Origin of the sequence: Saccharococcus thermophilus, assembly GCF_011761475.1 — a bacterium.
Taxonomy (GTDB): domain Bacteria; phylum Bacillota; class Bacilli; order Bacillales; family Anoxybacillaceae; genus Saccharococcus; species Saccharococcus thermophilus.
In genome coordinates this window covers 2,535,135-2,591,448 of sequence record NZ_JAASRS010000001.1, presented here as the reverse complement: position 1 = coordinate 2,591,448, position 56,314 = coordinate 2,535,135, and the positions used below count along the sequence as shown (strand labels likewise).

61 protein-coding genes, 1 tRNA gene, 1 pseudogene and 2 riboswitches (1 of these 65 running past the window's edge) are annotated in these 56,314 nt (G+C 42.0%); of the genes and pseudogenes, 43 read left to right on the top strand and 20 right to left on the bottom strand.

Features of this window, described 5'->3' with window-relative positions; all coding sequences use genetic code 11:
* The first annotated feature begins 375 nt into the window (after positions 1-375).
* Positions 376-774, top strand: a complete 399-nt coding sequence (spxA, locus tag BDD39_RS13470; protein WP_166911426.1) for a transcriptional regulator SpxA — start codon at positions 376-378, stop codon at positions 772-774.
* A 70-nt stretch (positions 775-844) separates the two neighbouring features.
* On the opposite strand, the gene BDD39_RS13465 is transcribed toward spxA, so the two are convergent.
* Complete coding sequence (locus BDD39_RS13465; protein ID WP_166911423.1) at positions 845-1,513, bottom strand: TerC family protein; 669 nt, start codon at positions 1,511-1,513, stop codon at positions 845-847.
* Between the two features lie 213 nt (positions 1,514-1,726).
* Between BDD39_RS13465 and mecA the strand changes: the two genes are divergently transcribed.
* The 4 genes from mecA to pepF all read left to right on the top strand — a co-directional run bounded on the left by mecA (position 1,727) and on the right by pepF (position 7,259).
* Positions 1,727-2,413, top strand: a complete 687-nt coding sequence (mecA, locus tag BDD39_RS13460) for an adaptor protein MecA (protein WP_166911421.1) — start codon at positions 1,727-1,729, stop codon at positions 2,411-2,413.
* Between the two features lie 79 nt (positions 2,414-2,492).
* Positions 2,493-4,001 (top strand): cardiolipin synthase, encoded by a 1,509-nt coding sequence (gene cls / locus BDD39_RS13455; protein WP_166911419.1) that lies wholly within the window; start codon positions 2,493-2,495, stop codon positions 3,999-4,001.
* Between the two features lie 98 nt (positions 4,002-4,099).
* The gene (locus tag BDD39_RS13450; RefSeq protein WP_341801469.1) at positions 4,100-5,365 is read left to right on the top strand and encodes a competence protein CoiA; all 1,266 of its coding nucleotides are present in this window, start codon (positions 4,100-4,102) and stop codon (positions 5,363-5,365) included.
* 79 nt (positions 5,366-5,444) lie between these two features.
* Positions 5,445-7,259 carry an oligoendopeptidase F gene (pepF, locus tag BDD39_RS13445; protein WP_166911417.1) on the top strand — a complete coding sequence of 605 codons (1,815 nt, stop codon included), beginning with the start codon at positions 5,445-5,447 and terminating at the stop codon, positions 7,257-7,259.
* A 22-nt stretch (positions 7,260-7,281) separates the two neighbouring features.
* Here pepF and BDD39_RS13440 read toward each other — a convergent pair whose 3' ends face one another.
* The 5 genes from BDD39_RS13440 to BDD39_RS13420 all read right to left on the bottom strand — a co-directional run bounded on the left by BDD39_RS13440 (position 7,282) and on the right by BDD39_RS13420 (position 10,366).
* On the bottom strand, positions 7,282-7,479 hold the full coding sequence (locus BDD39_RS13440; RefSeq protein WP_166911414.1) for a hypothetical protein: 198 nt from the start codon (positions 7,477-7,479) through the stop codon (positions 7,282-7,284).
* 264 nt (positions 7,480-7,743) lie between these two features.
* A complete protein-coding gene (gene spxH / locus BDD39_RS13435) occupies positions 7,744-8,637 on the bottom strand; it encodes a ClpXP adapter protein SpxH (RefSeq protein ID WP_166911412.1) in 894 nt (297 codons plus the stop codon).
* Positions 8,630-9,043: a globin domain-containing protein gene (locus tag BDD39_RS13430; protein ID WP_166911410.1), complete on the bottom strand. Its 414-nt coding sequence runs from the start codon at positions 9,041-9,043 to the stop codon at positions 8,630-8,632. Before BDD39_RS13430 ends, spxH begins: the two co-directional genes overlap by 8 nt.
* A 139-nt stretch (positions 9,044-9,182) precedes the next feature.
* Complete coding sequence (locus BDD39_RS13425) at positions 9,183-9,776, bottom strand: lytic transglycosylase domain-containing protein (RefSeq protein ID WP_166911408.1); 594 nt, start codon at positions 9,774-9,776, stop codon at positions 9,183-9,185.
* 2 nt (positions 9,777-9,778) lie between these two features.
* Entirely contained in the window at positions 9,779-10,366 is a 588-nt protein-coding gene (locus BDD39_RS13420) for a CYTH domain-containing protein (protein WP_166911406.1), read from the bottom strand.
* Positions 10,367-10,496: 130 nt separating this feature from the next.
* On the opposite strand from BDD39_RS13420, the gene BDD39_RS13415 reads away from it, so the two are divergent.
* Genes BDD39_RS13415 through BDD39_RS13400 form a run of 4 tightly spaced genes read left to right on the top strand, consistent with a single transcriptional unit; the run spans position 10,497 to position 13,267 of the window.
* The gene (locus tag BDD39_RS13415; RefSeq protein ID WP_166911404.1) at positions 10,497-10,871 is read left to right on the top strand and encodes a UPF0738 family protein; all 375 of its coding nucleotides are present in this window, start codon (positions 10,497-10,499) and stop codon (positions 10,869-10,871) included.
* Positions 10,872-10,888: 17 nt separating this feature from the next.
* Complete coding sequence (gene yjbM / locus BDD39_RS13410; protein ID WP_166911402.1) at positions 10,889-11,527, top strand: GTP diphosphokinase; 639 nt, start codon at positions 10,889-10,891, stop codon at positions 11,525-11,527.
* Positions 11,524-12,339 carry an NAD kinase gene (locus BDD39_RS13405; protein ID WP_166911400.1) on the top strand — a complete coding sequence of 272 codons (816 nt, stop codon included), beginning with the start codon at positions 11,524-11,526 and terminating at the stop codon, positions 12,337-12,339. Before yjbM ends, BDD39_RS13405 begins: the two co-directional genes overlap by 4 nt.
* A 31-nt stretch (positions 12,340-12,370) precedes the next feature.
* The gene (locus BDD39_RS13400; protein ID WP_166911398.1) at positions 12,371-13,267 is read left to right on the top strand and encodes an RluA family pseudouridine synthase; all 897 of its coding nucleotides are present in this window, start codon (positions 12,371-12,373) and stop codon (positions 13,265-13,267) included.
* Positions 13,268-13,277: 10 nt separating this feature from the next.
* Here the strand turns inward: BDD39_RS13400 and prpE are convergent, their stop codons facing one another.
* Both prpE and BDD39_RS13390 read right to left on the bottom strand, forming a co-directional pair.
* Positions 13,278-14,015: a bis(5'-nucleosyl)-tetraphosphatase PrpE gene (gene prpE / locus BDD39_RS13395; RefSeq protein WP_166911396.1), complete on the bottom strand. Its 738-nt coding sequence runs from the start codon at positions 14,013-14,015 to the stop codon at positions 13,278-13,280.
* Between the two features lie 61 nt (positions 14,016-14,076).
* A complete protein-coding gene (locus BDD39_RS13390) occupies positions 14,077-15,249 on the bottom strand; it encodes an FtsW/RodA/SpoVE family cell cycle protein (RefSeq protein ID WP_166911394.1) in 1,173 nt (390 codons plus the stop codon).
* A 172-nt stretch (positions 15,250-15,421) separates the two neighbouring features.
* Here BDD39_RS13390 and fabI point away from each other — a divergent pair, with 172 nt between their 5' ends.
* The 13 genes from fabI (at position 15,422) to BDD39_RS13325 (ending at position 22,067) form a co-directional block, all read left to right on the top strand.
* Positions 15,422-16,198, top strand: a complete 777-nt coding sequence (gene fabI, locus BDD39_RS13385) for an enoyl-ACP reductase FabI (protein ID WP_166911392.1) — start codon at positions 15,422-15,424, stop codon at positions 16,196-16,198.
* Positions 16,199-16,345: 147 nt separating this feature from the next.
* A complete protein-coding gene (locus BDD39_RS16485) occupies positions 16,346-16,567 on the top strand; it encodes a hypothetical protein (protein WP_243846036.1) in 222 nt (73 codons plus the stop codon).
* Positions 16,568-16,765: 198 nt separating this feature from the next.
* The gene (locus BDD39_RS13375; RefSeq protein ID WP_166911390.1) at positions 16,766-17,113 is read left to right on the top strand and encodes a DUF1360 domain-containing protein; all 348 of its coding nucleotides are present in this window, start codon (positions 16,766-16,768) and stop codon (positions 17,111-17,113) included.
* 444 nt (positions 17,114-17,557) lie between these two features.
* The gene (locus BDD39_RS13370; protein ID WP_166911388.1) at positions 17,558-17,794 is read left to right on the top strand and encodes a hypothetical protein; all 237 of its coding nucleotides are present in this window, start codon (positions 17,558-17,560) and stop codon (positions 17,792-17,794) included.
* 32 nt (positions 17,795-17,826) lie between these two features.
* Positions 17,827-18,030: a phage holin family protein gene (locus BDD39_RS13365; protein WP_166911386.1), complete on the top strand. Its 204-nt coding sequence runs from the start codon at positions 17,827-17,829 to the stop codon at positions 18,028-18,030.
* A gap of 131 nt (positions 18,031-18,161) precedes the next feature.
* Complete coding sequence (locus BDD39_RS13360) at positions 18,162-18,368, top strand: DUF1657 domain-containing protein (protein WP_166911384.1); 207 nt, start codon at positions 18,162-18,164, stop codon at positions 18,366-18,368.
* A gap of 84 nt (positions 18,369-18,452) precedes the next feature.
* The gene (locus BDD39_RS13355) at positions 18,453-18,929 is read left to right on the top strand and encodes a YhcN/YlaJ family sporulation lipoprotein (RefSeq protein WP_166911382.1); all 477 of its coding nucleotides are present in this window, start codon (positions 18,453-18,455) and stop codon (positions 18,927-18,929) included.
* Positions 18,930-18,940: 11 nt separating this feature from the next.
* The gene (gene spoVAC / locus BDD39_RS13350) at positions 18,941-19,420 is read left to right on the top strand and encodes a stage V sporulation protein AC (RefSeq protein WP_166911380.1); all 480 of its coding nucleotides are present in this window, start codon (positions 18,941-18,943) and stop codon (positions 19,418-19,420) included.
* On the top strand, positions 19,420-20,433 hold the full coding sequence (gene spoVAD, locus BDD39_RS13345) for a stage V sporulation protein AD (protein WP_166911378.1): 1,014 nt from the start codon (positions 19,420-19,422) through the stop codon (positions 20,431-20,433). The genes spoVAC and spoVAD overlap by 1 nt, the downstream gene beginning before the upstream one ends.
* Position 20,434: 1 nt before the next feature.
* Positions 20,435-20,791 (top strand): stage V sporulation protein AE, encoded by a 357-nt coding sequence (gene spoVAE, locus BDD39_RS13340; protein WP_166911376.1) that lies wholly within the window; start codon positions 20,435-20,437, stop codon positions 20,789-20,791.
* A 12-nt stretch (positions 20,792-20,803) separates the two neighbouring features.
* On the top strand, positions 20,804-21,010 hold the full coding sequence (locus BDD39_RS13335; RefSeq protein WP_166911374.1) for a DUF1657 domain-containing protein: 207 nt from the start codon (positions 20,804-20,806) through the stop codon (positions 21,008-21,010).
* Between the two features lie 12 nt (positions 21,011-21,022).
* On the top strand, positions 21,023-21,883 hold the full coding sequence (locus tag BDD39_RS13330) for a DUF421 domain-containing protein (protein ID WP_166911372.1): 861 nt from the start codon (positions 21,023-21,025) through the stop codon (positions 21,881-21,883).
* A gap of 13 nt (positions 21,884-21,896) precedes the next feature.
* Positions 21,897-22,067, top strand: coding sequence for a hypothetical protein (locus tag BDD39_RS13325; protein WP_166911370.1), 171 nt, complete (start codon positions 21,897-21,899; stop codon positions 22,065-22,067).
* A 208-nt stretch (positions 22,068-22,275) separates the two neighbouring features.
* On the opposite strand, the gene BDD39_RS13320 is transcribed toward BDD39_RS13325, so the two are convergent.
* Complete coding sequence (locus tag BDD39_RS13320; RefSeq protein WP_166911368.1) at positions 22,276-22,596, bottom strand: thioredoxin family protein; 321 nt, start codon at positions 22,594-22,596, stop codon at positions 22,276-22,278.
* A 132-nt stretch (positions 22,597-22,728) separates the two neighbouring features.
* Between BDD39_RS13320 and BDD39_RS13315 the strand changes: the two genes are divergently transcribed.
* From BDD39_RS13315 to spoVIF, 3 genes and pseudogenes are all read left to right on the top strand, one after another.
* Entirely contained in the window at positions 22,729-22,965 is a 237-nt protein-coding gene (locus tag BDD39_RS13315; RefSeq protein ID WP_166911367.1) for a hypothetical protein, read from the top strand.
* A gap of 136 nt (positions 22,966-23,101) precedes the next feature.
* Positions 23,102-23,185: pseudogene (locus BDD39_RS16480) on the top strand (YjcZ family sporulation protein); the annotation flags it as partial.
* Between the two features lie 119 nt (positions 23,186-23,304).
* The gene (spoVIF, locus tag BDD39_RS13305; protein WP_166911363.1) at positions 23,305-23,562 is read left to right on the top strand and encodes a sporulation-specific transcription regulator SpoVIF; all 258 of its coding nucleotides are present in this window, start codon (positions 23,305-23,307) and stop codon (positions 23,560-23,562) included.
* Between the two features lie 134 nt (positions 23,563-23,696).
* Here the strand turns inward: spoVIF and BDD39_RS13300 are convergent, their stop codons facing one another.
* The 3 genes from BDD39_RS13300 to BDD39_RS13290 all read right to left on the bottom strand — a co-directional run bounded on the left by BDD39_RS13300 (position 23,697) and on the right by BDD39_RS13290 (position 25,445).
* The gene (locus BDD39_RS13300) at positions 23,697-24,128 is read right to left on the bottom strand and encodes a GNAT family N-acetyltransferase (RefSeq protein ID WP_166911361.1); all 432 of its coding nucleotides are present in this window, start codon (positions 24,126-24,128) and stop codon (positions 23,697-23,699) included.
* 1 nt (position 24,129) lies between these two features.
* Positions 24,130-24,651: a YjcG family protein gene (locus tag BDD39_RS13295; protein WP_166911359.1), complete on the bottom strand. Its 522-nt coding sequence runs from the start codon at positions 24,649-24,651 to the stop codon at positions 24,130-24,132.
* A gap of 65 nt (positions 24,652-24,716) precedes the next feature.
* Positions 24,717-25,445 (bottom strand): alpha/beta hydrolase, encoded by a 729-nt coding sequence (locus tag BDD39_RS13290; RefSeq protein WP_166911357.1) that lies wholly within the window; start codon positions 25,443-25,445, stop codon positions 24,717-24,719.
* Between the two features lie 275 nt (positions 25,446-25,720).
* Positions 25,721-25,831, top strand: a riboswitch (SAM riboswitch).
* Between the two features lie 76 nt (positions 25,832-25,907).
* On the opposite strand from BDD39_RS13290, the gene BDD39_RS13285 reads away from it, so the two are divergent.
* The 3 genes from BDD39_RS13285 to BDD39_RS13275 all read left to right on the top strand — a co-directional run bounded on the left by BDD39_RS13285 (position 25,908) and on the right by BDD39_RS13275 (position 28,423).
* Positions 25,908-27,011, top strand: coding sequence for a methionine biosynthesis PLP-dependent protein (locus BDD39_RS13285; RefSeq protein WP_166911355.1), 1,104 nt, complete (start codon positions 25,908-25,910; stop codon positions 27,009-27,011).
* Between the two features lie 4 nt (positions 27,012-27,015).
* Positions 27,016-28,197, top strand: a complete 1,182-nt coding sequence (gene metC, locus BDD39_RS13280; RefSeq protein WP_166911353.1) for a cystathionine beta-lyase — start codon at positions 27,016-27,018, stop codon at positions 28,195-28,197.
* 153 nt (positions 28,198-28,350) lie between these two features.
* Positions 28,351-28,423 (top strand) — tRNA-Val (locus tag BDD39_RS13275).
* Positions 28,424-28,535: 112 nt separating this feature from the next.
* Here BDD39_RS13275 and BDD39_RS13270 read toward each other — a convergent pair.
* Positions 28,536-29,690 carry a site-specific integrase gene (locus BDD39_RS13270; protein ID WP_166911352.1) on the bottom strand — a complete coding sequence of 385 codons (1,155 nt, stop codon included), beginning with the start codon at positions 29,688-29,690 and terminating at the stop codon, positions 28,536-28,538.
* A gap of 425 nt (positions 29,691-30,115) precedes the next feature.
* Here BDD39_RS13270 and BDD39_RS13265 point away from each other — a divergent pair, with 425 nt between their 5' ends.
* Positions 30,116-31,054: a hypothetical protein gene (locus BDD39_RS13265; protein ID WP_166911350.1), complete on the top strand. Its 939-nt coding sequence runs from the start codon at positions 30,116-30,118 to the stop codon at positions 31,052-31,054.
* A 345-nt stretch (positions 31,055-31,399) separates the two neighbouring features.
* Here the strand turns inward: BDD39_RS13265 and BDD39_RS13260 are convergent, their stop codons facing one another.
* The 3 genes from BDD39_RS13260 to BDD39_RS13250 all read right to left on the bottom strand — a co-directional run bounded on the left by BDD39_RS13260 (position 31,400) and on the right by BDD39_RS13250 (position 34,277).
* Positions 31,400-32,590: a site-specific integrase gene (locus BDD39_RS13260; protein ID WP_166911348.1), complete on the bottom strand. Its 1,191-nt coding sequence runs from the start codon at positions 32,588-32,590 to the stop codon at positions 31,400-31,402.
* A gap of 190 nt (positions 32,591-32,780) precedes the next feature.
* The gene (locus BDD39_RS13255) at positions 32,781-32,963 is read right to left on the bottom strand and encodes a helix-turn-helix domain-containing protein (protein ID WP_166912413.1); all 183 of its coding nucleotides are present in this window, start codon (positions 32,961-32,963) and stop codon (positions 32,781-32,783) included.
* A gap of 144 nt (positions 32,964-33,107) precedes the next feature.
* On the bottom strand, positions 33,108-34,277 hold the full coding sequence (locus BDD39_RS13250) for an IS256 family transposase (protein WP_166907073.1): 1,170 nt from the start codon (positions 34,275-34,277) through the stop codon (positions 33,108-33,110).
* A 1,013-nt stretch (positions 34,278-35,290) separates the two neighbouring features.
* On the opposite strand from BDD39_RS13250, the gene BDD39_RS13245 reads away from it, so the two are divergent.
* The 5 genes from BDD39_RS13245 to BDD39_RS13225 all read left to right on the top strand — a co-directional run bounded on the left by BDD39_RS13245 (position 35,291) and on the right by BDD39_RS13225 (position 41,720).
* Positions 35,291-36,304, top strand: coding sequence for a CBASS cGAMP-activated phospholipase (locus BDD39_RS13245; RefSeq protein ID WP_166911346.1), 1,014 nt, complete (start codon positions 35,291-35,293; stop codon positions 36,302-36,304).
* Between the two features lie 5 nt (positions 36,305-36,309).
* Positions 36,310-37,287, top strand: a complete 978-nt coding sequence (locus BDD39_RS13240; protein ID WP_166911344.1) for a CBASS cGAMP synthase — start codon at positions 36,310-36,312, stop codon at positions 37,285-37,287.
* The gene (locus BDD39_RS13235; protein ID WP_166911342.1) at positions 37,271-39,052 is read left to right on the top strand and encodes a ThiF family adenylyltransferase; all 1,782 of its coding nucleotides are present in this window, start codon (positions 37,271-37,273) and stop codon (positions 39,050-39,052) included. The genes BDD39_RS13240 and BDD39_RS13235 overlap by 17 nt, the downstream gene beginning before the upstream one ends.
* Position 39,053: 1 nt before the next feature.
* Positions 39,054-39,878 carry a ribosomal-processing cysteine protease Prp gene (locus BDD39_RS16690; RefSeq protein WP_166911340.1) on the top strand — a complete coding sequence of 275 codons (825 nt, stop codon included), beginning with the start codon at positions 39,054-39,056 and terminating at the stop codon, positions 39,876-39,878.
* A 183-nt stretch (positions 39,879-40,061) separates the two neighbouring features.
* Positions 40,062-41,720: an IS1634 family transposase gene (locus BDD39_RS13225; RefSeq protein ID WP_015863777.1), complete on the top strand. Its 1,659-nt coding sequence runs from the start codon at positions 40,062-40,064 to the stop codon at positions 41,718-41,720.
* Between the two features lie 268 nt (positions 41,721-41,988).
* Here the strand turns inward: BDD39_RS13225 and BDD39_RS13220 are convergent, their stop codons facing one another.
* On the bottom strand, positions 41,989-43,158 hold the full coding sequence (locus BDD39_RS13220; protein WP_166907073.1) for an IS256 family transposase: 1,170 nt from the start codon (positions 43,156-43,158) through the stop codon (positions 41,989-41,991).
* A 597-nt stretch (positions 43,159-43,755) separates the two neighbouring features.
* On the opposite strand from BDD39_RS13220, the gene BDD39_RS13215 reads away from it, so the two are divergent.
* Positions 43,756-45,021, top strand: coding sequence for a methyl-accepting chemotaxis protein (locus BDD39_RS13215; protein WP_166911338.1), 1,266 nt, complete (start codon positions 43,756-43,758; stop codon positions 45,019-45,021).
* A 301-nt stretch (positions 45,022-45,322) separates the two neighbouring features.
* Here BDD39_RS13215 and BDD39_RS13210 read toward each other — a convergent pair whose 3' ends face one another.
* Complete coding sequence (locus tag BDD39_RS13210) at positions 45,323-46,465, bottom strand: IS256 family transposase (protein WP_166911336.1); 1,143 nt, start codon at positions 46,463-46,465, stop codon at positions 45,323-45,325.
* Between the two features lie 327 nt (positions 46,466-46,792).
* Here BDD39_RS13210 and BDD39_RS13205 point away from each other — a divergent pair, with 327 nt between their 5' ends.
* The 6 genes from BDD39_RS13205 (at position 46,793) to BDD39_RS13180 (ending at position 51,808) form a co-directional block, all read left to right on the top strand.
* Positions 46,793-47,695 carry a hypothetical protein gene (locus BDD39_RS13205; RefSeq protein ID WP_243846035.1) on the top strand — a complete coding sequence of 301 codons (903 nt, stop codon included), beginning with the start codon at positions 46,793-46,795 and terminating at the stop codon, positions 47,693-47,695.
* 403 nt (positions 47,696-48,098) lie between these two features.
* The gene (locus tag BDD39_RS13200; protein WP_166911334.1) at positions 48,099-48,554 is read left to right on the top strand and encodes an OsmC family protein; all 456 of its coding nucleotides are present in this window, start codon (positions 48,099-48,101) and stop codon (positions 48,552-48,554) included.
* Between the two features lie 27 nt (positions 48,555-48,581).
* A complete protein-coding gene (murB, locus tag BDD39_RS13195; RefSeq protein ID WP_166911332.1) occupies positions 48,582-49,496 on the top strand; it encodes a UDP-N-acetylmuramate dehydrogenase in 915 nt (304 codons plus the stop codon).
* 207 nt (positions 49,497-49,703) lie between these two features.
* Positions 49,704-50,879 carry an RNA-guided endonuclease InsQ/TnpB family protein gene (locus BDD39_RS13190; RefSeq protein WP_166911330.1) on the top strand — a complete coding sequence of 392 codons (1,176 nt, stop codon included), beginning with the start codon at positions 49,704-49,706 and terminating at the stop codon, positions 50,877-50,879.
* A gap of 188 nt (positions 50,880-51,067) precedes the next feature.
* Positions 51,068-51,466: a hypothetical protein gene (locus BDD39_RS13185; protein ID WP_208404398.1), complete on the top strand. Its 399-nt coding sequence runs from the start codon at positions 51,068-51,070 to the stop codon at positions 51,464-51,466.
* A gap of 174 nt (positions 51,467-51,640) precedes the next feature.
* Positions 51,641-51,808, top strand: coding sequence for a hypothetical protein (locus BDD39_RS13180; RefSeq protein ID WP_166911328.1), 168 nt, complete (start codon positions 51,641-51,643; stop codon positions 51,806-51,808).
* 180 nt (positions 51,809-51,988) lie between these two features.
* On the opposite strand, the gene BDD39_RS13175 is transcribed toward BDD39_RS13180, so the two are convergent.
* Positions 51,989-52,930 carry a hypothetical protein gene (locus tag BDD39_RS13175; RefSeq protein ID WP_166911326.1) on the bottom strand — a complete coding sequence of 314 codons (942 nt, stop codon included), beginning with the start codon at positions 52,928-52,930 and terminating at the stop codon, positions 51,989-51,991.
* Positions 52,931-53,068: 138 nt separating this feature from the next.
* Here BDD39_RS13175 and BDD39_RS13170 point away from each other — a divergent pair, with 138 nt between their 5' ends.
* Positions 53,069-54,235: an IS256 family transposase gene (locus BDD39_RS13170; protein WP_166907797.1), complete on the top strand. Its 1,167-nt coding sequence runs from the start codon at positions 53,069-53,071 to the stop codon at positions 54,233-54,235.
* Positions 54,236-54,371: 136 nt separating this feature from the next.
* Here the strand turns inward: BDD39_RS13170 and BDD39_RS13165 are convergent, their stop codons facing one another.
* A complete protein-coding gene (locus tag BDD39_RS13165; RefSeq protein WP_166911324.1) occupies positions 54,372-54,617 on the bottom strand; it encodes a hypothetical protein in 246 nt (81 codons plus the stop codon).
* 335 nt (positions 54,618-54,952) lie between these two features.
* Positions 54,953-55,013: riboswitch (Fluoride riboswitch) on the top strand.
* 263 nt (positions 55,014-55,276) lie between these two features.
* Between BDD39_RS13165 and BDD39_RS13160 the strand changes: the two genes are divergently transcribed.
* Positions 55,277-56,314: the 5' portion of an IS200/IS605 family accessory protein TnpB-related protein gene (locus tag BDD39_RS13160; protein WP_166911322.1), read on the top strand. The gene runs 531 nt beyond the window's last position; only the first 1,038 of its 1,569 coding nucleotides appear in the window; it begins with the start codon at positions 55,277-55,279; its stop codon lies beyond the right edge, outside the window.

Below are 56,314 nucleotides of genomic sequence, written 5' to 3'. Positions count from 1 at the left end.
TGTTTATTGGAAGAAGCGGCGAAAATTAAAGGGGAAAATACGAGACTTTTTTGAAAAACTATATCTTTATTTACGCATTTATTGTATAATATATCATGTTAGACTAATTCCAAATTGCAATTAATTGACAATAAGCCTATGGCTTGAGTCATTTTGCTGGAATGAGAAGCGGTTTTAGACCGAGCCAGTAGGACGCAAAGCACTATGTGGTGTTTGTCCATGAAGGTTCTAGCTGAACAAGAGTGATCGTCTACACGAAGGGTACGCTAGAACGTGCCGATTTCCATCGTGCATAGGTTTGATGTATCATGATAGTTAGTTCGTTCTATTTGGTATAGAAGACAAGGTGATCCTTGTTGAAAAGGAGTGAGATATATGGTGAAATTGTATGTTTCGCCAAGTTGCACGTCATGCCGAAAAGCGAAAGCATGGCTAGAAAAGCATAATATTCCTTATGTTGAACGCAATATTTTCTCCGAACCGTTAACGATTGAGGAGATTAAGGAAATTTTGCGTATGACAGAAACGGGAACCGACGAGATTATTTCCACAAGATCCAAAGTGTTTCAAAAGTTGAATATAAATCTTGAAACATTGCCGCTTCAAGATTTATATGAGCTGATTCAAAAAAATCCGGGAATTTTGCGGAGACCGATTATTATTGATGAAAAACGGCTTCAAGTCGGCTACAACGAGGACGAAATTCGCCGTTTCTTGCCGCGCAAAGTGCGTGCATATCAGCTTCGCCAAGCACAACGCCTCGTTAACGAATAAAGATAAAAAACTTCTACATGGTTCGCCATGTAGAAGTTTTTTATCATCTAAATGACCAAGAGGACGAGGTTTAGGTCCAACGATGAAACTTGCGCCGATTAACCATGAAGCCAAGCAGTACCGTCAGTCCAGCCGTAGCAAATGGGAATACGGTTTCCCATGCGAAATCATTGTCATATAAATGGCGGATTTGCTGTTCGGCAGTGATCATTTTCCCGGCAGTATAGGCTAATAACGCTCCGCCAATGTAAATAAGGAAGGAGTAACGTTCCATCGCATAAAGAATGAGTTTGCTGCCTAAAATGATAATAGGAACAGAAAACAAGAAGCCAAAGACCACGAGGACAGTATGGCCTTGAGCAGCTCCAGCGATCGCGATCACATTGTCCAACCCCATGACAACATCGGCTGTCACAATCGTTTGTATTGCCTTCCAAAGCGATGTTTCTGATTTGATCGATGCGTGTGATTCTTCTTTTTGCACGAGCAGCTTGAAAGAAATCCAAAGTAAAATACAACCGCCGATTAGCTGCAAAAAAGGAATTTTTAATAGCATCACCACTGTGACCGTTAAAAGAATGCGAACGAAAATGGCTAACGCGGTGCCGAGGATAATCGCGATATTTCGCTTTTGTTCCGGCAGCTTTCGGCTTGCCAATGCGATGACAACCGCGTTGTCCCCACCGAGAATAATATCGATGCCAATGATGAGCAGAATCGAAATCACATAATCGTCCATCTTGCAAGTCCCTCGTTTCATTCGTCTTCATCATCATTATAGTAGGACATGTTTTATTTCATAACCAATTTTTAAAAAGGCGTTTTTTTATTTCCCTTCTTTCGCTTTTTATCATAAAATAGAGGTACAAGACATAATCTTGTATTTAAGTAGAATTTCTGGGGGTACAAATCCCTTCATTTTATTCTTTTTTCGGAAGGGAGAGCTTGATAAATGGAAATAGAACGCATTAACGAACATACAGTCAAGTTTTATATTTCTTACGTTGATATAGAGGAACGCGGTTTTGACCGCGAAGAAATTTGGTATAACCGGGAGCGCAGCGAAGAACTGTTTTGGGAAATGATGGATGAGGTCCATAGTGAAGGGGATTTTTTGCTTGACGGTCCTCTTTGGATTCAAGTACAAGCGTTAGAAAAAGGGTTAGAAGTGTTGGTGACGAAAGCGCAGTTATCAAAAGATGGCAGCAAACTGGAACTTCCGCTCCCAGAAGACAAATTGCGCGATTTTTCCGTTTCGATCGATGGAAAAATCGAAGCGTTTTTAGACCATCATTTCGATATTGCGCATGAGGATGAGTCCTTCACGGACGGCAATGATCATGAAATTCTCCAGTTTACGATTTGTTTCAAAGATATTGAAGATGTTATTGCCCTTGCCCATCGCGCTGATTTCACCGAACTTGCTAACCGTTTATTCCAATTTGAGGATCGTTACTACTTGTTTGTCCAGTTTAATGAAGAAGATTATACAGAGCATGAAATTGACAATATACTAAGCTTGCTTTTAGAATATGGAACGGATTCGCAAGTAACCATTTATCGTTTAGAGGAATATGGAAAAGAAATCATTCATGACAATGCTCTAGAAACGCTGAAAACATACTTTCCGTTGAAATAGACGCCTGAAAAGCCCGCCGATTTCGTTCTTGGAATCGGCGTTTTCTCCGTTATCATGCTTATAGGTAGGGGGAACTTCGTTGAGAAACGCGTTAAGGGTTATTATTTTTGCGTTAATAGTGGCAATTTTTTTATTTTTGACAAAAAATTATTGGGAAGGAAAGCTGCTTGGCGTTTTAAGTGTGTTGATTTCTTGTTCGGTCGTTTTTATCGCCTTTGTTATTTCTTTAGAAAATCGCAAACCAGCCCAGACGATTGCCTGGCTTGCTGTGTTAGGGAGCTTTCCGCTTGTTGGTTTTTTGTTTTATTTACTATTTGGAAGGAATTACTGGCAACAGCGTCGTTTTAAAAAGAAAGCGGAATTTGATGAAGAGACATTTTTAAAATTTCAAGTGCAGACAAAATGGAACATCACACAGTTGCCAATTGCGGAGCATCAGCGTCCATTGCTTCATCTTGCTTACCATATTGGAAAAAGCCCTGTTTCCCTCGCTTCAAAAACGAAGGTGCTGACGAATGGTCAAGAAACTTTTTCTACCATTTTTGACGAGCTGAAAAAAGCAAAACACCATATTCATTTGGAATATTATATTGTCCGTCACGATGAAGTAGGACAACAACTAAAAAAGATTTTAATGGAAAAGGCCAAACAAGGAGTACATATCCGGTTTCTTTATGATGCAGTTGGCAGCTGGAAATTATCGAAGTCGTACATTCAAGAGTTGCGTGATGCTGGAGTGGAAATGATTCCGTTCTCGCCTGTTCGTCTTCCATTTTTAAACAATAAAATTAATTTTCGTAACCACCGGAAAATTATCGTCATTGATGGAACAACTGGATTCGTTGGAGGATTAAATATCGGTGATGAGTATTTGGGGAAAAATAAATATTTTGGTTTTTGGCGTGACACGCATTTATGGATTCACGGAGAAGCGGTGCGGACGCTGCAGCTTATTTTTTTGCAAGACTGGTATTATATGACCGAAGAAAAGTTATTTACCCCAGAATACTTATCGCCTGAACTAGTCCATTATGAAGGCCAAGGAGGGATTCAATTAATCGCTGGGGGGCCTGACCAAAAATGGGAAGTAATTAAGCAATTATATTTCGCCATGATTACGTCGGCACAGCGGTCGATTTGGATTGCTTCTCCGTACTTTGTGCCTGATGAGGACATTTTAACGGCGTTAAAGGTTGCCGCTTTGAGCGGAATTGATGTCCGCATTTTAGCGCCAAAGCGGCCGGATAAAAAGATTGTCTTTTATGCTTCCAGGTCTTATTTTCCTGAATTATTGGAAGCTGGTGTAAAAATTTATGAATATGGAAAAGGATTTTTGCACAGCAAAGTGATGATCGTTGATGGCGAGTTAGCATCCATCGGCACGGCGAACATGGATATGCGCAGCTTTCACCTCAATTTTGAAGTCAATGCGTTCTTGTACCATACTGACAGCACGAACAAGCTTGTCGCTGATTTTATGGAAGACCTCAGCGATGCAAATGAAATCGATTATGAAGCCTTTCAGCGGCGTCCGTTATCGATTCGCATTGCGGAGTCGATATCACGGCTGTTGTCGCCTTTGCTGTAGGCATGCGCCCGGGTGATGCCCGGCATTTTTTATTTCGACGATAGGAAAAACCGCTGCTTTTGTTGAAATATTTATCATATCCCTGATGAGGAAAGGATGTGATCGCTTTGCTGATTGCGATGTTGCAAAATGGGGAAATCGTTTCGTTAGCAGGAAGGTGGACAAAAGAAAGGCTGATTTCGTTAAAGAAAAGTGAAACGTTCTTTTGCCCCGCATGCCGGCAGGAAGTAGTATTAAAGCTCGGCAATCATCGAATTCCGCATTTTGCCCATAAAAAAGGCACCGCTTGTCCGTATGAACATGAACCAGAGTCCGCTCGCCATTTAACCGGAAAGTTGGATTTATTTGAATGGCTTAAGCAACAAGGCATACCGGCCAAATTGGAGCCATATTTGCCATCGGCCCAGCAGCGGCCAGACATTTTCGTTCCGTATCGCCACCACGCTTATGCCTTGGAATATCAATGTTCAACGATTAGTGAACCGTTGTTTCAAAAACGCAATCATTCCTATCGTACAAGAGGGATTCGTCCGATTTGGATTCTCGGCGCCCACCATTTGCGCCACCATTCCAATACGCCCCATCATGTTACAATCCCACGCTTTCAGTGGATGTTTGCCCATCATTTTCCGTTTGTTCCCCGCCCGCTTCTTTTTTACTACTGTCCGCACACCAAACAGCTTACCCGCCTTGTTCATCTTATTCCGCTATCCGTTCGCCGCGCCTTTGCCATTCCGCTCGTTTTCCCGTTACATTCGCTTTCATTCTCTGATTTGCTTTTTTCTTCTGCTAGTTCGCTGCCACCGTCATTTTGGGACGAGTGGCTGCATCATAAAAAGCAATGGCGTGTTACGTTTACTTTATACCCGAGTAAAGCAACGAGGCAAATTTGCGCCGATTTTTACCGTTCTGGCATCATCCCTTCCCTTTTTCCCACGGAAGCAGGATGGCCGCTTCACCATGGCTATTTGTTAGAAACCCCGCCGTTTATTTGGCAAACATATGTGTTGATTCCATTGCTGCGGTCGGAAGGGCGGACTATTTCGCTCCATTCTATTTACCGTTTCATCGAGGAAAAAATACGGATGGGGCGGGTTGCGTTCCGTGTGCTGCCGCTTGCCACAGGACAGCGCTATACACAGGCGGTTTATGAGTATTTGCAATTGCTCACAAGGCTAGGCTATATCCAGTGGGAAAACCGCCATGCGATTCGTTTTGTAAAACCGCTTACGTTTCCGACAACCATGGATGAAGTGATAAAGCAAGATAAGCAGATGGCCGAGCAAATAAAAATAACGCCGTCGCTTCGCGATTACGTGCGGGAACTGGAACTGGGCAAAAACAGCGGTAAGAACTGGCCGTAAACATTTACTCTAAAACAGGAAATGATAGTAAAAAAGCGAATATGATTTATGATATAATTTTCCAAAGGAGGTTGCTGAAATGGAAGCGAAACAAACGAAAAAATCGCTGCCGTTACGCAGCGAAATTCCTGTTGAGGAAACTTGGCGTTTAGAAGACATTTTTCCGACGGACGAAGCGTGGGAGCAAGAATTTCAAGAAGTGAAAAAAATGATCCCGAAATTAGCGGAGTATCAAGGCCGGTTGGGAGAATCGGCGGATACGTTGTACGAAGCGCTCCAATATCAAGACGAAGTGTCGATGCGGCTTGGCAAGCTGTATACATATGCGCATATGCGCTATGACCAAGATACGACAAACGCTTTTTACCAAGGGCTCAACGATCGGGCGACAAGTTTGTACAGCGAAGCGTCGAGCGCGATGGCGTTTATCGTTCCGGAAATTTTAGCGATCGATGAGGCGAAATTGCGTTCGTTTTTAGAAGAGAAACAAGAATTGAAACTGTACGAACACGCGTTAGACGAAATTAACCGCCAGCGCCCGCACGTGTTGTCGGCAGAGGAAGAGGCGCTGCTCGCCCAAGCGGCAGAGGTAATGCAATCGTCCGCGTCTACTTTTAGCATGCTGAATAATGCGGATTTAACGTTTCCGACGATTATTGACGAAAATGGCGAAGAAGTGGAAGTGACGCACGGCCGCTTTATCCGCTTCTTAGAAAGCACGGACCGCCGTGTGCGCCGCGATGCGTTTAAAGCGGTATACGACACGTATGAAAAATATAAAAACACGTTTGCCAGCACGCTCGCCGGCACGGTGAAAAAAGATAACTTTTTCGCGCGCGTCCGCCGCTATAAATCAGCGCGGGAAGCGGCATTAAGCAGCAACAACATTCCGGAAAGTGTCTACGATAATTTGATTGAAACGGTCCATGAGCATTTGCCGCTGTTGCACCGCTATGTCCGCCTGCGCAAAAAAGTGCTTGGACTTGATGAACTCCATATGTATGATCTATACACGCCGCTTGTCCAAGACGTGAAAATGGAAGTCACGTATGAAGAAGCGAAAGAATATATGCTAAAAGCGCTTACCCCTCTTGGCGAAGAATACCTCAGCATTGTGAAAGAAGGGCTGGAAAACCGCTGGGTCGATGTGCGCGAAAATAAAGGAAAACGGAGCGGGGCTTATTCGTCAGGAGCATATGGCACCCATCCGTATATTTTGCTAAATTGGCAAGATAACGTGAACAATTTATTTACGTTAGTCCATGAATTCGGCCATTCCGTACACAGTTATTACACGCGGAAAACGCAGCCGTATCCATATGGGGACTATTCCATTTTTGTCGCCGAGGTGGCATCGACATGCAATGAGGCGCTGTTAAATGATTATTTATTAAAAACGATGGATGATGAGAAAAAGCGGGTTTATTTACTGAACCATTATTTAGAAGGATTTCGCGGCACGGTCTTTCGCCAAACGATGTTTGCCGAGTTTGAACATATGATTCATATAAAGGCGCAGGAAGGCGAGGCGCTGACCGCTGATTCATTGACTTCGCTGTATTATGAATTAAATAAAAAATATTTTGGCGATGACATTGTCGTTGATCAGGAAATTGGCTTAGAGTGGGCGCGCATTCCGCATTTTTATTACAATTATTATGTATATCAATATGCCACAGGTTTCAGTGCCGCGACGGCATTAAGCAAACAAATACTTGAAGAAGGAGAGCCGGCGGTGAAGCGCTATATTGAATTTTTGAAGGCGGGAAGCTCCGACTATCCGATTGAGGTGCTGAAAAAAGCTGGAGTAGACATGACGAGTGCGGAACCGATTCGTCAAGCATGCCAAGTGTTTGCTGAGAAACTGGAAGAAATGGAAAAGCTGTTATCCTAAGTCAGTAAAAACGAATGTGGCGTCAAGGCCACATTCGTTTTTGATAAAATCCTTTAAATTGATTGCGTCTGTTCCAAGTGGCGATAAAGCCGAAAATCGTCAAAAATAAAAGCGGCATTGTAATAAGCATAGGAATAAGATGCATGAGGCCGAACAAATTTAAGCAAAACGCGACCAGCACGGCGAATCCCCAAATAAACAGCGCCATTCGCTTTTTCATATTTCCCCCTCCCTTAGCCGATTCACTTTCATTATATGAAGGGCGCCAAGAAATACATGCGCTTTTCTACATTTATGACAATAATGTGAACAAAAGCACAAAGTGGTTGTCAAAACTTGCAGTGATTTGTTAAGATAATATCGTGAATGAAATCACAAAACCTGATACCCCTTTGTTTGACCGTGAAAAATTTCTCCCATCCCCTTTGTTGTCTTGACAACGAGAAAAAGCCCGGTTTTATGCCGGGCTTTTTCTCGTTGTTTTTTAGTTTTCATCACAAATATAGCGCCAAAATGTCCCATGTTTTACCGGTACTTTTTTGACTTTTTGCTTCAGCTGCAGCTTTTTCATTTCCCTTTCGGCCTCATGGACGGTCATATTATAAACAACGGCAATCTCTTTCGTGGCGACGAATTTGAAATGTCTTAAAAATGACTCGAGTGGGGGAGGAGGGGACGGTTCTGGATGGAAGCCAAGCATTTCATAAATAAGTTCGACGTAAATTTCATAAGGATAACATCCGAAAATTTTAATGCCTTCATCCTCGATATTTTCGTTAAAGAAGACGAGGGTTGGAATTTCAGTAACATCCATCTCTGAGGTAATTTTTAAGTCGCATTGAAACGCTTTAGCGGCACTTGACGACTGTAAATCACGAACGAATTCATCCACGTCCAATCCGACGCGTGTGGCGCAATCGATTAACACAGAGATGTCGGATACATTTTGTTTTTCCAAAAACAATAATTCTTGCAGTTTGCGTAAAAAACGGATTCCTGCACGTTTCCCCTGCAATTCTGCCGCTTTGATAGCGATCGATGGGGCAAACGGGCTAGAAATCGGATTTTCCAGCCATAGGCTTCCATCACATGACATTCCCGAACGGCTCGCCGTCCGCTCCCACACTTTGGCGATTGTTTCCGGCTTTTGGCGCTTCCGCGTATTGAGCGTTGCCAATCTTCCGCCTAGGACATGCTTCAATGTAAAAAAGCGTCCGTATTCAATCACCAGCTTTTTAATAATTGGTTCAAGCCCCCAGCATTCTGGGCATAAAGGATCGATAAACAAGTAAATCTCCAACGGTTTATTCTCGTTGCTACGCGGCTGGGAAGCGTGCCACCACTCCGGCGCCGGCTTCCCAGCTAACTTGTCATTCAAGGGAATGCTCCTTTCTTTCCAAATTGTCTGGGGTATTGACCATATGTTGGGCCGTTAAAAGGAGGCGATGATAAAATTGTTCGCGTGCCGGCCCGGACAAACCGATTTCATCCATTGCCGCACGCATGCAGGAAAGCCATGCCTCAGCCCGGGTTGGTGTAATTTCAAACGGCATATGGCGCGCCCGTAGCATTGGATGCCCATGCTCCTGCGTGTAAAGCGGCGGTCCGCCTAAATATTGAGTTAAAAATTGTTTTTGCTTTCGCGCCGTTTCCGTTAAATCATCCGGGAAAATAGGGATTAGATCGGGATGTTTGGCAACGCGTTTATAAAAAGCCTCCACAAGCCTTGAAACCGTTTCTTCCCCACCGATCGCCTCGTAAAGTGTTTGCCATTGTTCAGCCATTGCAAATGCTCCTTTTTGCCTAAAATATTGTGTACAATGATTTTACTGCTATTTTAGCAATGAAGTGTATTTATCTCAAACAAAGTGACTTGAAGAAAAAGAAACAATTATTTCATAAAATGAATGACATGCAAACGCGTTAAGAGTAGTAGGTGCGAAGTATTTTTTCCACGTATGCTTTTGTTTCGGCAAACGGCGGAATTCCTCCGTAGCGGTCGACGTTGCCGGGACCGGCGTTATAAGCGGCAAGGGCAAGCGAGACATTGCCGTTATAGCGATCCAATAGCTGGCGCAAATATTTTGTGCCGCCTTCAATGTTTTGCGCCGGATCGAATGGATTATCGACTCCAAGCATCTTTGCGGTGCTCGGCATCAGCTGCATAAGGCCAAGAGCGCCTGCATGGCTGCGCGCGTTTGGGTCAAAATTCGATTCGTGGCGAATAACGGCGCGAATTAGCCGCGCGTCCACATCATATTTTTCGGCAGCTTGGGCGATCAGTGTATCGATATCGGCATGTTTAACGTTGGATACCGCTTCGTTGCTTGCTGGCGCAAACGTGCGTTGATTTTCAGGTGCTTGCGGGGCTTGCGGCTCCGATTGTTGTGCAATGTATTGCTGCAATAGCTGCGTAAATGTCCATGATTGATTTTGCTCAGGCGTGGTTGGGCGCTGGGCGGAGAAATTTTGCAATGCCTGAAGCTCTAATAGTAATTTTATCGTAGGAACGGTCATTGCTACCCCTCCGTTTTATATTTTTTTGCATAGAAGCGCTGAATTTTATTTGGTGCTGGCCGGATCGGAATATGCAGAGAATGAAGCAACTGTAAAAATTGCTGTCTTCCGCTTTCTACATCTTCCGTTTCATATTCCAGCTCGTAATCTTCTGTATGTAGGTAATAATTGCGGTCAAGAAAAAGCGTTCCGCCTTTGTATGCCCATTGAGCGCGATCGGTCGTTAACGTGCCAAAATGGCGAAGCGCTGAGGGCGGCACGCCAATTTCTTGAAGAATAGCCGCTACCTTGCCTTCAACAACCGCTGTGCCATTTAAAAGAGCGTCTGCTTCTTCTTTCGTCAGCTGTTGATGCGTCTCCAGCAGCACTCCTTCTGCCTTCGTCTGCTTTAATGTTAATGTATAGCCACCGTTTTTGACCCGGATGCGCAAAGCTGCCTGTTTGTCCTTTAACGCAAATTGTGGTGTATCCAAATAATGATTTTCTTGGCGCTCGAAAGCGTGGTCATCAATGTGAAACACTTCGCGAACTTGTGTGAATTCCGTTTTGGTCAGTAAATTTTTAAATTCGATTTCGACTTCTTGGCGCATCGTTTCTCTCCTCTATAAATCCATTTCAATTTTATTATCGGATGTTTATCATTGAATATCAATTATTTATTGCGCATAGGGTGATTATGGTAAAATAAAAAAGGATTGTTGATGTGGAAGGAGATTTGGCATGCGCAAAAAATTAGTGATCGAAAAAGTGGAAAGAAAAGACGGACAATTATATCTCATTAACGATCATCCGCCATTTTCGCTTAAAGAAGCGAAGCCAAAAGGTCATATGCTTGTGGATTCCGACCATCTTTCGTTTATTTATATATTGGAAACGGACGAAGATTTTATTTACGTCTCGATTCCATATGAGTGTTGGAACGATGTGAAACAAGCATTGGCAGAAGAGGATGCCGTTGTGCTAAAAAGCGGAGAGCTGGAATTGGAATTAACAAGCTTTAAGGAAGAGCTAACTTATTTGATCGAAAATATTGACGGCAACGCCAATTATGGCGAGCGAATGGAGCAGGCAGTAAAGGAAATTTTTCTTACATAACATTGGTAGGTGGTACGATGGTCAAGCATTGGGATTTATTTTTGGCACCGTATAAGCAGGCAGTCGAAGAACTAAAGGTAAAGCTCAAGGGAATGCGCGCCCAGTTTGAAATGTTGGGGGTGCATTCGCCGATTGAATTTGTCACCGGAAGAGTGAAGCCAGTCGCCAGCATTTTGGATAAAGCGCAAAAGAAAAACATTCCGCTTGATAAATTGGAAGAACAAATGCAAGATATTGCCGGGCTGCGGATGATGTGTCAATTTGTTGATGACATTAAGACCGTAGTAGAGCTGCTGCGGAAACGAAACGACTTTGAAATCGTTGAGGAGCGGGATTACGTTACACAGAAAAAGGAAAGCGGCTATCGTTCCTATCATGTCGTCATCCGTTATCCCGTACAGACGATACACGGAGAAAAGAAAATTTTAGCGGAAATCCAAATTCGTACGCTTGCGATGAACTTTTGGGCGACAATTGAGCATTCGTTAAATTACAAATACAGCGGCCGTTTCCCTGAAGATATTAAAGCAAGACTGCAGCGCGCCGCTGAAGCAGCTTATCGGTTAGATGAAGAAATGTCGAAAATCCGTTTTGAAATTCAAGAAGCGCAGGCCGCTTTTTCACGAAAACAGGAAGCAAAAGGGGAACAATTATGAGAGGAACACAAGCGCCGCTGAAATTTGCAATCACCTCCAAAGGAGATGAAACATCAAACGCACTGACGCAAAAAATTAAAACATATCTATTGGATTTTGAATTACAGTACGATGAGGATACTCCCGATCTTGTCATTTCCGTGGGCGGTGACGGGACATTGTTGTATGCGTTTCATCGCTATTGCCGTCGTTTGGATAAAACGGCGTTTGTTGGCGTGCATACCGGCCATTTAGGTTTTTACGCCGACTGGGTGCCGGAGGAAATTGAAAAGCTCGTCATCGCTATTGCAAAAATGCCGTATCAAGTCGTTGAATACCCGTTGCTAGAAGTGATTATCCGCTACATAAACGGGGCACGGGAGGCCAAATACCTTGCTTTAAATGAATGCACGGTAAAAAGCGTCAGCGGTACGCTTGTCATTGATGTGGAAATTCGCGGCGATCTATTTGAAACGTTCCGCGGCGACGGGTTATGCATCTCTACGCCAACGGGAAGTACGGCTTATAACAAGGCGCTGGGCGGCGCGATTTTGCATCCGTCGCTTGAAGCGATCCAAGTTACCGAGATGGCGTCGATTAACAACCGCGTATTTCGGACGATCGAATCGCCGCTTGTCCTCCCCGCCCATCATACATGTATGTTAAAGCCGGTAAACGATGTCGATTTTCAAATTACGATTGATCATCTATCCCTTTTGCATAAAGATGTGAAGTCCATCCAGTGCCGCGTAGCAGACGAAAAGATCCGGTTTGCCCGTTTCCGGCCGTTTCCGTTTTGGAAGCGGGTGCGTGATTCATTTATTGCCGATTGACAATAAACACATAAAGGCAGGTTAGACAACGTTGTCACAGTTTACGCTCACCTGGGGTATTACAAAACAAGAGGAAGGCAAGTTGGTTCGCGAGTTTTTAAAAGAAAACGGCATTTCGAAAACGGCATTGACCGATATTAAATTTCATGGCGGCGCCATTTATGTCGATGATCGGCCGGTGACGGTCCGCCATCGCCTTGGCGAAGGGGAGACGCTGCGAATTGTATTTCCCCCGGAGCTTCCAAGCGAAGGAATGGCGCCGGAGGCGATTCCGCTGGATATCGTATATGAAGATGAGTATGTATTAGTGGTCAACAAGCCGCCGTGGATGGCGACGATTCCGTCGCGCCAGCATCCCGGGGGCACGCTGGCCAACGCCTTGCTTTATCATTATCGGAAGCAGCGGCTGGAGTCGACGATTCATGTTGTCACCAGGCTCGACCGTGATACTTCCGGCCTTGTGCTTATCGCCAAGCACCGCCATATTCACCATCTCTTATCCACTTTGCAAAAACAAGGAAAAGTGACAAGATGTTATGAAGCGATTTGTCACGGACATGTCGACGAAGAAGAAGGAACCATTGATGCCCCCATCGCCCGGAAAAACGACAGTATTATTGCGCGGGAAGTTCGCGAAGGAGGTCAGCGTGCTGTTACTCACTTTCGCGTGTTACAGCGGTTTCATGAGTATACGCACTTATCGCTGCGATTAGAAACAGGCCGCACCCATCAAATTCGCGTTCATTTGGCGCATATTGGCCATCCGCTAGCCGGGGATGAATTGTACGGCGGGAGCAGGGAAGCGATTAGCCGCCAGGCGTTGCACAGCAAAGAGCTTTCCTTTTTTCATCCGTTTAAGAAACAGCAATATACGTTTTCCTGTCCGCTTCCCGATGATATGAAGCGGCTAATCGAGCGGATCCGATAAAGGGATGATGCTAATCAAACGTTCTAAATTTTTCTACAACGTATGGTAAAGAAGAGGGAACCGAGACCGTTTCCATTTCCGGATAGCGAAATGCGGTTAACGAACCGCCAAACACGCAGCCGGTATCAATGTTAATCGTATGATTGATGATTCTAGGCTGTTTTACGGGAGTATGGCCGTATACAATCCATGCTTTTCCTTGATAATGTTTTGCCCAGTCCCGTCTGACGGGTGTTCCGTCAGGATTGGTTTCCCCAGTAATATCGCCGTAAAGCACGAACGTTTGCACCTTTTTATCGGTTCGCCCGATATAATCTTGGCGGATGCCGGCATGGGCGATAATGAGGCGGCCGTTGTCAAGCTGGGCGTATAGCGGCGATGTTTCATATAACTTGATAAATTTTTTGCGAATCATCGCCTGCTCACTCGGCGGCAGTGCCCGATACTCCGCCACCGTTGTTTCAAGACCGTGTGCAATTTGCACGTTTCTTCCTAAAAAAAAGCGGTATAGTTTATTGCAATGATTGCCGGGGACGTAATAGGCTAGCTTTTGCCTGACAAGAGAGTAGACCGTTTCTATCGTTTGCAATGATTGCGGACCGCGGTCGGTTAAATCACCGACAAATCCGAGCTTTCGTCCATCCGGATGAATGGGAATGCCTTTGTTCCATTGGTAGCCAAGCTGTTTTGTAAGCTTGACAAACTCGGTGTAACATCCATGAATATCGCCAATAATATCGATTTGCATGAGGTTATTCTCCTTTCTCAATATTTAGTATAAAGTAAAAAGCCGCTGATCATGCGGCTTTTTACTCTTCAGTGGAAAACATAAATTTTTTCGTGCGCGAATGAACATTGAGCACAAGACCAATGGCTAACATATAAGTTGCAAGCGAACTTCCTCCGTAACTAATGAATGGGAGAGGCAAACCAGTGATTGGCAAAAGGCCGATTGTCATGCCCACGTTTTGAAATACTTGGAACGTGATCATGCCGATGACGCCGGCGCATAGGTAGCTTCCATATAAGTCGTTGCTTTCTAGAGCGATATGAACCATGCGGTAAACAAGCAGGAAAAAGAGCGAAATAACGACGCTGGCGCCGATAAATCCGAACTGTTCGGCGATAATACCGAAAATAAAATCGGTATGTGCCTCTGGAAGATAAACATCGACCTTGCCCCATCCTTTTCCGTACAATTCTCCCGAGCCAATCGCAAGCAGGGAACGAATAAGCTGAAACCCTTGCTCGTTCGAATATTCATAAGGAGCAAGCCAGCCATAGAAGCGGTTTAACTGGTAATCTTCCAAAATATATTTGTGGAAAAAATCAGGGAATTGAAAGAAAATAAACACAAGAATCGCCGCAGCCGTTATTCCGGAAAAGATGATGCCAAAAATAATGCGCCAGCGGATGCCGGAAACGATCACAAGCGAACCGGTAACGGCGACAAACACCATCGACATTCCTAAGTCCGGTTGTTTCATTAACAATATTAACGGCGGAAAAAGAGTTAGTGCGATTTTACCAAGCAGCCTAAAATCATCTTTGATGGTCGGTTCTGGATATTTCTCGCGATGATTGACGATAATGCGGCTAAGGACGATAATCATAAAAATTTTCATCAATTCCGATGGCTGAAAGTTTCCGCCTGGAAGAGCATACCAGCATGTTGCCCCTTTAAGGGTGACTGCTCCGGGAACGTGCAATGCGAGCCCAAGCAACAGCAGCATGCCAAATCCATATAAATACCAGGCAATTTGGAAAAAGCGGTCATAGTCAATAATCATCGTTAAGGCGATCACAACAGCGCCGATTCCGTACCACTGCAATTGTTTATAGGCAAAATTGACATTTTGCAATTTTTCTGGCAAGGTAGCTTCTGCGCTATGGATCGCAATCGCGCTGACAATAGCCATTAAAAACAAAATAAACAACAAATTATAATCGAGCTTGAACTGTGATAAGCGATCTTGTTCCATATGATGATCCTCTCCGTCATAATAAAAACATGCCATATATCATATTAGCGAATTACGATATTTTTGCAAAGGGGTTTGCCTCATTTACTTTGCTGGTAATTTAGCATATAATAAAGTTAACACTAGGTACTAATAACAAATATTAATTGGAATGGATATAGGAGGATGACGAATGAATTTATCATTAAAAGGACGTACGTATGTCGTGATGGGAGTAGCGAATAAACGGAGCATTGCCTGGGGGATTGCAAGATCCTTGCATGCGGCGGGCGCGCGTCTTATTTTTACATACGCTGGGGAGCGTTTTGAAAAAGAGGTGCGTGCACTTGTCGATACGCTCGAAGACGAAAGCTCCCTTCTGCTGCCTTGCGATGTGACAAAAGATGACGAAATTGTGCAATGCTTTAAGCAAATTAAAGAACAAGTCGGCGTCATTCATGGCGTGGCCCATTGCATTGCCTATGCAAACAAAGAAGACTTAAGTGGGGAGTATATGAAAGTAAGCCGCGAAGGCTTTTTGCTTGCCCATAACATTAGCGCTTATTCTTTAACCGCGGTGGCCAGGGAAGCAAAAGAGCTGATGACGGAAGGCGGAAGCATTGTTACGCTGACATATCTTGGCGGCGAGCGGGTTGTCCAAAATTATAACATTATGGGAGTCGCCAAAGCGGCGCTCGATGCGAGCGTCAAATATTTAGCTAACGATTTAGGAAAATACGGCATCCGCGTCAACGCCATCTCCGCCGGACCGATTCGTACATTATCGGCGAAAGGGGTCAGTGATTTTAACTCGATTTTAAAACAAATCGAAGAGCGCGCTCCGCTTCGCCGCACGACGACGCAAGAAGAAGTCGGCGATACGGCCCTATTCTTGTTTAGTGATCTTTCACGCGGCATTACGGGGGAAGTTATTCACGTTGATTCCGGATATCATATTTTAGGGTATTAATTGTAAGCTGCCGCTGTCTTTAATTGTTCGAGCTGTTCCATCGATCATGGAGCAGCTCGATTTTTTTTTTGCCCAACTTCTTGGCAATATTCTCGAGACGAATCGCATACATTTATAAGGCAACGGTCAAAAAGGAGGGAACTACCGATGAAACGGCGTGACATCATGGAAAATGAGCCGCTTCTTTATATTGTGCAGCCCAAATTGGAGCGTGCGGTCGCTTATATGCAGCGAACATTTAAAAGCAAAGCGGCGATCGAGCAAAAAATGAAGCAGAAAAGCGAACGGGAGAACGACGAAATGGTCCAAGAAAATCTAAATCAACAGCAGGAAAAACAGTTTCAACAGATGTCATTAGAGGAGCAATGATCATTTTTAGAAAGCCTGTCTGCACCTCTCTCATGGGAATGCAAGCTCGTTAACATGGATGGAGAAAAGGAAAGAATTATTCGAAAATATGATGGCACAGAAATCACATCGATACGGCTTTGGGAACATTCGTCATTTCGAGAAAGGAGGGTGTTTCTGTTACATTCATTGGGTTATCGGGGAAGGGAGAAGAATAACGTGACGGCGACTGAGCTTTTCCTTTTTATTTTAGGAACGTTTCGCCTAACGAGATTGGTGATGTATGATGCGATTACGTCTTTTTTACGAAAGCCTTTCCATGAAATCACCGAAGAAACATTGCCCGACGGAACGGTACAATCGTTTTTGCATATTAAAGGGAGCGGATTGCGACATTGGATGGGCGAACTGTTAAGTTGCTATTGGTGCACGGGAATTTGGTGTGCGGCTATTCTTTATATCGGCAATATGCTTTACCCTGTATTATTTCAACCACTGTTGATCATATTGGCGATTGCTGGCGGTGCTTCGCTGGTCGAGTGGGCGATTGAAAAAGCAGATGCGTAAAAAAGAGCGAGGAAAACGGTAGGTTTCCTGCTCTTTTTTCGTTTGTTATAGAATGCCAATAAAGCAAGAAGCAGCTGCAATGTAATTTGATGCCGTTTCTACTTTTACATTGCACGGATTTTCGCCAGCTGTTTTTTTTGGCATGTTATATCCGAAAAGCAAAACGTGATGAAAAAGGAGAAACACATTCTGTCCGCACCACATAAACTAATACTACACTAAACAACTTGGAGGTTATAACGATGAAAAAACCGATTCAATCACTCAAACAAATTAAGGCAAAAAGGGTGATTTCCCCCCAAGCGACACCTGCGAAGCGGGCAGGAGGATGTGGCTGCGGCAGACGGATAACAAAGAAATAATGGAGGAACTGTGAAAAATGCCTATACCTCCATCGGCCCAGTTGCATAGTCTAACAATGCAACAAGGTGACAGGAAGGAGGAATGGGAGTGTCCAATCGTAAAAAATCTCGTGAAAAATCTCGTGTCATTCATGTTGATAAGCTAATTATTCACGCTGACGATGTGGAGATTGTTCCGCGTGGCCGCATTCGCGACCCATGGTTATTTCCGCATCGCGCCGGTGTAGAAGCAACCGAAGATGTTCATGAAGAAGCATCGCGTGATGATCATGAACATGATGATCGTGAAAAGGAAAGAAGACCTTTCTCTTGGATTTAAACACTTCGTGAAAATTGGTGGGGGAAACATAAGTGGAGCGTTTTAAAAACTACGGCCTTTGGCTTGCCATTGGTTCTTTTGTTCTCTTGGCATTGCAAACATTTGGCGTTGATATCGATTTAGGAAAATACGAGCGGCTATACGAAGCGTTTTTAAGTATTCTTGTCGTGGCAGGGATTATTAACAATCCATCCCTTGGGCGTGGTTACTCCGACAAAGTGGATAAAGACAAATAGGAAAAAATAGGCTGCCCCAATCCATGGGCAGTCTATTTTTGCAAAAAATTACAATCATATTTTTCCGTCAAAAAAACATTCTAACAATTGTAATCGCTATATTTTACAACAACCTTAGGAGGTAACCCAACATGACAGTTGCAACACAAGTAAAACAAACATTAGCAGGTTTAAAATCAGCACAAGCAAGCTTCGAAACATTCGCATTGCAGACAGAAAACCAAGCTGCAAAACAGCTTTATCAACAAGCAGCACAACAAACACAAGCGATCGTTGATTTAGTTAGCTCGCGCGTGCAAGAAATTCAAAACGAAGAGCCACAATATAAACAACAATAACGCAGGAAGAGCAAGTTGGACGATGGGAAAAAGGTTGGTCATTGGCCAACCTTTTCGAAAATAAATACATAAATGAATGGGTTGATGAACATGAGAAAATGGTTACTAATGGCGTTGGCTGTCAGCATTGCGATGGGCGGTTGCGCCAAAGAGAATGGGGTAAAACAACAATCGATGCAAGGAACGAATCTTATTCACACCAATACGGACGGAACAGCCAAACGCACCAATATTGACCAGCGGCCGGCAGAGCGGGCAGTGGCGTACGTGCGGTCAAGGGATGATATTAAAGATGCCGTTGCCGTCAACACAAGCAAAAAACTGCTTGTTGCTTATCAAATCAAGCACATGAATCGCTTTTACCGAAAACAAATTGAAAAAGAAATACACGATCAGCTAAAACACTTATTTCCAGATTATCAAATCGTTTCATCCAGTGATCTAAAAATATTTTGGAAAACAAAAGAGTTAGTGGATAATCTGGAAAATAAAAAATGGGATGAAACAAAAGCTAACAAGCAAATCGAAAAAATTAAGCGGCTAAGCGAAGATTCCGCATAAGGGGTGACACCATGGCAAACGAGAAACGAAAAAAACTTACTCCCGTACAACAAGAATATCATTTATTTGAGAAGGAACGAGAAACAAAACGCCCTGTCGTTAAAAACTGTATTCGTGCTTTTCTTATTGGCGGGCTAATTTGTACCATTGGACAAGCGATATCGTATTTTTACATGTACTTTTTTGATTTTACGGAACAAACAGTCGGAAATCCGACCGTAGCAACGATGGTATTTATTTCAATGATTTTAACTGGATTTGGGGTATATGACCGCATCGCTCAATTTGCGGGAGCGGGCAGCGCTGTTCCGGTAACCGGTTTTGGGAATGCGGTGATTTCAGCAGCGATTGAGCATCGAACAGAAGGATTTGTGCTTGGGGTCGGCTCCAACATGTTTAAACTTGCCGGCTCAGTCATTTTATTCGGCACGTTTGCCGCATTTGTCGTTGCCTTAGTCAAAACAATCGCCACAAAATGGGGTGGTTTATAATGTTAAAAGGGCATCGGACATGGATGTTTGAAAACCAACCAGTGATCGTCTCTACGGCAACGGTTGGCGGACCGTTTGAGGCAAACGGACGCATTGCCGACGACTTTGATATGCTGCATGAAGATTTATGGCTCGGTGAAGATTCTTATGAAAAGGCCCATAAAGTGCTGTTGGAAGAAGCAATGTTTAAAGCGCTGGAAAAGGCGGGAATAGAAAAAGAAAAGGTGCAGTTTTTGATCGCCGGAGATCTTATCAATCAGATGACTCCAACCAGTTTTGCGGCAAGAACGATTGGCGTTCCGTATCTCGGTGTGTTTGGCGCTTGTTCTACTTCGATGGAGGGTCTAGCATTAAGCGCTTTTATTACGAATTACGGTGGGGCAGACTATATACTGACAGGGGCGGCAAGCCATAACACGGCGGTGGAAAAGCAATTTCGATACCCGACAGAATACGGGGGACAAAAACCACCGACAGCTCAATGGACCGTAACAGGAGCAGGGGTCGCGCTCGTTAGCCCGAAAGGAGACGGGCCGCGCATCACCGCAGCAACGCTCGGCCGCGTCGTTGATATGGGACTGAGCGACCCATTTAATATGGGCGGAGCGATGGCGCCGGCAGCGGTGGATACGATTGAGGCGCACTTGCGCGATATGCAGATAGATGCTTCTTACTATGATCTTATTGTCACTGGCGATTTAGGGAAAATTGGCCGTGAAGTGTCGCTCGATTTGCTTCATCAGCACGGGGTGAAAATAGAAGAAGAACGTTATCAAGACTGCGGTTTGATTATTTACCGCGAAGGCCAGCCGGTGCTAGCGGGAGCAAGCGGTGCGGGTTGTTCTGCGGTTGTCGTATACGGGCATTTATTAAATCGCATGAAACGCGGGGAATTTAAACGCATTCTCGCGGTTGCCACCGGCGCGCTGTTATCGCCGCTGTCATTTCAGCAAAATGAATCGATTCCTTGCATTGCCCACGCGGTGGCAATTGAGTATGGAGGTGAAGCGTAAGATGCTGGCGATGTTTTTTTGGACATTCGTTGTTGGCGGGCTGATTTGTGTCATCGGACAAATTTTAATGGACGTGTTTAAATTAACTCCTGCCCATACGTTGACCCTATTAGTCGTCATTGGCGCTATTTTGGATGGATTTGGCCTATATGAACCGCTGATTGATTTTGCCGGCGCCGGCGCGACGATTCCAATCACGAGCTTTGGCAACTCCCTTGTCCATGGAGCGATGCAAGAAGCGGATAAACACGGGATTATCGGGGTGCTGACGGGAATGTTTGAAGTGACGAGCGCCGGCATTTCCGCGGCCATTGTTTTCGGTTTTATCGGCGCACTATTATTCCGTCCGAAAGGATAGGAGGGAAAAGCGATGACGGTTGCTTCGCAAGTAAAACAAAGTTTAGCAAGCTTAAAAAGCATTCATGCCGGATTGCAGGAACTCGCCCTTGTTTCGCGGGATGAAGAAGCGCAGCGAACATTTCATGAAGCGATGATGATGACGGAAGAAATCATTGCCGATATCAAAAATCGCATTGGCAAACTGGAACGAGAGGAGCCACAATACCATGGAAAGTAAGGAGCATGCCCGATGCCTGTATGGTTAGAAGTAGCAATTCGTTCAATTTCCATCATCATTGGCTTGTTTATCATTACGCGAATACTGGGAAAAAAACCACTATCCAAACTCTCATTTTTTGAGTATATCATCGGCATTACGGTCGGCGATATCGCTGGAACGTTGTCAATGGATTTAGGCATTAGCTTGCAGGAAGGGATTACAAGTATTTTGATTTGGTCGTTATTTCCCGTGCTCACTTCTCGCATTGCACTGCGAAATAAAAAATTCCGAAATTTTGTGGAAGGAAATTCCACTATTTTTATCAAGAATGGAAAAGTATTAGAGGAAAATTTAAAGAGAGAAAAGTATACAGTAGATGAACTTCTTGAACAACTTCGCAAAAAAGATGTATTTCGCGTGGCAGACGTCGAATTTGCCGTTTTGGAGCCAAATGGCGATTTAAACGTGCTGTTGAAACGGGAAAAACAGCCGCTAACGGTCGGCGACGTATTTCCAAATCCGCCATCGGAAAAAGAGCCGCAAACAGTTATTATGGATGGCATGATTTTGGATGAGCCGTTAGCGACAATGGGGCTGAGCCGCGGCTGGCTCAAGCAGCAGCTGGACAAGCAGGGGGTTGCCATCGAAAACGTATTTTTGGCGCAAGTTGATTCTTACGGACAGCTGACTTTGGATTTGTATGATGACAAAATCCAAATTTCCGAGCCGCAAGAGAAAAAACTGTTGCTAGCAGCGATCAAAAAAGTGCAAGCGGATTTGGAATTATTCGCTTTGCAAACAGAGTCAAAAGAAGCAAAGGAGCTATATGAAACAAACGCTGAAAAAATGCAAACATTATTGCAAAAAGTGGAGCCATTTTTAAGAAACTAAGGGAGGCATCATAATGGAACAAAAACGAACTCGAACAACCGACGAAGAAATTACGATTGAATTGAAAAAAAGCGACCGTGTGCAAAGGGCCAATACGACGGATGAAGAAATATCGATCGAATTTATGCACGGCGGAAACAATGTCACGTACCAGCCAAAAGATGAGGAAGAGATTGAGTATTAACAGGCGTGTTGGCGAGTATAATGATTGATCAATGATTTTTTGTATTAGAAAAAATTTTTCCCGATACGGTCATCGACCGTTAAAAAGCATTCCTGTTCTTTGATAAAAAGTTGAAAATGCGAAAAAAGTGATATGGATACAACTTCTTTATGGGAAAAGCCGCTGCGGAATCTTCATCCGACAAGCGGCTTTTTCTGTTTGTAAAAACTTATACGGTTAATGACTGCAAAAACTCTTTTACTTCTTCTGGCGTTTTCGCATTGGCGCTATGGAGATGGGCAATTTTTTCACCATTTCGGAATACGAGTAAACTTGGGATACCCATAACTTGGTATTTTTCAGCAAGCTCTGGAAAATCGTCGCGATTGATTTCGAACCAATCGTATTGCGAATATTCGTGAACGATATCATCGATAAACATGTTCATTCTTGTGCAATCTGGGCACCATGTCGCATAAAACTTTACAATTACCGGTTTGTCCCCTGAAATGACCTCTTGGAATTGTTCTGCCGTTTGCAGCTCTTTCAATGGAACTTCCTCCTTAAACGAAGTAGTATCGCTTATACTTTATCACATTTTTGTGGAAAAAAAGAATTCATATGCCTTGGCACATTGTTTCCCGAGTTGCATACACAAATGGTAAGAAAGGAGGCGGATATGGTGAGCAAGGAGTTAGAAAAAGCGCTAGAAACATGGGCAAATTCGAAAAAAGAGGGGCATGAGCAGTTTATTAAGGTGTTTGAAAAGTGGGGAAGTGACTTTGATAAACAAATACGGGAAATCGAAAAGTTAAATAACCAATTTTTAAAAGACATCCAAGGGAACTTAGATTATATAAACAAATGGTTTGCGAAAAAGGAAAACGAGTTTGCGAAGCTGTTTCGGTTATTTGGGTAACATATTCCACATGTGCCTATACCAGTTGCACGTGCGATGAATACGATAAAGTAACAAAGCGAAGGAGGTGCACCATATGTTTGGATGCTGCGGTTTCGGTGGTTACGGAGGTTACGGTTACGGAGGTTACGGCTACGGCTATGGCGGTGGCAGTAGCTTTGTGTTGATTGTTGTGTTGTTCATTTTGTTAATTATTGTTGGCACTTCGTTTGTGGGCTAATGTCATGTAACGGGTACGGGCTGTTTGATTCATCGGGCAGCTCGTACTTTTTCTTTCTGATGCATGCACTTATTGTATTTCACTTCATACGATATAAGAGAAAAAGGAGGATTTGGTAAATGGATAACCAGTTTTTTAAGAATATCGAAAAGAAAACAGGAGTAAATATGAAAGACGTATTGGAATTAGCGAATTCTTTGCAAAATGCCAACTTTAAAGATGAAAAAACAGTGCGTCACGTTATCAAGCGCGTCGCGCAAATCGCCAATCGGAAAGTGCCAAAAGAACTGGAAGACCAAATCGTCAAAACGATCATTCAAAACGGAAAACAGCTTGACTTCAGCACGATTGCCAACATGCTGAACAACAAAAAATAAGCAAAAGGGAGCTTTCCGAATCGGAGCTCCCTTTGCTATTTCCTATGTATTTTTATTTCTCTGGAAAAGGGGAATAAAGCCGAAAATGGAAAATCAACCATAAAAAAGAACCGTACCATTGCTTGATACGGTCTTTACCACGTTTTGACCATCGTGACATGCGGAATTCCGGCCTCCATAAACACATCCGAAACGGTTTTGTATCCGAGTTTTTCATAAAACGATTCGGCATGTGTTTGCGCATTTAATTTTAATTTTGACACACCTTGCTGCTTTGCAAATCGCTCAATCGCTTCCATGATCAGCTTTCCCGCCCCGCGGCCGCGGTATTGCGGCAGTACGCAAATTCGTTCAATTTTTCCAAGACCGTGATCAACGATGCGAAATCTACCGGCGCCGATGGGCTTTCCGTCATCATACAACACAAAGTGGGTCGCTTCTTGTTCAAATTCATCTATTTCCTCTTCTTCTGAAACCTGCTGTTCTTCAATAAAGACAATTCGACGAACGAGCAAGGCATCGTTATATAAAGGAGTGTCACTTTTTTTTCCGATGGCTACGTTCATGCTATTCCTGACCCTTTCCTCCAACCAAAAATGTTTCATATACTGTCCAAGAGCCATTTTCCAATTGATATAGAAGATGGAAACGATCGACCGTTTCTTCAAAATGAACGTCTTGCATTCGCAATTGTCCGTACACATCCGCATACTCCGCGCTTGGCAAATCACGGCCAATAGTAATATGAGGGACAAATACAAATTCTGGCTTATCGGCAAAGATTCCACTGTGGAGACGTTCATGGAGGCGCTGCAACGTTTCATTTGGTTCTACCTTCAAATAAATGACATTGCTTGCCGGATAAAACGAGCTGAATTTCGTCACTTTTAACGGGATGACATCCGTTTCCGCGGCAATTTTGCGCAGTTCTTTCACCATTTCTCCAATTTGCTGGCCATCTGCCTCAAAAGGGTCTTTCAACGTAACATGCGGCGGGATGAGGGAGTAATGGCTATCGTAACGCTTCCTATAGGAATTGGCAAAATCCTGTATTCGTTTCGAAGGAAATAAAGCAATACCATATTTCATAAAAAATCCCTCCTTATGATAAGTAGTACTTAATTATAACAAAATTCCGAAAAGTACGGTAGTGTTTACGAAGAAAGGAGATAAGCGATGGCACGCGGAACGTCAGGCTGCCAATACGTCCATGCATGACCACCATCAAATTCGCTGTATTCATACAAAAATCCTTTTTGGATAAATGCTTCACGTGCCTTTCGGTTTGGAGTGATAAAATCGCGCACGTTTCCGTCCGTCGTTTTTACCGCTGTTTCGTTTGTCCCTACCGAATGATAAATTTGCAATAATGATGGCTCGGAAAATTGCCGGATTTTTGCGATGATGCCTTCGTCTATATATGGCGACTGCATCGCAATTTTTCCAAATGTATGCGGATACAACAGTCCTGCCATCAAGGATACCGTGCCGCCGAGCGAATCGCCAATAAGCGCGCGCCCTTTTCCAATTTGGTACGTAGGAAACGTTTGATCTAAAAACGGAACAAGCTCATGGGCCAAAAAGCGTAAATACTGGCTGTTTTTCTTTCCGTTTGGATGGTATTTCTCATAGCGGTCCTTCACATCATGATACGGAATTCCGATGACAATGGTGTGATCAATCTCGCCGTTTTCCATCAGCTGCTCGATTACACTTTTTATTTTTCCATACATAAAATAATCTTTTCCATCCTGCGCAATTAAAAGAGAATATTTATGAAGCGGAGAAAAGGTGCTTGGCAAATATGCAAGCAGTGTTACTTCTTCTTCGAGCTCATTGCTGTAAATCGTATAGTCATGCATCGTTCCTTTTTGTGTCGCCATGATGTGTCCTCCAAAAAATAGCGATTCATCTGTTATTGTAACATATTTTTGCTAAAACATGTTAATAAACGCCGCCGAATTGTGCGGGTTTTTAAAAAGATAAACGATTTTTTGCTGTTTTTGTCAAAAAACTGTTTCAGCAAAATATGTACTGCAATCAGTTAGAACATATGAAAAACATAATGAGTTTTTCCGGCGTTATAAAAATTACTTGCAAAATTATTATGAATGGGTTAAATTTTTAGATAATAAAAAATGAATATCGGCAAGATGCGTTCTTATCGAGAGAAGCGGAGGGAACTGGCCCTGTGAAGCTTCAGCAACCAGCCAAGTATTGGCCAGGTGCTAAATCCAGCGAATTGAGTTTTCAATTCGGCAGATAAGAAGAAGCACTGACAAACGTATGGAAAAGTCTTCTTCTTAGAAGACTTTTTTTATTTTACAAAAGAGGGAGAGAGATAAATGGAGAAACTCGAGACATTGTTAGCGCAAATCGGAAACCGAAGCGAAACGGTAACAGGGACGGTCAATCCGCCTGTCTATTTTTCGACGGCATACCGTCATGAAGGAATTGGACAGTCGACGGGGTTTGACTACATCCGTACCGGCAACCCGACGCGCAAAATCGTCGAAGAAGCGATCGCCAAGCTCGAGGGCGGCGATCAAGGCTATGCGTTCAGCTCCGGCATGGCCGCAATTCAAACGGTGTTGGCGCTGTTTGAAAGCGGTGATGAATTTTTAGTTTCCGCCGACCTTTACGGAGGTACATATCGCTTGTTTGAACGCGGCTGGCGAAAATATGGTTTGTCTTTTCATTATGTAGATTTTCGCGACATACGATTAGTAGAGAACACGATTACCGAAAAAACGAAGGCGATTTTTTTGGAAACGCCGACCAATCCGCTCATGCAGGAAACCGATATCGCAGAAGTAGCGAAGCTGGCGAAAAAATACGATTTGCTTCTTATTGTCGATAATACGTTTTATACCCCGGTTCTGCAACGTCCGCTTGAACAGGGGGCCGATATTGTCATTCATAGCGCAACGAAATATTTGGGCGGCCATAACGATGTATTAGCTGGTCTTGTCGTGGCAAAGGGAGAGGAGCTTTGTCAACGCTTGGCGGAGTATCATAACGCGATCGGCGCCGTGCTTTCGCCGTTTGATTCGTGGCTGCTCATCCGCGGCATGAAGACGTTGGCGCTTCGGATTCGCCAGCATGAGGAAAACGCGAAACGAATCAGCGAGTTTTTAGCATCTCACGAAGATATTACCGATGTATTATACCCAGGAAGAGGCGGCATGTTATCGTTCCGCTTGCGTGAGGAAAAATGGGTCAACCGCTTTTTGCAAAGCTTGCGCTTAATTACGTTCGCCGAAAGTTTAGGAGGAGTGGAAAGCTTTATTACGTATCCGGCGACGCAAACGCATGCCGATATTCCAGAAGAAATCCGCATCGCCAACGGCGTCTGTAACCGGCTGCTGCGCTTTTCCGTCGGCATCGAACATGTCGAAGATTTAATCACCGACTTAGCGCAAGCGCTGAAAAACATGAAAGAGGTGTAAGAGGATGGAACAACAAGTTTCCTTTCAAACCAAACTGCTTCATAACAAATGGAAAATCGATCGGCAAACAGGGGCAGTAAGCGTGCCGATTCAGCATGCTTCAACGTTCCATCAATTCGATTTTGACACATTTGGCAAGTATGATTACAGCCGCTCTGGCAACCCGACGCGCGAGGCGCTCGAAGAAACGATCGCCGAACTAGAAGGAGGCGTGCGCGGCTTCGCTTTTTCCTCCGGGATGGCGGCGATTTCGACTGCGTTTCTTCTGCTATCCAAAGGTGACCATGTGCTCGTGACCGAAGATGTTTATGGCGGCACGTATCGCATAATCACCGAAGTGTTAAGCCGTTTCGGCATTGAATATACGTTTGTGGATATGACCGATTTGCATGAAGTTGCTACCCATATTCGTCCAAATACAAAAGTGATCTATGTCGAAACGCCGTCCAACCCGCTCTTAAAAGTAACCGATATTCAAGGAATTGTCAAATTGGCGAAAGCCAATGGCTGTTTAACTTTTTTGGATAATACGTTTATGACTCCCGCGCTCCAGCGTCCGCTTGACCTTGGCGTCGATGTCGTTCTTCATAGCGCGACGAAGTTTTTGGCAGGGCACAGCGATGTCGTGGCGGGGCTTGCGGTGGTGAAAGACGAGGAATTGGCGAAACAGCTGTACAAATTGCAAAACGCGTTCGGCGCCGTGCTTGGAGTGCAAGATGCGTGGCTGGTGTTGCGGGGATTAAAGACGCTGCACGTTCGCCTCAAGCAGTCGTCCGAATCGGCGCTCGCCATCGCCCGCTATTTATCTAGCCACCCGAAAGTGGAGGAAGTGTATTACCCAGGGCTTACGCACCACCCTGGACATTCGATTCATCGCTATCAAGCCTCGGGATTTGGCGCGGTATTATCGTTCCGCCTCGCCGATGAAGAAGCGGTGCGGACGTTTGTGAAACATGTTCGCCTCCCTGTATTCGCCGTCAGCTTAGGGGCGGTCGAATCAATTTTGTCCTATCCGGCGAAAATGTCGCACGCCGCGATGCCGAAAGAGGAACGAGAGCGGCGCGGCATTACCGACGGCCTGCTGCGGCTTAGCGTTGGCCTCGAGGCAGTGGAAGATTTAATCGCCGATTTCGAGCAGGCATTATCTCATGTCAAAGAAACACCATCCGCCGTTTCCGCGCGTTGAAAGAAAAAGGTATGCGTCAAAAATACGGGCGCATACCTTTTTTGATGATGCTGTTTTCATCCATTTTCATCGCCACTAAAAAATTTTTAAAAAAGTATTTGACAAATCTACTGCTCGTCCATATAATAAAGAGTGTGTCCAACAGAACAACATGATTCCGTAGCTCAGCTGGGAGAGCGCCACCTTGACAGGGTGGAGGTCGCTGGTTCGAGCCCAGTCGGAATCACTAAAGTGTGGAGCTTGAAATCCTTGCGTATCAAGGGTTTCAAGCTTTTTTGTTTTATTAGCAATTGTGTTAAAATCTCCGTGATTTAAAAACTTGCACAAAACTTGCACCTTTAGTGAACTAAAGGGTTTTGACTCTGTTTTAAGAGGGCGTTTTCAAATTTCTCTGCCGCTTGTTCTTGTAAATCATCACTGACATGTGAGTATAAATCTAAAGTTATACCGACGCGGGAATGCCCCAAGCGCTCGCTAACCACTTTTGGATTTTCGCCTTGCTGCATTAAGATGGTTGCATGTGTATGCCGCAAATCATGGAAGCTTATACGTGGTACATTTGCTTCTTCGATCAAGCGATAAAATTGTCGTAACAAGTTTCGTGGATCAAGAGGTTTTCCGTCGTCAGTGCAGACAATTAAATTGTTATCTTGGTATTGAACACCCAATTTCTCCTTTTGAAATTCTTGTTTTTGTTTATGTTTTTTTAATACATCTACAACATGTTGAGAAATCGAAATTTGCCTTTTCGATTTTTTTGTTTTAGGCTCTTTAAAAATTAATCCTTTGCCTGAGACAAAGCATAAGCTGCGCTTGATGCGGATTTTCTTATTCTCAAAATCCACGTCATCCCATTTTAGTCCTAAAACTTCTCCACGTCGCATTCCTGTGAAAATCGCAAGAAGGTAAGGGATCTCCATAGAGCTATCTTTAATCAGATTCAGAAATCGATTTACCTCATCCACTGTCCATGTAATTTTTTCTTCACTTTTCACTTTGGGCGGTTTAGCATTCTTTACAGGGTTCACTTTAACCAATGACCATTTTACCGCTTGATCAAATGCTTGATTGAGCAAATTATGCATTTGTCGGATATATGCACCTGAATACCCGTTGTCTAACTTGTCCACATAAAAACTGTCAATATCAAATGTTGTAATTTCATTAATTTTTTTATGTTGAAAATACTTCATAATATGATTTCTGATTACATATTCTCTGCTTTTGGCGGTAGTTATTTCTACTGTTCTTTTGTAAGAGGTGTTAAACCACCGCTCCATGAACATTGAAAAATCTTCTGTACTTTCTTTAAAATAACTTCCATCATCGACTTGGTTTTTAATTTTAAGAAGTTCTTTCTTCGCTTCAGTCTTTGTACGAAACGGTCCGAAACTTGCTTGCTTTCTCTTACCGGTAACTGGATCTTTCCCTACATCAATTCGAAAATAAAATCCTTTTTTCTTTTCTTTAATTAACTTGTCAAAGTTCATCATTACACCCCATTCCTAGTTGGAATAGTGTGCAGTATGTGGTTAAGTAAATACTATCAAAATAATACTTTGGAGGAAAGGATTACATTATTAAAAAGGAAAACATCACGATCATGAAAAAATAAATATTCAGATTTTGTAGAGGCATACAATTGCACATCGTATAACTAAATATGATACAAGTATTGCTTAACCATATCATATAAAATATAAACAATTGTAGGAAAATCCAGATAAGACTGAGGAAACCGTAATCACAAAGGGGTTATACATTCTATTTTTCTAATTATAAGTAGTGAGAGTGATGATTACTGCTAATTACTAAAAAAATCCTTTACAATCTTCTAATAATCGTAAAATTTCCCCTATACCATTAAAAAATCGATTAAAATAAGATCGAGGTAAGTTAGAAAGGGGAAAGTTTGTGTATGGAAAACTTAAGAGAATGGGTTGAGAAACACTGTCATTTATGGGAAGAGCTTGAGGTTGACAGAAATCGATCTTTTAAACCGAAAAGATTCACAATTAACATTAGAAAAGATGTGTTGGCCCATCAAATAGGTGATGAAGTTGAAGAAATTGCTACATACGTAAAGCCATCTATGAAAACAACTCCTTATGATTTTTTAAATGAACTAATTATTAGTTCACTTAAAAAGCGTGAAAAGGGAAAAGCATTACATTCTGTTGTGGAGGGGCGCCTAAAAAAGTTTTCATGTTTCCTTTACTTCGTGACCGTAACAAAGAAATTTAACAAGAGTGATATACAACTTATAGAAGCATTTAAGAAAGGTGATAAAAATGAAAAACTGGAAAATATATCACGTGAAAAGGAGGATCCTAACGATAACAAATCTGTGTTGGTTGAAAAAATTGTTTATGTCGGAATAAGTACGGATCTTATCGGTAGGTACAAAGACGGACATAAGGTTACCCAAAAATTAAATGATCCGAAATGGAACAAAAACTTACATGAGAAAAAAATCTATATCGCCACTGTTGAAGTTAATGCAGATGTTGGCAGCGAACAGGGCGTTGATTTACCATTAGAGGTTCTAAAACCATATAAATTAGTTGATTCCATTCTCCATTTTCTTGAATCATTTTTTATAGCTTATTTCGGAGTGCCTGAATATAACAATAAGGATACATTGCCTAAAATTGATTTTCCTAATTGGCCTTGGATACCATTTGTCGAGGATATGAATATACCTAAATATGATAACTCAATACTATTTGGTGAAGATATTGAAATTAATGTTAATAAGAAAATAGAAATTTTAGAGCCCTCGATTGACCTAAAGCTACGAGAGCTTGAAAAACTTAAAAAACAAAAACTAAAAAGACAAAAAACAACCTCGTCTTAAATCTAAGACGGGGTTGTTACCCAATTCTCCGACAATCCTCCTATCCATATGCTTCAAGCGAATCAAAAACATCCTGTTTGAATCTCTCAATGCTTTGGTTTGACCTGCGATTATGGGCATAGCGCTAATGATTGCCTTTTTTGATCTGTAGTGTAGGCTTCGTAGGTAGCAATCATTTCAACCTCGATTTCATTAAAGACATCTTTTAAATCAATTATCAACTACAGGGAATGCACCTTATCTATGGTTTATTAAGTATTTTTCCTTTATATTGTAGTTGTTTAAACTTAGCCGATCTGCAATTTGATGAATTTATAAATGTCATCAAAATCTTTTTCCGTCAGATTATGAAAATATATGTTGCTCAAGTTCATTTGTTGATTGACGCATCATTTCCTCGTTAGAGTGTGAATAATAGTCTAATGTAACTTGTACACGCGAATGACCTAATATGTCACTAACAATTTTCACATGAACACCTAGCTTCATTAGCAACGTTGCCGCTGTATGCCGTAAACCATGCAAGTTAATTTGTTTAACGTTTAATATCTTTACCGTTTCCCTAAACTTGCGTGTTAAATAATCCGGATCGATAGGTTTGCCTTTATCGTTAATAAATACAAAGTTTTCGCTATTGTAACTGTCCCCTAATTTTTCTCTCATTTCATCTTGCAAAGCTTTTTCTTTTCGCAAGACTTCAACGATAGCATCAGGGATAGGAATTACTCGATTGTCAGAACTGTCGGTTTTCGTTTTTGGTTTATATTTTAATCCTTCGCCCTTTCGTCTGTATAATGTACCGTTTATTGTGATAGCTTTATTTCCAAAATCAATATCTTCCCATTGGAGTCCTAAAAGTTCTCCTCTTCGAATCCCGGTCACCACACCAACCAAGAATGGAGCCACCAATCCTTTTTTCGAGGCAGCTTCTAAGAAAATATTCACCTCTTCTTTCGTCCACGCTTTATTTCTTTTACTTTTGTTATTCTTAACCACAGGTTTTTGAGCACTTTCCATGGGATTAACTTTGATTAATCCCCATGCTACGGCTTTTTTAAAAGCTTGGTTAAGCAAACTGAAAATGATATGAAGATATGATTCTGATAAATCTCTTTTCTCTTTTTCTTCATGTTTAGCTTTTTTCTGTGGATTTCTACCGTTTTTCCGTAACTCGGCAAAAAATGTATCGATTACACGTGTATTTATATCTTTGATATGCATTTTGCCGAAATAAGGAATAAGATGGCCATCAACAATGTATCTTCTCGTTTCGATAGTTGTTTCGGATTTATTTTGACAGTATACAGTCTCAAACCATTCATTAATGAATGATTCAAAATCTTTAACTGGCGGCTTAAAATAAGTTCCTTCCATAACTTGTGTTCTAATTTTTATAAGTTCTTTTTTGGCTTCAGTTTTCGTTTTGAACGGCCCAAAACTTTGTTGTCGACGCTTGCCGGTTATTGGATCTTTTCCGACATCTATACGAAAGTAGTAGCCTTTAGCTTTTAGTTTTATTAATTTATCAATATCCATACTGAATCCCCTTTACATATATAACTTAAATTTAAAGATTCGATTTTTTACGGATAAGAGCTTTTCAAAAATTTTTTTGACTGTCTGAGTCAAGTTACTGATTTGCTTCAGGCTCGCTAATGTGAGAAGATGAAATGCAAACATCAAGTTACACCCGTACATTATTTTTTAGTACTGAATGGAGAAATCATTATTTGTTAGTCCCCTGTTTCTGAGATAGCCATTGAAAAAACTCATCGCGGTTAACCCTCATAGAGCGTCCGAACTGTATAAGCGGAAATCCGTCCTGCTTCATCAACTCGTATGCGGTCGGTTTCGAAATTTTTAATAACTCCGCAATATCCCCAGCTGTTAAAAAGGTACCGTCAAGAATTTTGTGTAATGTAAATGGGGTAGGGTTTCTCTGAAATGGATTTGAATTGATAGGGGACTGATTTTCTCCACACAGGAGACTGAATATTCAGTCTCTTGTGTGGAAAGGGAGAATCCCCTTATTTTGTTTATTTACAATATTTGGTTAACAATAACGTTCTTCAAACATTCGTTGAAGGGCTTCCTGCGCTTCGGCAAATCCTCTTAACTTTCGCCCTGCCCATTTCTCATTAAAATCTTGGATGGTCAAATACACGACTTTTTCCGCGGCTTCTAAACTGCTCAAACTGTTCATCGGCTTTAGACGTTTCCGAATCTCTTTGATCGTTCGTTCGATGACATTCGTCGTGTAAATCACACTTCGAATACTGCTTGGATAATCCATAAATGTAAGGAGGACATCCAACTCATTGGCCCAAGATTGAACTTCTCTTGGATATTTGCTGGACCATTTCGACTCAAACTGTTGAAACATTTGTAACGCCATCTCCTTATTCGGCGCGCGATAAATCAGCTTGAGATCCTCGGCCACTTCGAATTGGTCTTTTTTCCGAACACGGCTGAGGGTGTTGCGGACTTTGTGCACGACACAGCGCTGCACATCGGCTTTCGGATACACCGCCTTAAAGGCTTCCTCCAGCCCCGGAAGGCCATCGAAGACGCCAAGAAGCACTTCCTTGACGCCTCTTTGGTAGAGGTGTTGAAGAATTTCCTGCCATCCATAGGCGCTTTCTTGTCCTCCCACGAAGAAATCCAGAATTTCTCGATACCCTTCTTCATTCACTCCTAACACCACATAAATGACTTCTTTCTCTACCGTATCGCGGCGAAGTTTCACGTACAAGCCGTCCAAATATAAGACAGAATAACGTTTGGATAGTGGACGATGGTGCCATTTCTCGATGTCTTCTTTCACGACATCGGTAATACGGCTGATCGTCGCTGGAGAATAAGCATTTCCTAGAATTCGTTCGATAAACTTGCCAATTTCCCGTGTACTCATGCCACTTTGATACATCCTAATGATGGCTTCCTCCAGCCAGCCGGTGTGGCGTTGATAAGGGGCAAACAACTGTGTTTGAAATTCCCCGTTTCGGTCTCTTGGAACCAAAAGACCCTCAATCCGGCCATATTGCGTATCTAGATTTCGCTGATAGTAGCCGTTTCTCATATTCGGCGTTCCAGCCTGTTCGATTTCGAGGAAATGTTTGATTTCTTCCCGCATAATCAGCTCTAATTTTTCCTTCACAAACTGACGAATGACACTTTCCAGTTGATTTGCCCAGTCGACATTCGGTATACTTCTTTTAGACATAGGTAGGGTACTCCTTTCTCTAAGATTTTTGGTCCAATCAGAGAATACCCTACCTTTTTTCTTTTGTTCTAGCAAAATGCTTTACACAAACTTTTATACATCATCGTTAAAAAAATTGGTAAGTCTTCTTGATTTTTATATTTCATATCTGAATCCTCCATGTAAATTTAAATAAATTAAAATACCTGAATTTTGATTAACCGGTTAATCATTAACACTATAGCTTCGAAATTTTTTCTTTCGAATACTTTTTGACTCAAAAAAATTATTTTTTTCATTTCAGCGTTTAAATAAACTAAAACATCAAGTTTTGGATTAATTGATCAATATTTAAACAGGATAAAGAAATCGTTGCGAAATAGCTACTTTAACAGGGCGAAAAATTCCCACGGCGAAATAAGCTACTTAATAAACGGGAGAAAAGACACCCTCATTATAAGAACAATTTCCAACAAAGCTTTTTAAAAGCTACCAATACGGGGTGAAAGAAAAGAATATAGCTACTTGAACAGGGTGAAAATTTTTTTGATGGAAACCCTACCTTAAACTAGATGAAGAATCGGCGGTAAAATAGCTACCTAAACAGGGTAAGGTAAAAAAGCTACTTAAACAGGCTGAAAGAATAGCAAACGAAATAGCTATCTAAATAGGGGTAAGAGGATCATCGTAAAAAAGCTATCTAAGCGGGGTGAGGAAATCACCAATAAAATAGCTACCTAAACGGGGGAAAGAAATCACTACGAAATGGCTACTTAAACAGGGCAAAAGATTCTTCTGACGAAAAAAGCTACTTAAAACAAAGTGAAGCAAACAATAAAACTAAATAACCTAAAACAAAAAAAAGAACAAATGTTTTTTGTAATATCAATACTTTTTAGTAAAATTATAGATAGGTATAATTCTACAAAAATGGACATATAAATGTATTAAGAATCGACATAAAAGTTATTCAAGTTACAAAAAGCCTCAAATAATAAAGTAAACAAGTAATAAATTAAAAGTGAGGAGGAAATATGAGGGAAAAAAGACCGTTTCAAATTTTATCGATTGATGGTGGTGGGATAAAGGGACTATACTCTGCAGTTATTTTGGCTGATTTTGAAGAACGATATGGTCAGTTATATAAACATTTTGACTTAATTTGCGGTACTTCTACAGGTGGAATTATCGCTCTAGCATTAGCAGCAGGTATACCAGCAAAAGAAATTGTAAACCTTTATGTAAAACATGGTCCTATAATATTTCCATATAAAAATCCAATTTATCGTCTAATGCAGACATTTAAACAAATTTTTATTAAGTCTAAATATAGCGATGAAAAATTAAGGAGCGCTCTTAAAAGTGTTTTTGGGGAAAAACGAATAAAAGATTGTAAAACTTATGTTTTAATACCTACCTCAAATATTACAACAGGAAAACCGTGTATTATAAAAACTGACCATGGCGATAGACTAAACCGAGACAGTAATCATTTGCTAGTTGATGTTGCGTTAGCAACTGCTGCTGCACCGGCATATTTTCCAATACAAAAGATTCCGACGATGCCTAATTCCGATGATCAATTTGTAGATGGTGGTTTATACGGGAATAATCCGTCATTATTTGGCATACAAGAGGCATATCACTTTTTTATTGGGCAAGAAAATCATGATTATGAAAACTTTAGTCTATTATCAGTATCTACGTTGCATCAAAATTTTGGATTTCAAAGGATACTTGAAAATCGCCATCTCTCACTTATTCGATGGGGTCCCAAGTTAATTTCTCTGATGATAGATTTACAAACAATTTCTACCCATTTTCATATTGAGTATTTGAATAAGTCACTAAATGGTCACTATGTAAGAATTGAAAGTGAACCACTTACGGAGAAGGAAAGTAAGTTGATTAGTCTGGATATGGCCTGCGAGGAGTCTATCAACCTTTTGATAAAAAAAGGGCATGAAGCAAGTAGTAAGTGGATAGATGATCCACGCTTGCAACGCTTTTTTGAATTAGACAATCAGCAAAACAAAGTTAAGGGGTGAGCCAGTTGGCACAATGCAATGATCTATTTCTAAAATTTGATGAGAAAATTAAATTAAAGCCGGAAAAGAAGAAATATTTACGAACATCGAGAAATGCACTGAGGGAAAAAATTAAGGGTTATTTTGAAGAAACGTTAAAAGTATCTAAACCACAATTCTGGGGACAAGGTTCTTATATGATGAACACCACAATTGAACCGATTGAGGGAGAATATGATATTGATGATGGTGTATACCTCATGCATTTGGCCGACAAAAAAGAAGAAGATTGGCCAGCCGCCAGTACTGTTCATAACTGGATAGTGAAAGCAGTTGAAGGGCATACAAGTACGCCTCCAGTCAATAAAAATACATGTGTACGCGTTATTTATAAAAACGATTACCATGTTGATCTTCCTATCTATATAAAGGCTGAAGATGCAGAACATCCTAAATTAGCTCATAAAACAAAAGGGTGGATTGACAGTGATCCAAAAGCGTTAACAAATTGGTTTAATGATGAAGTTAAGAATAAGGGGGCTCAACTAAAACGAATCGTACGGTACTTTAAAGCATGGAAAGATTATAAAAAAGGGAACGATAAGTTTCCGAGTGGTATGATTTTTACCATTCTGGCTGCCAATCACTTTGTCGAAGGCTATGAAGAAGATGATGACTCAGCATTTGTTGCTACTGCTCAAGAAATTTATGACCAATTAAATTCATCCTTTAGCCTTAAGAGACCTGTTTTTCCTGAAGAAGAATTGCTCGATGGATGGTCAGAAACCGCAAAAACTAATTTCCTTAATAAACTATCTAATCTTATTAAACAAGGTCAAAAAGCGTTGGAAACAGTGGATAAGAAGGAAGCAGCTGATATTTGGCGGAAAATATTTGGTGATCGTTTTCCGGAGTATACTCCACCTGAAGAAAGAATGGACAAAGGGTATGCACTACAAACATCAAAACCGGCGGTGTTAGGAAATCATGGACGATCATCTTGATTTATTAGACGTCTATGCTCAGATACGAAACGAATCCGTTGAATATCTAATAAGTAAATATGAGGCTATTATTGTAGAGAAAAACGAAGGAACAAATGATTATCCTGTCACTCTACAGATTAAAACTATTGTGGCAGACTATGAAGTTAAATTATTGATTAGTCTGCCTTTTAACTTTCCGGATTCGTTTCCAAAAGTTAAATTAGACGAACATAGTTTTAGGAAATTATATCCTTTGCCACATTTGAGTAAGTCTAAAACACTTTGCCTTTTTGATGATGTATTAGCCAGTCCCAATCCGGCTAATCCTTTAGGTGTTATAGACGCAATAATTCAGAAAGCCAAGGAAGTTTTGACAAAAGGGGTATCAAAACAGAACTTCCAAGATTACACGGATGAATTTGAAACTTACTGGGATGAAGACAGTAAAGGAAGTTATTTGTCGATTGTAGAGCCGTCTGAGGTACCAAAAGAAGTTTATTTAGTCCCATTTACGTACGCAAATTGGCGCCAACAAGGAATTTTTGCAAATCAAAAAAGCGATGCTATTAACTGGGTTCAAAATTTAGGTGGAACGGTAAGAGAAGAGGAGATTGCAAAAGTGTTGTATATACCTTTATCTCAACCTATGCAGTTTCCTTTTCCAAAAAGCAATAGAGATATATACCATTTATTAAAAGACAATAAACTAGCCATACAGGCTCTTTCGGAATATTTGACTAAGCATAAAAGGCCGACAAAAGTATTGTTTTCTATGCAATCTGACGGTGATTATTCATGGGGGGTATGGGAGCATCTTCCCCCAATGAAAGAAGTAGTATTAAAATATAAAGGTTGGAAACGAATAAAAACTAGTATGGACGGCTTTAGAAAGGATAGTCGGCATGGATTGCTTGAGATAGTAAAGGAATTTCCAAAGAGAGAAATTGCAAAATACTCTGTGGAAGATGTTAGAGCAGTGCGCCTGAAAAAACGTGGCGGTGATGGTAAATCCGAGAATCATGGATTAAAAATAGCCATCATTGGTTGTGGAGCACTTGGAAGCCATATTGCGCAAAGTATGTTTGATATCGGAATAGAGCATTTACTATTAGTCGATTATGACGTTTTAAGTTTTGAAAACATCAATAGACATCTATGCGGAGCTAGTGATGTAGGTCAACCTAAAACAGAAGCCGTTAAAAGCAAACTGCGAAAACATTATCCTACTAGTCAAATACATGTTTATAACCGTGATGTTTTATCATTGTTAGCATTCAGTCCCAATGCTTTAAATTCTTATGATTTAATCATTGTAGCGATTAGTCACTTTCCGACAGAGTTGAGATTAAATCAACTGCAAATTCAAGGTTTAATCAACAAACCTATGTTACACGTATGGGTAGAACCTTACTTGGCAGGTGGACATGCTATTTGGATTAATCCAGAAGACAAAATTCATCTAAAAACATTATTTGATGAGAGCGGGGCTTATAAATACCAAATATTGAAGGATGGAAACAAGTATACTAAAAAGGAACTTGGTTGCAATACATCGTATGTTCCATATGGTGTATTAGAGTTAAAAAGATTTATATTTGACTTAATAATGTTTATTAAGCAACAAATAAATGTTGAACCACGTGAGAGTAAAGTATTTACATGGTTGGGAAATTTAACAGAGCAAAGAAAAAGCAAAAGGCTACTAGCACCGAAATGGGTAGGTGCCACTGACTTTTCTTTAAGGTTTTATAATTTAGAAAATAATCAAGAAAGTGTGGATTAACGTGATATATAAATTTGGCGAAAAACATGTAGTTTTTACCGAACAAGTAGTAAAAACGTTTGAAAAGTACAAACAAATAAAGAAAGAACAACATGAGTCAGGTGGGATTTTACTCGGTAAAGTGTACAAGGACGTCATTGTGATCGATATGGTTTCGGAACCATCAAAAGAAGATAAATCAGGGCGTTATTTTTTTGAGAGAAATGTTCGCAAGGCTCAAAAGATTATTGAAACAGCATGGAGTGAATCGAATGGAGAGAGGATTTATTTAGGTGAGTGGCATACACATCCAGAGCATACTCCTACGCCTTCAAATGATGATAAAAAGTTAATAAAAAACATGTTAAAAGACTCTCGTATGGAAATAGACTTTTTATTTATGGTGATAATCGGTATTACCAATAATTATGTTGCGATACAGCGAAAAGGACAAAAGCATATGGAGCCACTCAAAACAGTTAATCCCAAAGAAGGATTGGAAATAACACTTTACGAAAATCAAAAAGGGAAAATTTTTGGATTTAAAGTTGCGGGGTATACAAACTTTGCCCCAAATGGATACGATATCTACAATGCTGCGTTTTCACAAATTTTTTTTGGAACAATTAATTCTATCGTTACTCTAACAGGCGTATCCGATTATATTTTGGAAGAAGCAAGGCCCTTCATAAGGTTTGTTATTCCTCGCCTCCAAGATACTGATGATGAAAAAATTTTTATTCTCTTTGACTCAATGGTAGTTCAGATACAAATGGTGTTAGAAGAAATGAAGCAAAAGGGCCTAACAATGGTGAATGTTAAAGTCAAGAAATCTATTAATTTTTAGTGAATAAACAAATCATAATGGTAGGGGATCGAAGAAGATTCCTTACCTTTTTTCATAATCGCTCAAAATCTAATATTTAATAACTCACATTTCGCACCCTCTCGACGAAAATCGGGAGGATTTTTTCGTTCCGATGTCGAATGAATCCTTGACACACAAGGAACGTAAAGGAGTTTTTCACTTATGAACGTTCAAGTCAAAAAGGTCTATCGCAATTCTTATTTGAATATAATAAGTGCCCTATTCAAGAAACTGGGTCTGCCTCAATTGATTGACCATCTCGTGCCCGTCGATCCGCAGTGCCAAACGCGAGTCAGCGATGCCGTTCAGGCCATCCTCTACAATGTGTTTGACGGCCGGCAAGCCCTTGTTCACTTGGAACATTGGGCTCAGGAGGTCGATTGTGAGAAACTCATCCGTCCCGATCTCCATCCTTCCTGGTTGAACGACGATGCGTTGGCCCGTCATCTCGATCGCCTGTATGAGGCTGGCATTCACAACGTCATCAGCACTTGCTTGATTCATATTTATCGAAAAGAAGGCCTTTCCCTCCGAGCCTTCCACGCCGATACGACGGACAAGACCGTTTACGGCGCGTATGAATCGGCCTCGTTAGAGGCCTTACAAATCACACATGGCTACAACCGCCATCATCGTTGGCAAAAACAGATCGGTTTCGGACTGGTCGGCAACGAGGACGGCATCCCGTTTTACGGCGATGTGCACGATGGCAACCTGCCCGATAAAACATGGAATCCCGAGGTGCTGTCTCGTGTCCATGAACAGCTGAAGCAGGCCAAAATCGAAGACGAATGGATTTACGTGGCCGATTCCGCCGCGATGACGAAAGAGACCCTGGCGCAAACCAAAGCGGCCAACGCCTTTTTGATCACCAGAGGCCCTTCGTCGCTCCGGATCGTGAAAACCGCGCTGGCCGAAGCGGATGCTGAGGACACGACGTGGAGCGATCCCTTTACGTTGGCGGAGAGAAACGGCGCCACGTACCGGGTATGGGAAACGGCCTCGACGTATGAAGGCCACCCCGTTCGGCTGATCGTTGTTGAATCGAGCGCGCTCGACCAGCGAAAAGGAAAGACGCTTGAAAAAGAACGAACCAAAGAAGCGGAGCTTCTTCGCGAGGAACAAGCCCGTTGGGAGCGTCACCCCTTCTCCTGCCGGGAAGATGCCGAACAAGCCTTGGCGTCCCTCAAGGCGTCCCTTCGCCCCCGGTTTCATCGGGTTGAGGCCGCGGTCGAAGAGATCGTACGCCTGAAAAAACGGCGCGGACGGCCGAAAAAAGGGGCGGAACCCGAGGTGGAGACGCTGTATTTCTTGCACCTTGACGTCGAATTCGACCAAGACGCGTGGGAACAGGCGAGACGGAAAGCGTCCCGGTTTGTCCTTGTCACGACCGTTCCGAAGGAATGGAAGGGCCAACCCATGGATGCCCAAGAGATCTTGAAGCTGTATAAAGGGCAGATCTCGGTGGAAATGAACTTCGCTTTTTTGAAAGATCCGTTTTTCACGGATGAGATTTACGTCAAAAAACCAGAACGGGTCGCAGTATTAGGCTATTTGTTTCTGTTGGCCTTGGCTATTTACCGCGTTTTTCAGCGCCGAGTGCGTCAGTTTATTACTCCAGAACACCCGTTGAAGGGTCCTGGAGGCCGCAAGCTGACCCGGCCGACGGGACAGGCGATTTTTCAGCTGTTTCAATATGTGAACGTCGTCCTGTTCAAGCTGCCGGATGGGCGCATCCAACGCTCACTGGATCGCTCCCTTACCCCTGATCAGCGAAGGATTCTGCAGGGATTGGGCATGGATGAGAGCATCTACGTGTAACGTGATACGGAACGACCAGCGATGGTAAAAAAAGGATTGCCATCGCTCGTTGTGTTGGTCAAAAAGTTATTCTGAAAAACTAAATAAAAAATCCTTTGTTTTGACCTTGTTAGGGTGCGAAATGTGAGGTGTAATGTAAGATAGATAGGGTATCTCTGAAATGGATTTAGAATAGAGGGGGGATATTTCCTCCACACGAGAGACTGAATATTCAGTCTCTTGTGTGGAAAGGGAGAATCCTCCTATTTTGTTTATTTACAATATTTGGTTAACAATAACGTTCTTCAAACATTCGTTGAAGAGCTTCCTGCGCTTCGGCAAATCCTCTTAACTTTCGCCCTGCCCATTTCTCATTAAAATCTTGGATGGTCAAATACACGACTTTTTCCGCGGCTTCTAAACTGCTCAAACTGTTCATCGGCTTTAGACGTTTCCGAATCTCTTTGATCGTTCGTTCGATGACATTCGTCGTGTAAATCACACTTCGAATACTGCTTGGATAATCCATAAATGTAAGGAGGACATCCAACTCATTGGCCCAAGACTGAACTTCTCTTGGATATTTGCTGGACCATTTCGACTCAAACTGTTGAAACATTTGTAACGCCATCTCCTTATTCGGCGCGCGATAAATCAGCTTGAGATCCTCGGCCACTTCGAATTGGTCTTTTTTCCGAACACGGCTGAGGGTGTTGCGGACTTTGTGCACGACACAGCGCTGCACATCGGCTTTCGGATACACCGCCTTAAAGGCTTCCTCCAGCCCCGGAAGGCCATCGAAGACGCCAAGAAGCACTTCCTTGACGCCTCTTTGGTAGAGGTGTTGAAGAATTTCCTGCCATCCATAGGCGCTTTCTTGTCCTCCCACGAAGAAATCCAGAATTTCTCGATACCCTTCTTCATTCACTCCTAACACCACATAAATGACTTCTTTCTCTACCGTATCGCGGCGAAGTTTCACGTACAAGCCGTCCAAATATAAGACAGAATAACGTTTGGATAGTGGACGATGGTGCCATTTCTCGATGTCTTCTTTCACGACATCGGTAATACGGCTGATCGTCGCTGGAGAATAAGCATTTCCTAGAATTCGTTCGATAAACTTGCCAATTTCCCGTGTACTCATGCCACTTTGATACATCCTAATGATGGCTTCCTCCAGCCAGCCGGTGTGGCGTTGATAAGGGGCAAACAACTGTGTTTGAAATTCCCCGTTTCGGTCTCTTGGAACCAAAAGACCCTCAATCCGGCCATATTGCGTATCTAGATTTCGCTGATAGTAGCCGTTTCTCATATTCGGCGTTCCAGCCTGTTCGATTTCGAGGAAATGTTTGATTTCTTCCCGCATAATCAGCTCTAATTTTTCCTTCACAAACTGACGAATGACACTTTCCAGTTGATTTGCCCAGTCGACATTCGGTATACTTCTTTTAGACATAGGTAGGGTACTCCTTTCTCTAAGATTTTTGGTCCAATCAGAGAATACCCTACCTTTTTTCTTTTGTTCTAGCAAAATGCTTTACACAAACTTTTATACATCATCACAAAGCTCATACTATTATTTTCTTTGTATTCGGTTACCCAACGGTTGAAGGAGATGTTATAAGCTAGCCTTAGTTCTCAGACTACTTGGGTAATGAGCTTGTCTAAGCATAATTCAATCGCTTGAATCTTGCATTTTTTTATCAAGATGAAAGCGATAAAAAGTAACGATGATTTTCGGAGGAGGAACGCAAGAATGGCAGATTGGCTTGACCATGTTATGGCTGAATTAGATATGATTCATGATAATTGATTACATCATGAATTTTGTGTAAGCTATTGGGAACATTATAACCTTGACATAGTACCTCTAAAGTAGACACAAAATAAACATGCCCCTAATGGTTGTGTTAGAATCACATTATGTGTAGAAAATTAAATCATTTTTTATAAGCCGACTTAACTTTCTTTTCTAACTTGAAGATTATGTAAAAAAATAAACGACATAGATAATACAGGTAAGACTACAAGTTAGAAAGGATGGAAGAATTAAATGAAATTAAGAATGACATACTCGAGTTGGCTTATTTTGTTCACTCTTATAGGTTTTGAAACAGTTCAATATCTCACTCAATATTTGCTTGAGGATATTATCGGCGGTAGGATTACTTCTTTGGTTATATCTGTGGTGTCAATTCTTGTGTCTTTTGGAATTCTTCAATACTTTTTAGTAAAACCGATTTTCCAGTTAATCGAACAGGCGCAAGCTATTATAAATGGTGATGTAAGCCAAACGGTTCAAGTCGAAGCAAAAGGCGACCTTGAAGTACTGGCTAGAACAATAAATAATATGACTGAAAGCTTACGAAATCTGGTTATAAAGCTTCAAAACGATTCAAATGAATTAGCTAATTTCTCTAGTTCGTTATCTGAATCCGTAAATCTATCTATGAAAGCAACAGAAGAGTTATTTGCAGCTATCCAGCAGAGTTCCGCAAGTGTTCAAGAGCAAAGTGCTAATATTGAAGAAATTCAAGCAACGATTGAAGAGATAAACGCTGCTATTGAGGAAATCAATGCTTCCGCACAACAAGCGAATTCTGTTACGGATGCATCCATAAAAACTTCACAAGAAGGTGTTGACGCAGTTGAGCATGTTGTTCAACGACTAACATTGGTTGCGTCCGCCTCTGAAAAATTAAAAAATACGATTTCAAGACTCAGTGACGAATCTAACGAAATTGAACAACTTGTGAGTGTAATTACGAATATTAGTGATCAAACCAATTTACTTGCATTAAATGCAGCGATTGAAGCCGCCCGTGCTGGTGAGCATGGGAAAGGTTTTACCGTTGTAGCCGAAGAAGTTAGAAAACTAGCCGAAGAAAGTGCAAAAGCTGCAAAAAATATTATTGAAATTGTTAGTCGAAATAAGAAGAGTACAGATGAAGCCGTATCTGAAATCGATAAAGTTAGAGATGAAGTGATAGAGAGTCAAAATTTAGCTGATAAAGCAAAATCAGCACTCTCCGTCATCATGTCTGTGACAGAAGAAATTAACGCAAATACTACAAATATTGCAGGTGCTGTGGAGCAGCAAGCTTCAGCAATAGAACAATTAAATCGTGCCGTTGATTCCATCGCAAGTGCTGCTCAACAAATTTCAGCTGGAATACAAGAGTTAAATGCGACTGTTGAGGAGCAAGTACAAACTGCCCGAAATTTAGATGCATCATCAAGCGTACTCCAAGAAATGGCTAGAAATTTAGAAGAAGTTACAAAAGGATATGTTGTTACGAGTGATGCTGAAAACAAATAGATCGTAAAATAGCCCTTTGCTTGGAGCCCTCGTCAAATGAAAGTGGACAAACCCGATATTTTGAGGAAGAGGGTTCCACGTGAGGGCACTTTCATTTTACGTGAGATTGAGCTGAAATTCAAAAATAATCGTTAATTTGTGTTAAGATATAGGGTATCTCTGAAAAGGATACGGAATTAGATAAGGGACTGGTTTCTTCCAACAGGATACGGAATATCAGTATCCTGTTGGAAAGGGAGAAATCCCTTATTCATTCATTTACAGTATTTTGTTGATGATAACGTTCTTCAAAAAACATTCGTTAAAGTGCTTCATGGGCTTCGGCAAATCCTCGCAACTTTCGTTCTGCCCATTTCTCGTTAAAATCTTGAATGGTCAAATATACGACTTTTTCCGCGGCTTCTAAACTGCTCAAACTGTTCATGGGCTTGAGACGTTTCCGAATCTCCTTGATCGTTCGTTCGATGGCATTGGTCGTATAAATCACACTTCGAATACTGCTTGGATAATCCATAAATGTTAGGAGGACATCCAACTCATTTGCCCACGATTGGACTTCCCTTGGGTACTTGCGAGACCATTTGGATTGAAACTGTTGAAACATCTCCAATGCGATTTCTTTATTCGGAGAACGATAAATGAGTTTCAGATCCTCCGCCATTTCGAATTGGTCTTTTTTCCGAACACGATTTAGGGTGCTGCGGACTTTGTGAACGACACAACGCTGCACATCCGCTTTCGGATAAACGGCCCGAAAAGCTTCCTCCAGCCCCGGAAGACCATCAAATACGCCCAGAAGCACTTCCTTGACGCCTCTTTGGTAGAGGTGTTGAAGAATTTCCTGCCATACATAGGCGCTTTCTTGTCCTCCCACAAAGAAATCAAGAATTTCGCGATATCCTTCTTCGTTCACCCCTAACACCACATAAATGACTTCTTTCTCCACGGTTTCGCGACGAAGTTTTACGTATAAACCATCCAAATATAAGACGGAATAACGCTTGTGCAGTGGACGAGTGTGCCATTTCTCGATGTCTTCCTTCACTACATTGGTAATACGGCTGATCGTTGCAGGAGAATAGGCATTGCCTAAAATTCGTTCCATAAACTTGCCAATTTCACGCGTACTCATGCCACTTTGATACATCCTGATGATGGCTTCCTCCAGCCAGCCGGTGTGGCGTTGGTAAGGAGCGAACAATTGGGTTTGAAATTCTCCGTTTCGGTCTCTAGGGACCAAAAGACCTTCAATCCGGCCATATTGCGTATCTAGATTTCGTTGATAGTAGCCGTTTCTCATATTCGATGTTCCGGCTTGTTCTATTTCGAGGAAATTCTTGATTTCTTCCCGCATGATCAGTTCTAATTTTTCCTTTACAAACTGACGAATGACACTTTCCAGTTGATTTGCCCAGTCGACATTCGGTATACTTCTTTTAGACATAGGTAGGGTTCTCCTTTCTCTGGAATGTGTTATGGCTAAATCAGAGAATACCCTACCTTTTTTACTTTGATCTAGTAAAATGCTTTACACAAAATTTTATACATCATCCTTCATGTGACGGAAACATCTTATGCATTAGAATTATGTAATCGCGCAAAGCGTTTCGCTTTTCAAACACTGATCCGGGAAAAACGATGGGGACGAAAATTACATCAAGAAAGTCTGCATATCGTTGTGAAGAAAAAATACGGACTGAATGACTATTTTGCCAACAGTGCAGTTCGAGAAGCAAATGCTCTTTTCTTCTCTCTAATGGAATTAAATAAAATGCACATTCAACAGACAGAAGAAAAAATAAAAGACGTGAAGAAAAAACGGAAAACAGAACGAACCAAACTGACGAAATTACGCAAAATCAAAGAAAGTTGTATCAAAGGAAACCTACGGTTTCCGAAAAATACAAACTTTGCTTTGCAGAAGAGCGGAATCATTTCTCTTGAATTAAAAAACAGATCTTTGATTTGGATGAATTCCTATTTGTTTGAACATCGTTATTTAGATGTGGAATTGAAACGGACGAAAGCAAAAATCGGTCGTTTAACACATCGTTTGTATCGATTAGAACAAAAGAAAACGAAATTAAAAGAGTATATCCCAAGTGTCGTGTTCGGAGGCAAAAAGTTATTTAAACAACAATTTACGAAAGAAGAATTTATAAAGGACCACGAGTCTTGGAGAAAACTATTTTTAGCTGCCCGAAATAAAGAAATGATCATCTCTGGGCGAAAGGATGCCGGCTCTGGAAACTTTGTGTTTCGCTATAATCCAATTACAAAAGAACTTCATATGAACTCGATTACAGGAAAGGTAGTCACCTTTCCAAGAGTAATATTCCCTTACGGCCAAGAAATGGTGAATAAAACGGTGACAGATCAAATCCAATGTAAAAACAAGAAAGAATACGGAAAACCAATCTCTTGGTCCGTGGAAGATCACGGGGAATACTATATCATCAAATGTTTGGTGGATGTAGAATCGAATCCATATATTCATTTTTCTACCTCAGACGGAGTGATCGGAGTAGATTGCAACTACAATCACATTGCTTGGACAAATGTTTCGAAAGATGGTAACTTTTTGGAAAGTGGAAAATTAACGTTTTCGATAGAAGGGAAAACTTCGGGCCAGATTACAAAAATCATTGAAGCAGAAGCTATTACTTTAATATAAAAATGTTGTTCATTCAAGAGCGCATTGTACCAGTATCTTACTCTCGTCACCGGAGCAGATGGCGATTCTAGGAGCTGGATGCATTGCAATGCGTTCTTTGGATGCCATACGAATGGAAGATGGTGTACCTTCTATGTGAGCTGCATCAGCAGACATATAGTTGGTCGTCTCGAAAGGACACTTCGGACATCTTGTATGGCTACTCCTCTCGTTGAACGGAGGGGGTTCTTGGAACCTTTGAGCAACTACGGCCAAAGGAAACAAGAATCCCCCACTTCCACCGGTATTGGCTGGTAAGTGGGGGTAGTTCAATGTAAAATAAAATATGGTGTTCCCTCATAAGAGCACAGACGCGGAATGGCATGTGATGTTGGATGATTTTTTACGGTGCGGAGGGGGTGCAATGGAACAACATCATTTTTTCTTAAAAGCGAATTGGTCTGGTGGAAGAAATGGCGACGGCTTTATTGACGCTGGCCAGTTGAAGACGAAAGTTTCCGTTCCATCGGAAATGAATGGCCCAGGAATTGGGACAAATCCAGATGAGATGTTGTTAGGCGCAGCAGCAACATGTTATTTGATTACGCTTGCGGCGATGTTAGAACGTTCTTCCATTCCGGTCGATGAGCTCATAATGGAATCAGAAGGAATTGTGGAAGTAGAGCGGGGAGTAATTGCCTACAAAACGATCATTCATCGCCCTGCGATTACATTGGCTGCCGATGCGACGGACAAAGATGTCCAAAAAGCAGCGCTTCTTACGGAAAAGGCAGAAAAAAGCTGCATGATATCAAGAGCGATAAAAGGGAATGTTGAGATGAAATTAGAAGCGGATATACGTATTTCATCAGGTAAATAAACAGAAAAAAGTAAAGAGGGAAGGGCAATGTATGCAAATGATATGATTTATCAAGAATTAGTGCAAATTTGCGGGAAAGAAAATGTACTGCGTGATGAACCGCTGAAATACCATACGTTAGTGAAAATCGGCGGCAAGGCGGATTTCCTTGTCTGGCCGACGACGTATGAACAAGTCGTTGACGTTATTCGACTGAAAGAAAAATATCAGCTTCCTTTTACATTGCTTGGCAACGGATCGAACGTGATTGTCCGTGACGGCGGCATTCGCGGCATTGTCATGCAACTGAAATATTTGAATAGCATCCGATGCGAAGGAGAGAAAATTATCGCGCAAAGCGGTGCCGATATTAAAGCCGTTTCCCGATTTGCCTTGGAACATAGCTTGACAGGGCTTGAGTTTGCCTGCGGCATTCCAGGTTCTGTCGGTGGCGCGATTATGATGAACGCGGGAGCCTACGGCGGGGAAGTAAAAGACGTGCTCGATCATGTGAAGGTTGTCACGCAAAAAGGCGAGCTAAAGACGATGTATAAAGATGATTTGCAATTAGGCTACCGTACGAGCATTATCAGCAAGACGCACGACATTGTGCTCGAAGTCGTGTTTCAGCTCGAAAAAGGCGATCCGCAAAAAATTAAAGCAAAAATGGACGATTTAACGTTCCAGCGCGAATCAAAGCAGCCGCTTGAGTACCCATCGGTCGGCAGCGTATTTAAACGCCCGCCTGGATATTTTGCCGGCAAGCTGATTCAAGACAGCGGACTGCAAGGAAAAGGAGTCGGCGGCGCGGAAGTCTCGACAAAGCATGCCGGGTTTATCATTAATAAAAATAATGCGACTGCCGCCGATTATATCGCGACGATCGAAATGGTGCGCAAGACGGTGAAAGAGAAGTTTGGCGTAGAGTTAGAATTAGAAGTAAAGATCATTGGCGAAGATTGATGAAAGGAAGAGAATCCGGACTCAAATGGAGAGTTCGGATTTTTTCTTTCATAAAGGAAAAAGTAGATTTAACATTTTTCCCGAGAAGTCTCCCTTCCTCTAAACGGAGGGAAGGAGGGAGAGGAATCGGGAGGTTTTTGATTCTCAAAATCGAACATATGTGCTATAATCAAACTATCCTATAAGGCAAGGAAAGAAGGGATTCTCATGCTTCGTGGCCAAAAAGTGTTCTTCCGGGCATCGAAAGCGAATTTGGACCGCTTGTACGCCTGCAATCGGGAATCCGCCCGTGTTTGGAATGAATGCCTCCGCTTAGCCAAAGAACACTTCCTCCAGCATGGGTACTGGATTACCAAAAGCGAGCTGCAAAAACAAACGAAAAAGAAATTCCATCTTCACAGTCAATCGATTCAAGCGGTCTGCCACAAATACCTCTTTGCAAGACAATCTGCTCACCACGCGATCCAACAAGGACATGCTGCTCGTTATCCCTACAAGAAAAAGAAGTATTTCCCAACGAAATGGGCGAAAGACGGTTTCAAAGTGTATGAAAATGGAAAAATCGAACTGTCGATGGGCATTCATCACGGAAAACGGGAAAAGCCGATCGTCGTGTATGTGTCGCATCTGCCAAAAGGAACGATCAAAGAAATCGAATGCTGCTTTGATCATGGTCTTTATTTGGCCGTGACGTATGAAGATGGACAAAAGGCAACAGCGTACAAACTGGGTTTCTCCGTCGGAGCCGATCTTGGAGAAATACACACCATAGGCGCGTTTTGCGAAAACGGGCAAGCCCTCCTCATCACGGGAAGAAAAATACGCTCCCTTCATCGGCTGCGGAATAAAAAACTGGCGGAGATCCAGCGGCGCCAATCGAAATGTCAAAAAGGATCACGCCGGTGGAAAAAGTATGAGCGGGCGAAACAATATGTGTTATCGAAATCCGAAAGACAGCTGCGGGATGCGCTGCATAAAACGACCAAACAATTTGTCGGCTGGTGTTTGAAGCAGTCCGCCTCCGATGTGTATATCGGAAACGTCGAAGGAGTGCAGCGGAACACGAGAAAGAAAAAACGGGCAAGCCGCAAACAAGCGCAAAAGCTCTCGAATTGGTCATTCGGGAAAGTGAGGAAGTATCTCAGTTATAAGCTGGCTCAGCATGGCATTCGCACGCATGAAATCGAGGAGTCGTATACGAGCCAGACATGTCCTGTATGCCAAAAGAGAAAAAAAGTGTCTTCTCGCCTGTTTGTATGCCGGTGTGGGTATGAGGAGCATCGGGACGTTCATGGAGCGAGAAATATCTTAAGCAAGGGGCTGCATGGCACCTTTAAACACTGGAACGTACCAACGAAGCTGACGTATCTACGGATTGCGTAAGCAAGAAGTAGTAGAAGGGTTGGACCGCCCCATCGGTGTGATACCGATGTTGCTTACTGGACCTATCAAGAAGGCTTCCGATGCATTCATCGAGTGGAAAGAGACCGCCTTCTTCTGCGCAGAAGCTTCTTCGATGGAAGTGGTAAGAAACTCCCACCTCTTCATGGAATGAAGGTGGGAGAGGTTCATTGAAGGAATTAATTTTCTATCAACCGGCAAAAGTAGTTTTGCAGATTGATGGGGAGAAACATCTATTTGAGCGGGCTTGGCTCATAACGATATCAAACCATCCTTATTATGGGGGAGGAATGAAAATAGCGCCGTCAGCGAAATCGGACGATGGCTTGTTCCGCATCATTGTCGTCGATCAAATATCGCGGTTAAAAATATTGCTATTATTTGTGACGGTTTTTTGGGGCGGGCACACAAAAATGAAGGAAGTGAAAGTGTTTACCGGGAAACGCATTCATATACATACTAGTTCTCCTCTTCCATTGCATGCCGATGGGGAAAATATCGGTTCAGGAAGCGTTTCGGTTTGCGTGCAGGCGAATGCGCTGTCTGTGATCCGCGCAAAGACAAATTAGTCAAATATTTTGCAGAAATTATAGAAATAGATGAGAAGTGAAATAAATAGATGGGAAGTGAAATAGTGGAGGAAAACGAAATATAGGGTGGAAAGCAAATGTTAAAGCAAGTAGTGCTGCTGATTTAGTATGAGAATAACACAAAATTTGGTATAACAAAAAGGAGGGATTGCCTTGTTAAACGTAATTATAGGGATTGCAATTTTGCTTGTAGGATTGTATTTTATGTTTAAATTTTTTAGAAGTTCTCCCAGCCTAAAAAAACGAGATGAGCACAATAAAAAGAATCCCACAGATGATTCTATCTATCCACCTAATACTCCCAATGGTGGAGGACATTAGATTTTAAAGGTAAGTAACACTACCTTTCTCTCCAAAAGCAACAATCTATACGAAAACATCCTTTCAAAAAGACGTCTTATCTTTGTTTCTGTGTATGAAAAAAGAGGATCTATGTTCTTATTATTGAACATAGCATCCTCTAATCATTATATTATATTTAAATTACTTTCCATTTTTTTATTATTCATCTTGTTCATCTTGTTTGCCTTGATGAGAAGGTTTGGCAGCATGATTCTCTGCTTTTTCTTCTTTGATTTTCGTTACCCTGATTTGCCATTTTGCAGATGGGTGTTTTTTTACGTTATGACGCGGCTGTTCTGTTGCATGTTTAGCGGATTGTGGATGTTTTGCCGGTTTGACGTCGTGATCCTCTGCTTTTCCTTCTTTTGTTTTCATTACCTCAATCTTCCATTTTGCAGATAGCTGTTTTTCAACGTTATGGCGCAGTTGTTCATGATGAGTGGATCGTGCATGTTTTGCCGGTTTAGCGTTTTCCATCGGCTGTTTTGGTTTGTTTGCTTGCGTTGTGGTGGTTGCTTTGTATGTTGCGCTTGCTTGTGCCGCATGAGTTTTTACCGTTGTTTGATTTGCATTCGTTACATCTGCTGTTGGTTGTTCGGCTGTATTGGTTGATTTGTCTTTCGTTTCTGCATCATTTGTTGGCTGCTTGTCCGTGGTTGCTGTTTTGTCAGTTGGTTGTTGGTCATCGTCTGCCTTTTCTTTAGATTGTTGTTTTTCCTCCCATTTTTCTAAACGTTTTTCCGTTTTCTCTTCTAGCTTTTCTTTTGCCTTTTCAATGTTGCGGGCCAGCACTTCTTTGACGTGAGGATTTTTGACTTTTTCTAGAGCTGCTTGTAAGGCAAGAATATTTTTCGAGAATTTTTCTTCTAGTTGTTTACGCAATGCATCTATGTTGGTTGCTGTTTTTTCGTCTTTTTGTTTTGCCTCGCCTCTTTGTTCCGTATCTTCTTGGTCTTCTTTTTGGCTTTTCTCATATGTTTTTAATGCTTCGTCTTGCTGCTGCAATGCTTTTTCTAGCACTTCTCTCGCCGATTGTGTTTCGCCTTTTTCTAAAAGTGCTTTTGCTTCAGCGATGCGGTTTTCGGTAAACTCCGCGAGCATTTTCGCTTTTTCGACATCATTGAAAGTAAGGGGATGATGTATAAAATTTTGTGTAAAGCATTTTACTAGATCAAAATAAAAAAGGTAGGGTATTCTCTGATTGAACCCAAACATTCCAGAGAAAGGAGAACCCTACCTATGTCTAAAAGTATACCGAATGTCGACTGGGCAAATCAACTGGAAAGTGTCATTCGTCAGTTTGTAAAGGAAAAATTAGAACTGATCATGCGGGAAGAAATCAAGAATTTCCTCGAAATAGAACAGGCCGGAACATCAAATATGAGAAACGGCTACTATCAACGAAATCTAGATACGCAATATGGCCGGATTGAAGGTCTTTTGGTCCCTAGAGACCGAAACGGAGAATTTCAAACACAGTTGTTTGCCCCTTACCAACGGCACACCGGCTGGCTGGAGGAAGCAATCATTAGGATGTACCAAAGTGGCATGAGTACACGGGAAATTGGCAAGTTTATCGAACGAATTCTAGGAAGCACCTATTCTCCTGCGACGATCAGCCGTATTACCGATGTCGTGAAGGAAGACATCGAGAAATGGCACACTCGTCCACTGCACAAGCGTTATTCCGTCTTATATTTGGATGGTTTATACGTAAAACTTCGTCGCGAAACCGTGGAGAAAGAAGTCATTTATGTGGTGTTAGGGGTGAACGAAGAAGGATATCGCGAAATTCTTGATTTCTTTGTGGGAGGACAAGAAAGCGCCTATGTATGGCAGGAAATTCTTCAACACCTCTACCAAAGAGGCGCCAAGGAAGTGCTTCTGGGCATATTCGATGGACTACCAGGGTTGGAGGAAGCCTTTAAGGCGGTTTATCCGAAAGCCGATGTGCAGCGTTGTGTCGTTCACAAAGTCCGTAACACGCTCCATCGTGTTCGGAAAAAAGACCAATTTGAAGTGGCCGAGGATCTCAGGCTGATTTATCGCGCGCCGAATAAGGAGATGGCGTTACAGATGTTTCAACAGTTTGAGTCGAAATGGTCAAGCAAGTATCCGAGAGAAGTTCAATCTTGGGCCAATGAGTTGGATGTCCTCCTTACATTTATGGATTATCCAAGCAGTATTCGAAGTGTGATTTACACGACGAATGCCATTGAACGAACGATCAAGGAGATTCGGAAACGTCTAAAGCCGATGAACAGTTTGAATAGTTTAGAAGCCGCTGAAAAAATCGTATATTTGACCATTCAAGATTTTAATGAGAAATGGGCAGGGCGAAAGTTGCGAGGATTTGCCGAAGCACAGGAAGCCCTCGAGCGAATGTTTGAAGAACGTTATCATTAACCAAATACTGTAAATAAACAAAATAGGGGGATTCTCCCTTTCCACACAGGAGACTGAATATTCAGTCTCCTGTGTGGAGGAAACTAGTTCCCTATTCATTCCAAATCCATTTCAGAGAAACCCTACCCCCATTATATTACACAAAATTCTTGACGGTACCAGTAAGGGCCAACTCTATTTTTTCCATCATCGTTTTGACGAAGTAGAAAAAGTCGCCAGGTAAAAGAGATGGAGCTTGCGTGCTGGCATTGACTTGATTCGCGGTGCTTGTTGGCGCTGTGGTGTCCGTGCTGGCGAATGTAGGAGAGTTGCTGAAGGAAAAAGCAACGATGGCAGCCAGCGCACCGCTAGATAGAACGCGATAAATCGATTTTCGTTTCATATGTATCCCTCCCGAGACATGTTCATTTGTGGTTTCGCTATATGTATTCGTAAAGAAATCCGCTTTTTTTGTTTAAAAAAGGAGAAAGGGAAAAAGAATCGTTCCAGGGACATAGAAAGATGGAAAAGAAAGGAGAGTAACCATGTCATCGGTTCGATGATGAACGGAGAAAGATGATGACGAAAGTTTGGGTTTGTTGCAATAAACGTTTCCAAACGTGATCAGTGCAGAAAAAACAGATGGCTGATAAAAAACGCAGCTAATTATTTACAATCACCAAGGAAGAAACTGTGCAAATTGGCAATGAACTGTCTTTTTGCTATAATAACGAACAGAGTGAAATAGGCGATGGAGTTCGCCATAACTGCCTTTCGGGCTGATGACTCCTACCAATAATCATTATTGGTAGGAGTTTGTTTTTCCTAAGCAGGGATAAGGAGGTATAAGCAGTTTGTTAAACATCTCATCTATAAAAATGTATGAAATCATGTAAATATCTCCTGTTATTGGACATGGAGAGGTGGATGTTCTCCATCTTTTCCATCGCCTCCTGTCTCATGATAAAAAATCATCTCCCCCTTCCCCATGTAAAAAGGAGATGAAGAAGATTTGGCGAATATATGTTCTGAATAATCCAAACATAGGGGGAAGGCAAGGGGATGAAAACGGTTCGGGGGATGAAAATCGTTTCCAATGATGAAACACAACTTTGTTCATTAGATGAGTTGATGCGTGTCTTTGGTTCAGCGAAGCGATATGCGTTCAACCGTTTGCTGGGGGGAAGGGACGCAAAAGACATCATCAAGCACCTTCCACACCAATTTCGGCTCAACAAACGGTTTGCCGAAGACGCGGTCTTGCTTGTTCAATCACTGATTTCTTCTCAACGTGAGTTACTTCCGATGCGGCTGGAGGATGTGCAGGCGAAAATCGAAAAAACCGAGAAGAAAATCGATGAGTATCAACATGGAAGAAAAATACCGAAGAACGTCGATCTCCCAACATGTTTAGATGGATTACACCGACGATTAGAAAAACTGAAATCCAAAGAAGAGGAGCTGCAGCGCCATCTCGAACAAGGAACGATTCCATGTGTGATTTTTGGTGGAAAACAAAACTTTTATAAGCGCTTGAAAGGAAAAATCACGAACGAAGAATGGAAAGACTTACGCTCGAATCAGTTGTACGCCAGAGGCGATAAAAGCAAAAAAGGGAATTTGAATATCCGCCTCACCTATGACGACAAGACATACCAATGTTATGTAGAAATTGCGAATCCACTTGGACGACAAGAAGGGAAATACGCTCCACGCTTGAGGTTTCCTGTGTCTGTTCCTGAAAAATATGAAGAGGAAATCATCGATCTCGTCATGGGAGAACCAGTCGGAGTGAATGCAAAAGGCAAGCCGATCATCGAATATCGACCATATACCGTTGAAATCAAACGTAAGAACGGGGAATATTATGTCCATCTCATCTATGAAGAAGAAGTATATGGCAGGGAACTTGCCTATGATGAACCGATTCAAGCGGAACGAATCGCAGGGATTGACATCAATATTGACCGCATCGCCGTAAGCATCGTTTCAAAACAAGGAAACTTTCTTCAATCAAAGGTGTTTTACTGCCATGAACTCGAATATGTGAAAGCGAATAAGCGAAACAACATCGTTGGAGAAACCGTACGCGATGTGTAT

What these genes read in the sequence shown, in the direction of transcription:
- spxA (WP_166911426.1), top strand. Translation starts at nt 376, where the DNA reads ATGGTGAAATTGTATGTTTCGCCAAGTTGCACGTCATGCCGAAAAGCG.
- BDD39_RS13465 (WP_166911423.1), bottom strand. Translation starts at nt 1,513, where the DNA reads ATGGACGATTATGTGATTTCGATTCTGCTCATCATTGGCATCGATATT.
- mecA (WP_166911421.1), top strand. Translation starts at nt 1,727, where the DNA reads ATGGAAATAGAACGCATTAACGAACATACAGTCAAGTTTTATATTTCT.
- pepF (WP_166911417.1), top strand. Translation starts at nt 5,445, where the DNA reads ATGGAAGCGAAACAAACGAAAAAATCGCTGCCGTTACGCAGCGAAATT.
- BDD39_RS13440 (WP_166911414.1), bottom strand. Translation starts at nt 7,479, where the DNA reads ATGAAAAAGCGAATGGCGCTGTTTATTTGGGGATTCGCCGTGCTGGTC.
- BDD39_RS13430 (WP_166911410.1), bottom strand. Translation starts at nt 9,043, where the DNA reads ATGGCTGAACAATGGCAAACACTTTACGAGGCGATCGGTGGGGAAGAA.
- BDD39_RS13425 (WP_166911408.1), bottom strand. Translation starts at nt 9,776, where the DNA reads ATGACCGTTCCTACGATAAAATTACTATTAGAGCTTCAGGCATTGCAA.
- BDD39_RS13420 (WP_166911406.1), bottom strand. Translation starts at nt 10,366, where the DNA reads ATGCGCCAAGAAGTCGAAATCGAATTTAAAAATTTACTGACCAAAACG.
- BDD39_RS13415 (WP_166911404.1), top strand. Translation starts at nt 10,497, where the DNA reads ATGCGCAAAAAATTAGTGATCGAAAAAGTGGAAAGAAAAGACGGACAA.
- yjbM (WP_166911402.1), top strand. Translation starts at nt 10,889, where the DNA reads ATGGTCAAGCATTGGGATTTATTTTTGGCACCGTATAAGCAGGCAGTC.
- BDD39_RS13405 (WP_166911400.1), top strand. Translation starts at nt 11,524, where the DNA reads ATGAGAGGAACACAAGCGCCGCTGAAATTTGCAATCACCTCCAAAGGA.
- prpE (WP_166911396.1), bottom strand. Translation starts at nt 14,015, where the DNA reads ATGCAAATCGATATTATTGGCGATATTCATGGATGTTACACCGAGTTT.
- BDD39_RS13390 (WP_166911394.1), bottom strand. Translation starts at nt 15,249, where the DNA reads ATGGAACAAGATCGCTTATCACAGTTCAAGCTCGATTATAATTTGTTG.
- fabI (WP_166911392.1), top strand. Translation starts at nt 15,422, where the DNA reads ATGAATTTATCATTAAAAGGACGTACGTATGTCGTGATGGGAGTAGCG.
- BDD39_RS16485 (WP_243846036.1), top strand. Translation starts at nt 16,346, where the DNA reads ATGAAACGGCGTGACATCATGGAAAATGAGCCGCTTCTTTATATTGTG.
- BDD39_RS13370 (WP_166911388.1), top strand. Translation starts at nt 17,558, where the DNA reads ATGGGAGTGTCCAATCGTAAAAAATCTCGTGAAAAATCTCGTGTCATT.
- BDD39_RS13360 (WP_166911384.1), top strand. Translation starts at nt 18,162, where the DNA reads ATGACAGTTGCAACACAAGTAAAACAAACATTAGCAGGTTTAAAATCA.
- BDD39_RS13355 (WP_166911382.1), top strand. Translation starts at nt 18,453, where the DNA reads ATGAACATGAGAAAATGGTTACTAATGGCGTTGGCTGTCAGCATTGCG.
- spoVAC (WP_166911380.1), top strand. Translation starts at nt 18,941, where the DNA reads ATGGCAAACGAGAAACGAAAAAAACTTACTCCCGTACAACAAGAATAT.
- spoVAD (WP_166911378.1), top strand. Translation starts at nt 19,420, where the DNA reads ATGTTAAAAGGGCATCGGACATGGATGTTTGAAAACCAACCAGTGATC.
- spoVAE (WP_166911376.1), top strand. Translation starts at nt 20,435, where the DNA reads ATGCTGGCGATGTTTTTTTGGACATTCGTTGTTGGCGGGCTGATTTGT.
- BDD39_RS13335 (WP_166911374.1), top strand. Translation starts at nt 20,804, where the DNA reads ATGACGGTTGCTTCGCAAGTAAAACAAAGTTTAGCAAGCTTAAAAAGC.
- BDD39_RS13330 (WP_166911372.1), top strand. Translation starts at nt 21,023, where the DNA reads ATGCCTGTATGGTTAGAAGTAGCAATTCGTTCAATTTCCATCATCATT.
- BDD39_RS13325 (WP_166911370.1), top strand. Translation starts at nt 21,897, where the DNA reads ATGGAACAAAAACGAACTCGAACAACCGACGAAGAAATTACGATTGAA.
- spoVIF (WP_166911363.1), top strand. Translation starts at nt 23,305, where the DNA reads ATGGATAACCAGTTTTTTAAGAATATCGAAAAGAAAACAGGAGTAAAT.
- BDD39_RS13300 (WP_166911361.1), bottom strand. Translation starts at nt 24,128, where the DNA reads ATGAACGTAGCCATCGGAAAAAAAAGTGACACTCCTTTATATAACGAT.
- BDD39_RS13295 (WP_166911359.1), bottom strand. Translation starts at nt 24,651, where the DNA reads ATGAAATATGGTATTGCTTTATTTCCTTCGAAACGAATACAGGATTTT.
- BDD39_RS13290 (WP_166911357.1), bottom strand. Translation starts at nt 25,445, where the DNA reads ATGGCGACACAAAAAGGAACGATGCATGACTATACGATTTACAGCAAT.
- BDD39_RS13285 (WP_166911355.1), top strand. Translation starts at nt 25,908, where the DNA reads ATGGAGAAACTCGAGACATTGTTAGCGCAAATCGGAAACCGAAGCGAA.
- metC (WP_166911353.1), top strand. Translation starts at nt 27,016, where the DNA reads ATGGAACAACAAGTTTCCTTTCAAACCAAACTGCTTCATAACAAATGG.
- BDD39_RS13270 (WP_166911352.1), bottom strand. Translation starts at nt 29,690, where the DNA reads ATGATGAACTTTGACAAGTTAATTAAAGAAAAGAAAAAAGGATTTTAT.
- BDD39_RS13265 (WP_166911350.1), top strand. Translation starts at nt 30,116, where the DNA reads ATGGAAAACTTAAGAGAATGGGTTGAGAAACACTGTCATTTATGGGAA.
- BDD39_RS13260 (WP_166911348.1), bottom strand. Translation starts at nt 32,590, where the DNA reads ATGGATATTGATAAATTAATAAAACTAAAAGCTAAAGGCTACTACTTT.
- BDD39_RS13250 (WP_166907073.1), bottom strand. Translation starts at nt 34,277, where the DNA reads ATGTCTAAAAGAAGTATACCGAATGTCGACTGGGCAAATCAACTGGAA.
- BDD39_RS13245 (WP_166911346.1), top strand. Translation starts at nt 35,291, where the DNA reads ATGAGGGAAAAAAGACCGTTTCAAATTTTATCGATTGATGGTGGTGGG.
- BDD39_RS13235 (WP_166911342.1), top strand. Translation starts at nt 37,271, where the DNA reads ATGGACGATCATCTTGATTTATTAGACGTCTATGCTCAGATACGAAAC.
- BDD39_RS13225 (WP_015863777.1), top strand. Translation starts at nt 40,062, where the DNA reads ATGAACGTTCAAGTCAAAAAGGTCTATCGCAATTCTTATTTGAATATA.
- BDD39_RS13220 (WP_166907073.1), bottom strand. Translation starts at nt 43,158, where the DNA reads ATGTCTAAAAGAAGTATACCGAATGTCGACTGGGCAAATCAACTGGAA.
- BDD39_RS13215 (WP_166911338.1), top strand. Translation starts at nt 43,756, where the DNA reads ATGAAATTAAGAATGACATACTCGAGTTGGCTTATTTTGTTCACTCTT.
- BDD39_RS13210 (WP_166911336.1), bottom strand. Translation starts at nt 46,465, where the DNA reads ATGTCTAAAAGAAGTATACCGAATGTCGACTGGGCAAATCAACTGGAA.
- BDD39_RS13205 (WP_243846035.1), top strand. Translation starts at nt 46,793, where the DNA reads ATGCACATTCAACAGACAGAAGAAAAAATAAAAGACGTGAAGAAAAAA.
- BDD39_RS13200 (WP_166911334.1), top strand. Translation starts at nt 48,099, where the DNA reads ATGGAACAACATCATTTTTTCTTAAAAGCGAATTGGTCTGGTGGAAGA.
- murB (WP_166911332.1), top strand. Translation starts at nt 48,582, where the DNA reads ATGTATGCAAATGATATGATTTATCAAGAATTAGTGCAAATTTGCGGG.
- BDD39_RS13190 (WP_166911330.1), top strand. Translation starts at nt 49,704, where the DNA reads ATGCTTCGTGGCCAAAAAGTGTTCTTCCGGGCATCGAAAGCGAATTTG.
- BDD39_RS13175 (WP_166911326.1), bottom strand. Translation starts at nt 52,930, where the DNA reads ATGCTCGCGGAGTTTACCGAAAACCGCATCGCTGAAGCAAAAGCACTT.
- BDD39_RS13170 (WP_166907797.1), top strand. Translation starts at nt 53,069, where the DNA reads ATGTCTAAAAGTATACCGAATGTCGACTGGGCAAATCAACTGGAAAGT.
- BDD39_RS13165 (WP_166911324.1), bottom strand. Translation starts at nt 54,617, where the DNA reads ATGAAACGAAAATCGATTTATCGCGTTCTATCTAGCGGTGCGCTGGCT.